At 66.9% G+C, this 56,090-nt stretch carries 54 protein-coding genes and 1 tRNA gene (1 of these 55 running past the window's edge); 33 read left to right on the top strand and 22 right to left on the bottom strand.

The window, feature by feature from the left end; all coding sequences use genetic code 11:
* The 3 genes from MLE18_RS15700 to MLE18_RS15690 form a co-directional block, all read left to right on the top strand.
* On the top strand, window positions 1–687 hold the 3' end of the coding sequence (locus tag MLE18_RS15700; RefSeq protein WP_243439745.1) for an outer membrane homotrimeric porin. It extends 768 nt beyond the left edge of the window; 687 of the gene's 1,455 nt are visible here — the last part of the coding sequence; the start codon falls outside the window, past its left edge; the stop codon is at window positions 685–687.
* A gap of 176 nt (window positions 688–863) precedes the next feature.
* Window positions 864–2,321, top strand: coding sequence for an outer membrane homotrimeric porin (locus tag MLE18_RS15695; RefSeq protein ID WP_243439744.1), 1,458 nt, complete (start codon window positions 864–866; stop codon window positions 2,319–2,321).
* Between the two features lie 54 nt (window positions 2,322–2,375).
* A complete protein-coding gene (locus MLE18_RS15690) occupies window positions 2,376–2,792 on the top strand; it encodes a carboxymuconolactone decarboxylase family protein (protein ID WP_243439743.1) in 417 nt (138 codons plus the stop codon).
* 68 nt (window positions 2,793–2,860) lie between these two features.
* Here MLE18_RS15690 and MLE18_RS15685 read toward each other — a convergent pair.
* Window positions 2,861–2,936, bottom strand: a tRNA-His gene (locus tag MLE18_RS15685).
* 194 nt (window positions 2,937–3,130) lie between these two features.
* On the opposite strand from MLE18_RS15685, the gene murA reads away from it, so the two are divergent.
* The 3 genes from murA (at window position 3,131) to MLE18_RS15670 (ending at window position 8,486) form a co-directional block, all read left to right on the top strand.
* Window positions 3,131–4,387 (top strand): UDP-N-acetylglucosamine 1-carboxyvinyltransferase, encoded by a 1,257-nt coding sequence (gene murA / locus MLE18_RS15680; RefSeq protein ID WP_243439742.1) that lies wholly within the window; start codon window positions 3,131–3,133, stop codon window positions 4,385–4,387.
* 256 nt (window positions 4,388–4,643) lie between these two features.
* Window positions 4,644–5,729, top strand: a complete 1,086-nt coding sequence (locus MLE18_RS15675; RefSeq protein WP_243439741.1) for a hypothetical protein — start codon at window positions 4,644–4,646, stop codon at window positions 5,727–5,729.
* 318 nt (window positions 5,730–6,047) lie between these two features.
* Window positions 6,048–8,486, top strand: coding sequence for a DNA internalization-related competence protein ComEC/Rec2 (locus MLE18_RS15670; protein WP_243439740.1), 2,439 nt, complete (start codon window positions 6,048–6,050; stop codon window positions 8,484–8,486).
* 8 nt (window positions 8,487–8,494) lie between these two features.
* On the opposite strand, the gene MLE18_RS15665 is transcribed toward MLE18_RS15670, so the two are convergent.
* Window positions 8,495–9,349 (bottom strand): pirin family protein, encoded by an 855-nt coding sequence (locus MLE18_RS15665; protein WP_243439739.1) that lies wholly within the window; start codon window positions 9,347–9,349, stop codon window positions 8,495–8,497.
* Window positions 9,350–9,373: 24 nt separating this feature from the next.
* On the bottom strand, window positions 9,374–9,496 hold the full coding sequence (locus MLE18_RS18025) for a hypothetical protein (protein ID WP_272881712.1): 123 nt from the start codon (window positions 9,494–9,496) through the stop codon (window positions 9,374–9,376).
* A 262-nt stretch (window positions 9,497–9,758) separates the two neighbouring features.
* On the opposite strand from MLE18_RS18025, the gene MLE18_RS15660 reads away from it, so the two are divergent.
* The 3 genes from MLE18_RS15660 (at window position 9,759) to pgl (ending at window position 12,643) form a co-directional block, all read left to right on the top strand.
* The gene (locus tag MLE18_RS15660) at window positions 9,759–10,253 is read left to right on the top strand and encodes a hypothetical protein (protein ID WP_243439738.1); all 495 of its coding nucleotides are present in this window, start codon (window positions 9,759–9,761) and stop codon (window positions 10,251–10,253) included.
* A gap of 112 nt (window positions 10,254–10,365) precedes the next feature.
* Entirely contained in the window at window positions 10,366–11,913 is a 1,548-nt protein-coding gene (zwf, locus tag MLE18_RS15655; RefSeq protein ID WP_243439737.1) for a glucose-6-phosphate dehydrogenase, read from the top strand.
* Window positions 11,897–12,643: a 6-phosphogluconolactonase gene (pgl, locus tag MLE18_RS15650; RefSeq protein WP_243439736.1), complete on the top strand. Its 747-nt coding sequence runs from the start codon at window positions 11,897–11,899 to the stop codon at window positions 12,641–12,643. The genes zwf and pgl overlap by 17 nt, the downstream gene beginning before the upstream one ends.
* Here the strand turns inward: pgl and MLE18_RS15645 are convergent.
* The 3 genes from MLE18_RS15645 to MLE18_RS15635 are packed head-to-tail and all read right to left on the bottom strand — an operon-like array spanning window position 12,623 to window position 14,353.
* Window positions 12,623–13,258 (bottom strand): hypothetical protein, encoded by a 636-nt coding sequence (locus MLE18_RS15645; RefSeq protein ID WP_243439735.1) that lies wholly within the window; start codon window positions 13,256–13,258, stop codon window positions 12,623–12,625. The two genes, pgl and MLE18_RS15645, sit on opposite strands and share 21 nt — an antisense overlap.
* Window positions 13,255–14,151 (bottom strand): TIGR00269 family protein, encoded by an 897-nt coding sequence (locus MLE18_RS15640; RefSeq protein WP_243439734.1) that lies wholly within the window; start codon window positions 14,149–14,151, stop codon window positions 13,255–13,257. The genes MLE18_RS15645 and MLE18_RS15640 overlap by 4 nt, the downstream gene beginning before the upstream one ends.
* 4 nt (window positions 14,152–14,155) lie before the next feature.
* Window positions 14,156–14,353 (bottom strand): hypothetical protein, encoded by a 198-nt coding sequence (locus MLE18_RS15635; RefSeq protein WP_243439733.1) that lies wholly within the window; start codon window positions 14,351–14,353, stop codon window positions 14,156–14,158.
* A gap of 131 nt (window positions 14,354–14,484) precedes the next feature.
* On the opposite strand from MLE18_RS15635, the gene MLE18_RS15630 reads away from it, so the two are divergent.
* From MLE18_RS15630 to MLE18_RS15610, 5 genes are all read left to right on the top strand, one after another.
* Window positions 14,485–14,868 carry a response regulator gene (locus tag MLE18_RS15630; RefSeq protein ID WP_243439732.1) on the top strand — a complete coding sequence of 128 codons (384 nt, stop codon included), beginning with the start codon at window positions 14,485–14,487 and terminating at the stop codon, window positions 14,866–14,868.
* Window positions 14,869–14,976: 108 nt separating this feature from the next.
* The gene (locus MLE18_RS15625; protein WP_243439731.1) at window positions 14,977–15,621 is read left to right on the top strand and encodes a site-2 protease family protein; all 645 of its coding nucleotides are present in this window, start codon (window positions 14,977–14,979) and stop codon (window positions 15,619–15,621) included.
* A gap of 14 nt (window positions 15,622–15,635) precedes the next feature.
* Entirely contained in the window at window positions 15,636–16,631 is a 996-nt protein-coding gene (trpS, locus tag MLE18_RS15620; protein WP_243439730.1) for a tryptophan--tRNA ligase, read from the top strand.
* A gap of 269 nt (window positions 16,632–16,900) precedes the next feature.
* Complete coding sequence (locus MLE18_RS15615) at window positions 16,901–18,109, top strand: DUF1287 domain-containing protein (protein WP_243439729.1); 1,209 nt, start codon at window positions 16,901–16,903, stop codon at window positions 18,107–18,109.
* Between the two features lie 129 nt (window positions 18,110–18,238).
* On the top strand, window positions 18,239–18,751 hold the full coding sequence (locus tag MLE18_RS15610) for a hypothetical protein (protein WP_243439728.1): 513 nt from the start codon (window positions 18,239–18,241) through the stop codon (window positions 18,749–18,751).
* 119 nt (window positions 18,752–18,870) lie between these two features.
* Here MLE18_RS15610 and MLE18_RS15605 read toward each other — a convergent pair whose 3' ends face one another.
* A complete protein-coding gene (locus MLE18_RS15605) occupies window positions 18,871–19,758 on the bottom strand; it encodes an AraC family transcriptional regulator (protein WP_243439727.1) in 888 nt (295 codons plus the stop codon).
* A gap of 118 nt (window positions 19,759–19,876) precedes the next feature.
* Between MLE18_RS15605 and MLE18_RS15600 the strand changes: the two genes are divergently transcribed.
* Both MLE18_RS15600 and MLE18_RS15595 read left to right on the top strand, forming a co-directional pair.
* Complete coding sequence (locus MLE18_RS15600; protein WP_243439726.1) at window positions 19,877–21,316, top strand: cation-efflux pump; 1,440 nt, start codon at window positions 19,877–19,879, stop codon at window positions 21,314–21,316.
* 107 nt (window positions 21,317–21,423) lie between these two features.
* A complete protein-coding gene (locus tag MLE18_RS15595; RefSeq protein ID WP_243439725.1) occupies window positions 21,424–21,948 on the top strand; it encodes a hypothetical protein in 525 nt (174 codons plus the stop codon).
* A gap of 86 nt (window positions 21,949–22,034) precedes the next feature.
* Here MLE18_RS15595 and mltG read toward each other — a convergent pair whose 3' ends face one another.
* The 5 genes from mltG to MLE18_RS15570 form a co-directional block, all read right to left on the bottom strand.
* Complete coding sequence (gene mltG, locus MLE18_RS15590) at window positions 22,035–23,048, bottom strand: endolytic transglycosylase MltG (RefSeq protein ID WP_243439724.1); 1,014 nt, start codon at window positions 23,046–23,048, stop codon at window positions 22,035–22,037.
* Between the two features lie 4 nt (window positions 23,049–23,052).
* Entirely contained in the window at window positions 23,053–23,487 is a 435-nt protein-coding gene (gene ruvX, locus MLE18_RS15585; protein ID WP_243439723.1) for a Holliday junction resolvase RuvX, read from the bottom strand.
* Window positions 23,487–27,062 carry an FAD-binding and (Fe-S)-binding domain-containing protein gene (locus MLE18_RS15580; protein ID WP_243439722.1) on the bottom strand — a complete coding sequence of 1,192 codons (3,576 nt, stop codon included), beginning with the start codon at window positions 27,060–27,062 and terminating at the stop codon, window positions 23,487–23,489. The genes ruvX and MLE18_RS15580 overlap by 1 nt, the downstream gene beginning before the upstream one ends.
* A 346-nt stretch (window positions 27,063–27,408) precedes the next feature.
* The gene (locus MLE18_RS15575) at window positions 27,409–27,606 is read right to left on the bottom strand and encodes a hypothetical protein (protein ID WP_243439721.1); all 198 of its coding nucleotides are present in this window, start codon (window positions 27,604–27,606) and stop codon (window positions 27,409–27,411) included.
* Window positions 27,607–27,758: 152 nt separating this feature from the next.
* On the bottom strand, window positions 27,759–28,712 hold the full coding sequence (locus MLE18_RS15570) for a glycosyltransferase (protein ID WP_243439720.1): 954 nt from the start codon (window positions 28,710–28,712) through the stop codon (window positions 27,759–27,761).
* A gap of 312 nt (window positions 28,713–29,024) precedes the next feature.
* Between MLE18_RS15570 and MLE18_RS15565 the strand changes: the two genes are divergently transcribed.
* From MLE18_RS15565 to MLE18_RS15550, 4 genes are all read left to right on the top strand, one after another.
* Window positions 29,025–29,213 carry a ferredoxin gene (locus MLE18_RS15565; protein WP_243313341.1) on the top strand — a complete coding sequence of 63 codons (189 nt, stop codon included), beginning with the start codon at window positions 29,025–29,027 and terminating at the stop codon, window positions 29,211–29,213.
* Between the two features lie 128 nt (window positions 29,214–29,341).
* On the top strand, window positions 29,342–30,010 hold the full coding sequence (locus MLE18_RS15560) for a YkgJ family cysteine cluster protein (RefSeq protein ID WP_243439719.1): 669 nt from the start codon (window positions 29,342–29,344) through the stop codon (window positions 30,008–30,010).
* A gap of 2 nt (window positions 30,011–30,012) precedes the next feature.
* Window positions 30,013–30,366 (top strand): hypothetical protein, encoded by a 354-nt coding sequence (locus tag MLE18_RS15555; protein WP_243439718.1) that lies wholly within the window; start codon window positions 30,013–30,015, stop codon window positions 30,364–30,366.
* 33 nt (window positions 30,367–30,399) lie between these two features.
* A complete protein-coding gene (locus MLE18_RS15550; RefSeq protein ID WP_243439717.1) occupies window positions 30,400–31,029 on the top strand; it encodes a tetratricopeptide repeat protein in 630 nt (209 codons plus the stop codon).
* A gap of 79 nt (window positions 31,030–31,108) precedes the next feature.
* Here MLE18_RS15550 and MLE18_RS15545 read toward each other — a convergent pair whose 3' ends face one another.
* The 4 genes from MLE18_RS15545 to MLE18_RS15530 form a co-directional block, all read right to left on the bottom strand.
* On the bottom strand, window positions 31,109–31,558 hold the full coding sequence (locus MLE18_RS15545; protein WP_243439716.1) for an SRPBCC family protein: 450 nt from the start codon (window positions 31,556–31,558) through the stop codon (window positions 31,109–31,111).
* A 62-nt stretch (window positions 31,559–31,620) separates the two neighbouring features.
* Window positions 31,621–32,475: a zinc metalloprotease HtpX gene (gene htpX, locus MLE18_RS15540; RefSeq protein WP_243439715.1), complete on the bottom strand. Its 855-nt coding sequence runs from the start codon at window positions 32,473–32,475 to the stop codon at window positions 31,621–31,623.
* A gap of 109 nt (window positions 32,476–32,584) precedes the next feature.
* A complete protein-coding gene (locus tag MLE18_RS15535; RefSeq protein WP_243439714.1) occupies window positions 32,585–33,037 on the bottom strand; it encodes an Hsp20/alpha crystallin family protein in 453 nt (150 codons plus the stop codon).
* Window positions 33,038–33,123: 86 nt separating this feature from the next.
* Window positions 33,124–33,327, bottom strand: coding sequence for a Trm112 family protein (locus MLE18_RS15530; protein ID WP_243439753.1), 204 nt, complete (start codon window positions 33,325–33,327; stop codon window positions 33,124–33,126).
* Window positions 33,328–33,430: 103 nt separating this feature from the next.
* Here MLE18_RS15530 and MLE18_RS15525 point away from each other — a divergent pair, with 103 nt between their 5' ends.
* Window positions 33,431–34,291, top strand: a complete 861-nt coding sequence (locus tag MLE18_RS15525; RefSeq protein WP_243439713.1) for a PHP domain-containing protein — start codon at window positions 33,431–33,433, stop codon at window positions 34,289–34,291.
* Between the two features lie 212 nt (window positions 34,292–34,503).
* Here the strand turns inward: MLE18_RS15525 and MLE18_RS15520 are convergent, their stop codons facing one another.
* Genes MLE18_RS15520 through MLE18_RS15495 form a run of 5 tightly spaced genes read right to left on the bottom strand, consistent with a single transcriptional unit; the run spans window position 34,504 to window position 38,821 of the window.
* Window positions 34,504–35,178: a hypothetical protein gene (locus MLE18_RS15520; RefSeq protein WP_243439712.1), complete on the bottom strand. Its 675-nt coding sequence runs from the start codon at window positions 35,176–35,178 to the stop codon at window positions 34,504–34,506.
* The gene (locus tag MLE18_RS15515) at window positions 35,171–35,512 is read right to left on the bottom strand and encodes a hypothetical protein (RefSeq protein WP_419714895.1); all 342 of its coding nucleotides are present in this window, start codon (window positions 35,510–35,512) and stop codon (window positions 35,171–35,173) included. Before MLE18_RS15515 ends, MLE18_RS15520 begins: the two co-directional genes overlap by 8 nt.
* The gene (locus tag MLE18_RS15510) at window positions 35,484–36,443 is read right to left on the bottom strand and encodes a metallophosphoesterase (RefSeq protein WP_243439710.1); all 960 of its coding nucleotides are present in this window, start codon (window positions 36,441–36,443) and stop codon (window positions 35,484–35,486) included. Before MLE18_RS15510 ends, MLE18_RS15515 begins: the two co-directional genes overlap by 29 nt.
* Window positions 36,430–37,665 carry an AAA family ATPase gene (locus MLE18_RS18020; protein ID WP_336605590.1) on the bottom strand — a complete coding sequence of 412 codons (1,236 nt, stop codon included), beginning with the start codon at window positions 37,663–37,665 and terminating at the stop codon, window positions 36,430–36,432. The genes MLE18_RS15510 and MLE18_RS18020 overlap by 14 nt, the downstream gene beginning before the upstream one ends.
* Window positions 37,666–37,669: 4 nt before the next feature.
* Window positions 37,670–38,821 (bottom strand): ATP-binding protein, encoded by a 1,152-nt coding sequence (locus MLE18_RS15495; RefSeq protein ID WP_243439709.1) that lies wholly within the window; start codon window positions 38,819–38,821, stop codon window positions 37,670–37,672.
* A 120-nt stretch (window positions 38,822–38,941) separates the two neighbouring features.
* Between MLE18_RS15495 and MLE18_RS15490 the strand changes: the two genes are divergently transcribed.
* From MLE18_RS15490 to MLE18_RS15440, 10 genes are all read left to right on the top strand, one after another.
* On the top strand, window positions 38,942–39,967 hold the full coding sequence (locus MLE18_RS15490) for a methyl-accepting chemotaxis protein (protein WP_243439708.1): 1,026 nt from the start codon (window positions 38,942–38,944) through the stop codon (window positions 39,965–39,967).
* Window positions 39,964–42,057, top strand: a complete 2,094-nt coding sequence (locus MLE18_RS15485) for a methyl-accepting chemotaxis protein (protein WP_243439707.1) — start codon at window positions 39,964–39,966, stop codon at window positions 42,055–42,057. The genes MLE18_RS15490 and MLE18_RS15485 overlap by 4 nt, the downstream gene beginning before the upstream one ends.
* Entirely contained in the window at window positions 42,057–42,521 is a 465-nt protein-coding gene (locus MLE18_RS15480) for a chemotaxis protein CheW (protein ID WP_243439706.1), read from the top strand. The genes MLE18_RS15485 and MLE18_RS15480 overlap by 1 nt, the downstream gene beginning before the upstream one ends.
* The gene (locus MLE18_RS15475) at window positions 42,518–43,798 is read left to right on the top strand and encodes a CheR family methyltransferase (RefSeq protein ID WP_243439705.1); all 1,281 of its coding nucleotides are present in this window, start codon (window positions 42,518–42,520) and stop codon (window positions 43,796–43,798) included. Before MLE18_RS15480 ends, MLE18_RS15475 begins: the two co-directional genes overlap by 4 nt.
* Entirely contained in the window at window positions 43,795–44,352 is a 558-nt protein-coding gene (locus MLE18_RS15470; RefSeq protein WP_243439704.1) for a chemotaxis protein CheW, read from the top strand. The genes MLE18_RS15475 and MLE18_RS15470 overlap by 4 nt, the downstream gene beginning before the upstream one ends.
* The gene (locus tag MLE18_RS15465) at window positions 44,349–46,610 is read left to right on the top strand and encodes a hybrid sensor histidine kinase/response regulator (protein WP_243439703.1); all 2,262 of its coding nucleotides are present in this window, start codon (window positions 44,349–44,351) and stop codon (window positions 46,608–46,610) included. The genes MLE18_RS15470 and MLE18_RS15465 overlap by 4 nt, the downstream gene beginning before the upstream one ends.
* Entirely contained in the window at window positions 46,607–47,218 is a 612-nt protein-coding gene (locus MLE18_RS15460; protein WP_243439702.1) for a CheB methylesterase domain-containing protein, read from the top strand. The genes MLE18_RS15465 and MLE18_RS15460 overlap by 4 nt, the downstream gene beginning before the upstream one ends.
* A complete protein-coding gene (locus MLE18_RS18015) occupies window positions 47,196–48,350 on the top strand; it encodes a fused response regulator/phosphatase (RefSeq protein ID WP_272881705.1) in 1,155 nt (384 codons plus the stop codon). Before MLE18_RS15460 ends, MLE18_RS18015 begins: the two co-directional genes overlap by 23 nt.
* A 407-nt stretch (window positions 48,351–48,757) precedes the next feature.
* Complete coding sequence (locus tag MLE18_RS15445) at window positions 48,758–49,705, top strand: hydrogenase small subunit (RefSeq protein ID WP_243439701.1); 948 nt, start codon at window positions 48,758–48,760, stop codon at window positions 49,703–49,705.
* A 49-nt stretch (window positions 49,706–49,754) separates the two neighbouring features.
* Window positions 49,755–51,446: a nickel-dependent hydrogenase large subunit gene (locus tag MLE18_RS15440; protein ID WP_243439700.1), complete on the top strand. Its 1,692-nt coding sequence runs from the start codon at window positions 49,755–49,757 to the stop codon at window positions 51,444–51,446.
* A 76-nt stretch (window positions 51,447–51,522) separates the two neighbouring features.
* On the opposite strand, the gene MLE18_RS15435 is transcribed toward MLE18_RS15440, so the two are convergent.
* Window positions 51,523–53,556 carry a right-handed parallel beta-helix repeat-containing protein gene (locus MLE18_RS15435; RefSeq protein WP_243439699.1) on the bottom strand — a complete coding sequence of 678 codons (2,034 nt, stop codon included), beginning with the start codon at window positions 53,554–53,556 and terminating at the stop codon, window positions 51,523–51,525.
* A 154-nt stretch (window positions 53,557–53,710) separates the two neighbouring features.
* Between MLE18_RS15435 and MLE18_RS15430 the strand changes: the two genes are divergently transcribed.
* Both MLE18_RS15430 and MLE18_RS15425 read left to right on the top strand, forming a co-directional pair.
* A complete protein-coding gene (locus MLE18_RS15430; RefSeq protein WP_243439698.1) occupies window positions 53,711–54,214 on the top strand; it encodes a HyaD/HybD family hydrogenase maturation endopeptidase in 504 nt (167 codons plus the stop codon).
* Window positions 54,215–54,229: 15 nt separating this feature from the next.
* Window positions 54,230–55,867: a bifunctional metallophosphatase/5'-nucleotidase gene (locus MLE18_RS15425; RefSeq protein ID WP_243439697.1), complete on the top strand. Its 1,638-nt coding sequence runs from the start codon at window positions 54,230–54,232 to the stop codon at window positions 55,865–55,867.
* Window positions 55,868–56,090 lie beyond the last annotated feature (223 nt).

Raw genomic sequence — 56,090 nt, 5'->3', positions numbered from 1 at the left:
AACCTCTCCTGGTGGGCGGGGGCCTCGGTGGCCGTCACCAGCGCGGACCCGTTCAAGTTCTACGCCGACGTGATCTTCGGCCAGGGCAACGCCGGCGACAGGAAGTCCAACAGGCGCGGCGGCTTTTTCCTGGACGTGGCCGCCGAATACACCAACCTGATGTACTTCACCCCCCAGGCGGCCTTCTGGTATTCCAGCGGCGAGGACAGCTCCACCCGCAACGGCTCCGAACGCATGCCCGCCGTGGTGGGATCCTGGGGGCCCTCCACCTCCTTCCTGTTCGATTCCAACCAGGCCTTCGGCGAGAACTCCATGGGGCTGAACCCCATGGGCTCGGCGGGCTTCGCCCTTTCCCTGAACGCGATCACCTTCCTGCAGGACATGACCCACCGCCTGACCTTCGCCTACGCCTGGGGCACCAACAGCCCCCGCGCCCTGCGCAACGCCAACCTGCTCACGGGCGTGGGCACGTATGTGCAGATGGGCCGAGACCTGACCGTCAACGAGCACGTCATGGGCCTCAACTTCGACACCACGTACGACGTGTACAACAACCTGGCGCTCATCGTGGAGACCGGCTGGGCCCACGGCCAATTCCAGCAGAGCGTCTGGGGGCGGCGTTTCGTGAACCAGGCCAGAAACGGGGACGCCTGGAAGGTGGCCTTCGGCCTGCAGTACAAGTTCTGAGCGGGTGCGGCCGGGCGCCTTCGATCGGGGCATCCCATCACCCCAAACACCGGAATGGCGACTGTATAGCTTGCCGCGAAAGCGAAGGGTACGTTATCCTCTCTGTTGGTTCTTCCGCAGACAAGGGCTGATTTGCGGCCCGCGTTCAACCCTCAACGGTAAAGGAGACGGGCACAATGAAGCGCCTTGCAAGCCTGGCCGTTCTGGCAGCCCTAACCCTGGGCTGCGCCACGGCGGCCATGGCCGCGACCGAGGTCAGGATGACGGGCGAGGCCCGCGTGTGGGGCAACGCCTGGAGCCACGTGAACTACACAGGGTGGAACTACAAGGCCACAACCACCGGCGACCCCCTGACCATATGGGAGCGCCTGCGCCTGCGTACCGATTTCATCGCCAACGAGGGGCTCAAGTTCCGTTTCGGCATCCGCGTCAACAACCGGGCCTGGGGCAACGACACCTTCACCGTGGACAACCCCACCACCGCCATCGACGTCTACCAGGCCTTCCTGCAGTTCAAATGGCCCGGGACCGACCTGGAGTTCACCGTTGGCCTGCAGGACATCGACCTGCCCATTTCCGGCCCCAGCGTGCTCAACACGAGCCCGGTGATCGGCGGTACCCGCGCGGCGGGGGCCACCTTCTCGGCGCCCGTGACCGAGCAGTTCAAGGTCAACGGCGGCTTCATCCGCTTCCTTGACACCAACAAGGATTTCGACACCACCACGACCCAGGTGGCGGACGAGTTCGACGGGTACTTCCTGACCCTGCCCGTGACCTTCGAGGGCTTCAAGGCCACCCCGTGGGCCATGCTCGCCGTGGCCGGGCGCGCGGCGGGCTACGCCAGCACCTTCGCCGGCGCCTCGCCGCGCTATTCCAACCAGACCCTGGCCACCAACCTGCTCTCCGCCGCCTCGCTCGCTCCCGGGGCCACCTTCCGCAACGCCCAGAACGCCTATTGGTGGGTTGGCGCGTCCGTCGCGGTCACCGCCCTGGACCCCTTCAAGTTCTACGGCGACGTAGTCTACGGCGAGGGCAACGCCTCGGACAAGAGCGCCAACCGGCGCGCGGGCATGTTCTTCGACCTGGCCGCCGAATACACCGGGTTCTCCGCGCTCACCCCGCAGGCCAGCTTCTGGTACGGCACCGGCGAAGACGGCTCCACCCGCAACGGCTCAGAGCGCATGCCCTCCGTCGTCGGTTCCTGGGGGCCGTCCACTTCCTTCCTGTTCGACTCGAACCAGGCCTTCGGCGCGGGCAACATGGGGCTCAACGCCATGGGCTCCTGGGGCTTCGCCGCCTCGCTGAACAAGGTCTCCTTCATCGAGAACCTCACCCACCGGCTGACTTTCACCTACGCCCAGGGCAACAACAGCGGCCGGGCGCTGCGCAACGCCACCCTGCTGACCGGCACCGGCAACTACGTGCAGATGGGCCGCGACCTTGCCGTGGGCGAATACGTCCTGGGCATCAACTTCGACAACCAGTACGCCATCTATGAGAACCTCGCGGCCATCGTGGAGGCGGGCTGGGCGCACGGCTCCTTCCTGAAGAGCGTCTGGGGTTCGCGCCTGGTCAACGAGGCCAGGGGCGGCGACGCCGTGAAAGTGGCCTTCGGCCTGAACTACAGGTTCTAAGACGCTTATCCGGCTCGGGATGCGGATAGCGTAGAAAAGGGTAAGGAGGACCCCATGACCAGGGAAGAAATCTACAAGGAGATGGAGGAGATGTTCGGGCTGGTGCCCACCATGTTCAAGTCCATTCCGGATGGATCGCTGGAATTGGAGTGGAACCTCTTCAAGCAGGTGCAGCTCGTGCCGGGGCCTATCCCCAACAAGTACCGCGAGTTGATCGGGGTGGCCCTGTCAGCGGCCACCAAATGCAAGTACTGCGCGTTCTTCCACACCGAGATGGCCAGGCTCAACGGCGCCACCGAGGCCGAAATCGAGGACGCGGTGCACTACGCCAAGTCCAGCGCTGGCTGGAGCGCCTACATCAACGGCATGCAGGTGGATTTCGAGCTCTTCAAGCGGGAGGTCAGGCAGGCTTGCAGGCACGCGGCCCCTGGCCCCACCCCTGGCTGCGAGTCCGAGTGCGGCCCGGGCTGACCCTTCGCGGGAACACGGACGCAAAAAACCCCGGAAGCCAAAAGGCTTCCGGGGTTTCACTTGCTCGATGGGGTGGCTGATGGGGCTTGAACCCACGGCCCCCAGGGCCACAACCTGGTGCTCTGCCAACTGAGCTACAGCCACCGTCGAACCAAGGCACTTATCCCAAGCCAGGGGTGCGGTCAAGCATCTTTCGCCCGTTTCTATCCCTTGAGCACGCGCCCGCTTCACGCTACAGGGGAGCCGGACCGCGGGCCAACCCGCTGGTCCCAAACCACAACACCGTGCGCGGCCGCAGGCGTTCGCCCAAGGCCGCACCCCATAGCGCGAGGATATCCATGGACAAACTGGTCATCGAAGGCGGCACGCCCCTGCACGGGCGCGTGCGCGTCTCCGGCTCGAAGAACGCGGCCCTGCCCATCCTCATGGCCGCCATCCTGCTCGACAGCCCCGTCACCTACACCAACGTGCCCAGGCTGCGCGACATCAACACCACGCTGAAGCTCCTGAACATCCTGGGCATGGAGACCTCCTTCGAGGACGGCGCGGCCACCGTGAAGCCTGGCGCGGGCCTGACCCCCGAGGCCCCCTACGACCTGGTGAAGACCATGCGCGCCTCCGTGCTCTGCCTCGGGCCGCTGCTGGCCCGCCTGGGCGAGGCCCGGGTTGCCCTGCCCGGCGGCTGCGCCATCGGCGCGCGCCCGGTGAACCTGCACCTCACCGCTCTGGAGAAGATGGGCGCGCAGTTCGACCTGGACTCCGGCTATATCGAGGGCAAGGCCGGCCGCCTGCACGGGGCCAAGATCCTCTTCGACCAGGTCACCGTGGGAGGCACCGAAAACCTGCTCATGGCCGCCACCCTGGCCGAGGGCGAGACCATCCTGGAGAACGCCGCGCGCGAGCCCGAGATCACCGACCTGGCCGAGTTCCTCATCGCCTGCGGGGCCAGGATCACCGGGCACGGCACCCCCGTGATCCGCATCGAGGGCGTGGAGTCGCTCTCGGGCTGCGAGTACTCCGTCATGCCCGACCGCATCGAGGCGGGCACCTACCTGGTGGCCGCCGCCATGACCGACGGAGACCTGCTGCTGGAGAACTGCCCCATGGGCGCGCTGGACGCCGTGTGCAGCAAACTGCGCGAGATGGGCGTGAGCATCGAGGAGGCCGACGGCGGCCTGGTGCGCGCCCGCAGGGGCGGCGAGCTGACCTGCATGGACGTGACCACCCGCCCCTACCCCGGCTTCCCCACCGACATGCAGGCCCAGCTCATGGCCCTGATGTGCGTCTCCTCCGGGGCGGGCACCATCCGCGAGACCATCTTCGAGAACCGCTTCATGCACGTACAGGAGCTGATGCGCCTGGGCGCGAAGATCAACGTCAGCTCCCAGAGCGCCTTCGTGCGCGGGGTGCCGCGCCTCGCGGGCGCGCCCGTGATGGCCTCGGACCTGCGGGCCTCCGCCTCCCTGGTGGTGGCGGGCCTCGCGGCCAAGGGCACCACCGAGGTGGCGCGCATCTACCACCTGGACCGGGGCTACGAGGCCATGGAGGTCAAGCTCCAGGCCCTGGGCGCCCGCATCACCCGCGCCAAGGAGTGACCCCCAGCCCGGGCCTGCTGCCCTGGCAGGCCCTCTTCCTTTTTGTATAGCCTAAGCCATAGCGGCAGCTTGTCATCAAACCAAGTAATGCTTATGATGTCCCAAAATAGTCAACGCAACAACACCCCACCTTACCAGCCCGGAAAATCAACGAGGTCATTAAACTAGTACATGGCTTAAAAATTTAAACAAACCGGATATTGAACACACGGAAACAGTGATTTAAAACGCTTGATATTGGAACACCGGGGCGAGAATGAGAAAAACCATTCCTAAGGACGCAAAACGCAAGCAGATTGCCCTACCTTCATTCATCCCTATTCTCTTGACTCTTGTCAGTATCATTATTGCCTCCGGGTCTCTTTACTACAACATGCACAGTAAGATTTCTGAGCAAGCCGAAAAAATTAGCACCCTACAAAAAGATAGCCACGCACAACAAAATATAATTGAGGATTATAAAAAAACCATCAGCGGGATTAGATTCACTTCACCTGGCTCTGGGCAAGTTAATCTCTCGGAAATTGGAACAAACAGTGAAAATCGCTTTAAACTGCAAGACTACACAAGCCATGCTGATGGGAAGTTCTTCCTACGACTCCCTCATTCATTGCACGATTGGCAATACGACCAACAAAATCTGTGGGATATACTATCATTTAGAGATCCAGGACTAGTCGACACAGTTGACCCAGAAAACTACTTGACGCAAGTTAAATGCGACCATTGGCACCTGGGATGCGGAGCAGCAACATTCGGATCCGACATATTCGTTGTTAGCTTCGAGAAGGACAAATCACTTCAGCTATTAGAAGGTTTCCAAAAGCACATCGCCTTCATTCGAGCCATATCAGATTTCAGAAAAGAGGCTTCCAGTAATCCAGGCACTATTTCTCCTGACAATTTAATACCCAAGATCAATTCCCTCGCCAAAAAATACGAATCCGACTACGACAAAGGAATAGCTGACACATCAAAAATTGATGTTCTTCTTTCCGTATTCATTTCATTGCTTCAAGAGGAACTGCTATTCAGCACAACATACAAAGGAAATTTTAAAATTCTCTCAATCGAAAGAACACAGGACGCTTTATACTGCCAGACTATGATGGAAATTGTTTGGAAATATAAACTTGATAACGGTGAACTAGCAGAAACAAGAATGAGCATGATAAATCAAATGGTCATTGTAAATTCAAAAACGAGCTGCACCCTAATAAGAACCACGCATGCAACATACAAAGACAAATCAGACAACTTCATAGACGCTGACAATTGCAACCAAAAACACGTAGCAGACAGCGAGTTCCTCCAAAATATCAAGGTCGCTCTGGACCGTTAAATCATTTAAAATCAGTCAATTAAGCAAGGTAATCCAACACAGACTCCAACGATGAGGAGTTTATTGGACCAATTCAACCAACAAGGCATGGTGCCTTGACACACCGCGAGCAAATAACCACACCACATCATTCGACATATTTCATACAGAATTGAATTTTACCACAACCGCTCTAGCACCATTATTGTCAATTCCGTCCTCAAACTATCATACACGGCCCTGTCCTTTTGCACGCAACCTGGTTGCTGGCCTTTGGCGCCTGGCACCAACAACACTTCAAATCTGAAACATTCCTATAAAATGGAGCTCTTAAACATAATGCCCCCGGGCCTGCTGCCCTGGCAGGCCCTCTTCCTGGCCTGCGCGGCCGGAGCCTGGGCCGCGCACGATCCGGCCCCGGGCATCGGGGCCGCGATCCTGGCCGCCGCGCTCTGGCGGCTGGCGGGCAGGAGATTCCCCCATCCGGCGGCCTTCGCACTGGCCGCACTGCTCGGCTTCGGCTACGCGGGCCTGCGCCTGCCCGACATTCCCCCCGGCCTCGACGAACTCTACGCCCCCCGCCTGAAGAGCCACCTGAACGCCCGCGTGGACTCCGTGCAGGAGCGCCCCGGCAACCGCCTGGAGGTCATCCTCTCGGACGTGCGACGCACCGGCGGGAGCGAACCGGAAGCCGCCCTCCCCGGCCTCGTGGCCTGGACCTGGCAGGATCCCGCCTTCCGCCCCGAACCCGGCTCCCGGGTGGACCTGGACGCCAGGCCCCGCACGGCTCAGGGCTTCGACAACTTCGGCGTGGACGGATGGGGCTGGCGCTGGCGGCTGCGCGGGGTCTTCCTGCGGGCCTACACCCTGGGCCCCAAGGGCGTGGCACTGGCCGGGCCGCCCCCGGACGACCCCTGGGAGCGCTGGCGGCTGGAACTGCGCGAGGCCGTGTTGCGCGGGGCCGGGCCGGGCTCCGCCGGGGGCATGGTGCTGGGCCTGGTCACCGGCGAGCGCTTCGCCATAGCCCAGGCCGACCTGGAGCGCGTGCGCCGGGCCTCCCTGGCGCACCTGCTGGCCGTCTCCGGCATGAACCTGGCGGCGGTGGCCGCCCTGGGCTGGTGCGCGGCCTGGCTGGCCTGCGCCTTGCGGCCCAGCCTCTGCCTCACGCTGCCCCGGGCCAAGCTGGCCGTGCTCATCGGCCTGCCGCTCACGGCCTGCTACCTCTGGCTGGGCCGCTTCGAGCCCTCGCTCGTGCGCGCGGCCATCATGTTCGGGGCCTGGGGCCTGCTGGTGCTCATGGGCAGGAGCCGCGTGCTGCTCGACGGCCTGTTCATCGCCCTGGCCGCCATGTTCCTCTGGAATCCGCTCTGCGTGTTCGACGTGGGCCTGCAACTCTCGGCCGCGGCAGTGGCCGGGCTGGTGCTGCTCATGCCCCTGGCCGCCCCGGCGCTCAAGCGGCTGCGCGGCCTGGGCGGCCGCTCCCGCTGGAGCCTGCTGCTGGCCGTGCCCGTGGGCTGGGCCTGCGTGACCCTGGCTTCGCAACTGGCGGTGTTCCCCATCCAGGCCAGCGTGTTCGGGGAGGCCAGCCCCCATCTGTACCTGAACCTGCTCTGGGTGCCCGTGGTGGAGTGGGCCGCGCAGCCCCTGGCCTACCTGGGAGCCCTGACCGTAATCTGGCTGCCCTTGGTGGGCGAGCCCCTGCTGGCGGCCTCGGCCACGGTCTGTTCCTGGATGCTCGGCAGCCTGGAGGCCATGGACGCGCGCGGCTGGCTGGCCACCTACCCCGTGCAGCGGCCCTGGTGGCCCGAGGCGCTGGGCTGGTTCGCCCTGCTGGGCCTGGCTGCGGCCTTTGCCGCACTCGACGGCAAACGGCGCGCGGGCTGGGCCTGCCTCTGCCTGCTGCTGCTCGCCGCCCCGCCGCTCTGGCGCGCCTGGGACCAGCAGCGTGAGCGCGTGCGCCTGACGCTCCTGGACGTGGGGCAGGGGCAGTCCGCGCTGATCGAGATTCCCGGCGGGAAGCGTTACGTGGTGGATGGCGGCGGGGCGCTCTCGGGCAGCTTCGACATGGGGCGGGCCGTGCTGGCCCCGGCCCTGACCTGGGGCCGCGCGCCCAGGCTTGAGGGGCTGGTCATGTCCCACCCGGACCGCGACCACACCGGCGGGTTCGCCTACCTTTTGGGATCATTCAGGGTGGGTTTCCTTGCGGGCAACGGGGAGCTTCCCCGGCGGGAGGACTTCCTGGCCGGGCTGGCCGCCAGCGGTCTGGCCCCGCAGACCTGGCGCGAGGGCGAGTTCCACGCCCTGGGCCAAAGTCCGGGCCAGAATCCGGGCCAGGCCCTGGGCCAAGATATCGGGCTGGAGGTGCACTACCCGCCCGCCGCCGGCGCGGCCCACGGCAACGAGGGTTCGCTGGTGCTGCGCCTGATCTGGAAGGGCCGGGGCCTGGCTCTGCTGCCCGGGGACGCCGGGCCGCACGCCATGCATTACTTTCTCGGGAGCGGACGCCCGCTCCAAGCGGACGCGCTGGTGGCGCCGCACCACGGAAGCGCCAAGTCCCTCTCGCCGGAGCTCTACGCGGCCGTGTCGCCCTCCGTGGCCCTGGTCAGCGCCGGGGCCGGCAACAGCTACGGCTTCCCGGCCCAGGCGGTGCTGGACGCGCTCGGCAAGGCCGGGGCGCGGGTGTTCGGCACGGACCGCTGCGGGGCCGTGCGCCTCACCTGGGACTCCCCCGAGGCCGCGCCCCGCGTGGAGACCGCGCGCCCCTGCGGACCGGATTAGATTCCCGTCTAGATCCCGGAAGACTCGTGCTTGATGAAGGTGCCGTCGCGCAGCTCCCGGAAGGCCAGCTCCAGTTCAGCTTCGGTGTTCATGACGATGGGGCCGCCCCAGGCCACGGGTTCGCCCAAGGGCGCGCCCGTAAGCAGCAGGAAGCGCACGCCGCCCTCCCCGCCGGTCACGGCCAGCTCGTCGCCATCGCCGAAGAGCGCCAGCATCCGGTTCTCCACCGCAGCGCCCTCCACCGCCCCCTTGCCCCCGATGACGTAGACGAACGCCCTGTGGCCCCGCGGCGTGGGGTGGATGAACTCAACCCCCTCGGGCACGGAGCAGTCCAGGTATTCGGGATCGATGACGATGCCCTGCACTGGGCCGTCCACGCCGTCCACCCGGCCCGCGATGACCTTGACCACCGTGCCGTCGGCGCGGCGCACCTCGGGGATGTCGGCCGCAGTGAGGCCCCGGTAGCGCGGGGGCATCATCTTCTGCGCGGCGGGCAGGTTGGCCCAGAGCTGGAAGCCCAGCATGGAGCCCGTGTCGTCGCCCTTGGGCATCTCCTGGTGGATGATGCCGCTGCCGGCCGTCATCCACTGCACGTCGCCCGCGCCGATCACCCCGGAGTTGCCCATGCTGTCGCCGTGCTCCACGTCGCCTGAGAGCACGTAGGTGATGGTCTCGATGCCCCGGTGCGGATGCCAGGGGAAGCCCTTGATGAAATCCTCGACCTTATGGGCGCGGAAGTCGTCCAGCATCAGGAAGGGATCGAAATTGGGCACCTCGGACGAGCCGAAGACCCGGCGCAGGCGCACTCCGGCCCCCTCGACGACGGGCTGCCCCGTAAACATCTTCTTCACGCCTCTTCTCATGATCGTTTCCTCCTCGCGGGCCGCTCAGGAAAAGGCCCCGCGCAGCAGCGCGTAGGCCAGAACCACCGCCAGGCAGAACAGCACCAGCCAGCCGATGTGCACCTGGCGCGTTTCGCCCTTGCCGGGCTTGTCGTCCTCTCCGCTCATGGAGCGCCTCCTGTATTCGCCGCCGGGCCGGACGCGTCCGGCCCCCATCCTCCTATGGCCGCTTCCAGCCGGGAGATCAATGCCCAATCCGCTACCGCACTAGCACTCCAGCTACGCCAGCAAGCGAAGCCAGGACACTCTTCAAATACTTCACGGGAATAGCAGTAAAACAACCCGCATATCCCTGAATAACTGTTCCCATAATTGACATTGCTTGAACAACACAATTCGCAGTATCCTCAACCCAAACCGGGAGGACGTCATGAAATATGCGCTTATTCTGACATTCTTTTTGTTGATACCGCCCTATGCCTATGCTTTGGACCTAGTCCCGTTAGAAGCCTGCACGCTTATGGACGACGTTTTGGATTCCAAGGGGCACCCTTGGCGTGTTGACTCAAATTCTGGCGGCTGCGGTACTACGTACCAAAACCTGCCAAGCCAGGGCGTTATCAAATCAAATGTTGCATACTATGCCAACGGAGACAGCAGCTCTGCGAAGCAGCTCAAAATAATCTTGAACATAAACGACACTTCAACAGCAGATCACAACATTCAAACATTTAAACACTACTGCGGAAAATTGTATATGAAGCTCATAAAAAAACCATGGAGCATGGAGTTTTCCAAAGAGTTTGACAAAACGACCAGGGATGGAATCCAAAGGTCTTGGAAGGTTAATGAGATAGATTTTATACTGCTGAAGAAAATCTGGCCTACAGGCAAAGGTTACGAACTCCAGTTCATTGTCGAATAACATCGTCGATGCTTTGTATATATCAACAGGATATTTGAAGGGGTATTACTCTCCGCCCTGGCTACGCCTGACGAGATAGGCTAGCATGGGCCATCCCCCAGGAGGCATCCCCGTGGAAGACAACGACAAGCCATTAACCGCCGCCCAGGGCGAGTGCCGCATGGACACCCGCCCGCAGGACTGCGTGATCGTCATATTCGGAGCCTCGGGCGACCTCTCCGCCCGCAAGCTCTTCCCCGCCCTGGCCCGCCTGCTCCAGGTGGGCGACCTGCCCCGCAACTTCGCCATCGTGGGCGCGGCGCGCTCCAAGATGAGCGCGGAGGAGTTCCGCGAGTCCGTGCGCGCCGCCCTGGCCCGTTCGGGCCACCTCATGGAGCTTGACTGGGGCGCGCTGGCCCAGCGCATCCACTACCATGACCTGGAGTACGACACCCTGGGCGGCTACCTGGAGCTCTCCCGCTTCATAACCGGCCTGGAGGAGCGCCTGGGCCTGCCCGGCAACCGCATGTTCTACCTGGCCATCCCGCCCACGCTCTACGAGCCCGTGGCCGGGATGCTCGGGGCCTCGGGGCTCTCCGGGCGCGGCGTGGAGCAGGCCTGGACCCGCCTGGTGGTGGAGAAGCCCTTCGGCAGCGACCTGGCCTCCGCCCGCAGGCTGGACGAGGCCCTGCACGCCCACTTCCGCGAGGAGCAGATCTTCCGCATCGACCACTACCTCGCCAAGGAGACCATCCAGAACATCCTGCTGTTCCGCTTCGCCAACTCCGTGTTCGAGCCGGTGTGGAACCGCAACTTCGTGGAGTACGTCTCCATCGTGGCCGCCGAGGACCTGGGCGTGGAGCACCGCGCGGGCTACTACGAGCAGGCGGGCGTGCTGCGCGACATGTTCCAGAACCACATGATGCAGCTGCTGGCCCTGGCCGCCATGGAGCCGCCCTCCATGTTCCGGGCTGGCGAGGTGCTCGACGAAAAGGTGAAGGTCTACAAATGCCTGCGGCCCTTCGACCCGGCCCTGGGCTTCGGCCAGCTGGCGCTGGGGCAGTACGGCCCCGGCAAGGAGGGCGCGCTGCCCGGCTACCGGGAGGAGAAGAACGTGGCCCCGGGCTCCACCACCCCCACCTTCGCCATGCTCAAGGTCCACGTGGACAACTGGCGCTGGCAGGGCGTGCCCTTCTACATGACCTCGGGCAAGCGCCTGGCGCGCAAGCTCACGCGCATCGTGGTCAAGTTCAAGGAGGTGCCCCACTCCATCTACCGCCGGGTGCTGGGCGAGCACGTCTCGGCCAACCGGCTGGTCATGGAGACCTACCCGCAGGAGGCCATCAACCTGAGCTTCCAGGTCAAGAACCCGGGGCCGCGCTTCTGCCTGCGCACGGCCTCCATGAGCTTCGACTTCCAGCAGGGCTACACCGGGCCGCCGCTGGACTCCTACGAGAAGGTGCTGCTGGACTGCATGCTGGGCGACCACATGCTCTTCTGGAGCCAGGACGCCGTGGAGCTGTGCTGGGGCTTCCTGACCCCGGTGCTGGAGATGTGCGAGCGCTGCGACGACCCCAACGCGCACCTGCGCATCTACCCCGCCGGGGGCTGGGGCCCGCGGGAGGCCCAGGAGCTGCACCACGGGTTCAGAAAGGACATCGGGCTTGACCCCGTCGCCTGAAATCGAGCGCCATGCCGACCCGGAGGCAGAAGGCCTCCCGGCGCTGGAGCGCCATGTTGATCTGGAGGCCGCCAGCCAGCGCGCCGCGCAGCTGACGGCCCGGGCGGCGCGGGAGGCCGTGGCCGCGCGCGGGGCGTTCACCCTGGCCGTGTCCGGCGGGTCCACGCCTGGGCGCTACTTCGAGCTCCTGGCCGGTCAGGACCTGCCCTGGGCCGCCACGCACCTCTTCTGGGTGGACGAGCGCATGGTGCCCCCGGAAGACGCCCGCAGCAACTACGGCGCGGCGCGGGGCACGCTGCTCGCCCGCCTGCCGGAACCTCCGGCCTGGGTGCACAGGATCAAGGGGGAGGAGGCGGACCCGGCACGGGCCGCCGAAATCTACCGCAAGGAGCTGAAGGCGCATTTCGGCGGGAACGGCCCGCCCGCTTTCGACTGCCTGCACCTGGGCCTGGGCGGGGACGGGCACACGGCCTCGCTGTTCCCAGGGCAACCGGCCCTCGGGGAGCGGACGCTCTGGGCCGTGGATGTGGCCTACGCCGGGGCGGACCCGCCCGTTCCGCGCGTCAGCCTGACCCTGCCGGTGCTGAACGCGGCGCGGCTGGTCTTCTTCCTGGCTTCGGGGAGAGAGAAGGCGGCCTTGGCCACGGACATCGCGGCAGGGAGGCGGCAGGACTGCCCCGCGGCCCTGGTGCGCCCGGAGGGGCGGCTGCTATGGATTCTGGCGGGCTGACTCCACGGCGCGCCTGTGGAGCTCGGGGCCCAGGAACGGCGGGACCCTGGCGATCAGGTCGTCGGCGGTGTTGACCACCCCGTCCGGCCCGGCGCTGCGCAGCGTGTCGTTGACGCAATCCACCACGGGCGACTGGCAGACGCTCTCGCCCTCGTTGAGCAGCACGGGCCTGCCCCAGAGGTCACGGCGCAGCCAGTCCGGCGGCGGCCCGGCCTGGGGGCCGAAGGCTTTGGCCCAGACCGCGTCCAGGGCGCGGTTCCAGCGGGCGGCGCAGGGCGAGTCCGGGCCGTGCCCGTCCAGCCTGGGCGCCTGCACGCAGGGGTGCTCGGTGCTGAGCTCCCCGGTGATGTCGGCCAGCAGGGAGTTGTTCAGGACCTTGGCCAGATTGGCGGCCAGGGCCAGGTGCTTCAGGCGCAGCATGACCTGCTCGTCCCGCAGCGCGGCGACCGCCTGATCGGTCCGCCCCGGCTGGCGCTGCAGCCGGGCCTCGCGCAGGGCCAGCCAGCCTCCGGCCAAGAGGATGAGGCAGGTCGCCCCGGCCGCGAACCAACGCGCCGGGCGCATCAGGGCAGCGCGCCTGCGCGCCGCCCACTGGCTGGCCTGGCTCGCGCTCACGCCTCCAACTGATCCTTGATGCGGCACACGCCGCAGACCTCCATGGAGGAGGGGTAGCCGCAGCGGGCGCACTCGTTGAGGGGCGGGGCTTCGGCCCGCACCGCCTGGAAGGCGGGCTTGCCGCGCTGCAGGAAGTGCTCGTAGAACTGCATCTTCATGCCCGGGCTGCGCTCCTCCAGGTCGGCCAGGAGCTTCTTGTGCCCGGTGAAGCTGGCCCCGGCGGAATAGGGGCAGGCGGCCAGCACGTGCTCGATGCCGTTCAGGAAGCACCACACGGCGGTCTCGTATTCGGTCAGGCGGCACAGGGGCTTGACCTTGCGCACGAACTTGCCCTCCGCCGGGCTCACGGGGCCCTGCCCCGCCAGGTAGGCCTGGTCCCAGCGCAGGGTGTTGGCGAACAGGCGGGCCACCTCGTCGTCGAGGTTGTGGCCCGTGGCCAGCACGTCGTAGCCGTTCTCGTAGGCGAAACGGTTGAACCAGTGGCGCTTGATCTTGCCGCACACCGAGCAGATGGGCCGGTTCACGCGCTTCTTGACCTCCGGGATGGGCAGGCCCTTTTCGGCGGTCTCCAGCACGTGAAGTTTGATGGAATGGGCGGCGCAGTAGGCCTCCACCGTGGCGCGGGCGCCCTGGGAGGAGACGGGGATGCCCAGGTCGATGTGCAGGGCCGTGATGTCGTAGCCGAGCCTGGTCAGGGCCAGCAGCAGGCCGAGCGAGTCCTTGCCGCCGGAGACGGCCAGGAGCACCCGGTCCTCCTTGGAGAACTGCTTGTGCTCGTGGATGCCCCGCTCCACCTGGCGCAGGAAATAGGTTTCGAAGCAGGGGGCGCAGAATCCGGTGTGATGGCTGGGCAGGCGGACCTGCGCCAGCTCGCTGCAGCGGCGGCACTTCACGGCGCTACCCCCTGGAGACCACGTGGCGGATGCGGATCTCGCCCTCGTGGCCTATCATGCGGTCGGGCGTGAGCAGCTCCCTGCCGCGGATCACCAACACCTCGGTGGACTTGAGCCCCAGCCGGTTGAGCAGCTGCGTCACGGACTTGAGCGCCCGGAACTCCCGCTGCTCGCCTGTCGATTCTATGAGTACGCGAACCATGTGCGGCCTCTATCCCGGCCCGGGGCCGAGGGCAAGCCCGGGCGGCAGCGAAACGTGTTGACCGCCCCCCTGATTTTGAGCATATTTTTAACGTGACGGTGCGCTCGACGCGCCCAACGCCGGAGGTCTCCATGGAAGCCAAGAAGGTTCTCGTCGTGGACGACGAAAAGCATATACGCATGCTCTACCAGGAGGAACTGGAGAGCGACGGATACGTCGTGGCCACATCCGACGGGGAGGAGCCCATCCTCGCCGTTCTGGAACGGGAAAAGCCGGCCGTGGTCGTGCTGGACATCAAGCTCGGGCCCACGCGCTCCGGGCTGGACCTCCTGCAGGAGATCCGCGGCAAGGACCAGCTCATCCCCGTGATCCTCTCCACGGCGTACGACTCCTTCCAGCACGACCTCAAGTCCATCGCGGCCGACTACTACGTGGTCAAGTCGGTGGACCTCACCGAACTCAAGTCCAAGGTTTCGCAGGCCATGGCCAAGGCCAATGCAACCGTGGTGGCCTGAACCACACCCGAACGTGCGGGCGGGCCTTCGGGCCCGCCTTTTTTTTCGTATTTCCCCCGCCTGCCGGTCCGGCTTGCCCTCGGCCGGGCAACGTGGTAGCGCCCTGCCATGTTTCCAGACGTGGGCCAATTCCTTCTCAAATTGGCCATCTTCGCCCCCCCCATGCTCATGGCCGTCACCTTTCACGAGGTCTCGCACGGGGTTGCGGCCGCCGCCTTGGGCGACCCCACGGCCAGGCTCGCGGGCAGGTTGACGCTCAATCCGCTCAAGCACCTGGACCCTGTGGGCCTGCTCGTCTTCGTCATCACCCAGATGATCGGCTGGGCCAAGCCCGTGCCCGTGGACTCCCGCTATTTCCGCAACCCGCGCACCGGCATGATGATCGTCTCCGTGGCGGGGCCCGCGGCGAATTTCCTGCTGGCCGGGGTCTCGGCGCTGGCCTTGGGCGGGCTGGAGGCGGCCTTCCACGCCTGGCGCGACCCGTTCTGGCAGGCCAACCTGCTCACGCCGCTGCTCTACATGTGCGTGGCCAGCGTGCAGGTGAACCTGTCGCTTGGCGTGTTCAACCTGCTGCCCATCCCGCCCCTGGACGGCGGACACATCCTGCTGGGCCTGCTGCCTAAGCGCATAGCCTACGAGCTGGCCCTGCGCGAGCGCTGGGGCTTCGTCATCGTACTCCTGCTGGCCATGAGCGGGGTGCTCGGGCGCATACTTTCCCCCGTGGTGTCGTACCTCTACAACCTTCTGATCTGACCGAGCGAGCGAACATGACCGTCAACAAACGCATCGTATCCGGCATGCGCCCCACCGGGCCGCTGCACCTTGGGCATTACTTCGGCGTCCTGGACAGCTGGGTCGAGCTGGCCAAGGACCACGAGTGCTTCTTCTTCGTGGCCGACTGGCACGCCCTGACCACCGAGTACGCCGAACCCCAGAAGGTCAAAGGCTTCGTGCCCAGCCTGGTCACGGACTGGGTGGCCGCCGGGCTGGACCCCGCCAAGGTGGTCATGTTCCAGCAGTCCCAGGTGAAGGAGCACGCCGAGCTGCACCTGCTGCTCTCCATGATCACCCCGGTGGGCTGGCTGGAGCGCAACCCCACCTACAAGGACGTGCGCGACCAGCTCGACGGCACCAAGGACCTCTCCACCTACGGCTTCCTGGGCTACCCGGTGCTCATGGCCTCCGACATCCTGATCTACAAGCCCACCCGGGTGCCTGTCGGCCACGACCAGCTGCCCCACCTGGAGCTGACCCGCGAGATCGCCCGGCGCGCCAACCACCTCTGGGGCGAAATCTTCCCCGAGCCCGAGGCCAAGCTGACCAAGGCCTCCAAGCTCCCCGGGCTGGACGGGCGCAAGATGTCCAAGAGCTACGGCAACGCCATCGCCCTGGGCGAGGACCTGGCCGGGGTGCGCAAGCGCATCACCCCCATGCTCACCTGTGTGAAGCGCGCCCGCCTCAAGGACCCCGGCGAGCCGGGCGAATGCAACCTCTACCCCTACCACCTGCTCTTCACCGACCCGCAGAAGTGCGAGGAGATCGCCGTGAGCTGCCGCGAGGCCAGCATCGGCTGCGGCGATTGCAAGAAGATCATGGCGGACAACCTCTGCGCCTTCCTGGAGCCCTTCCAGCAGCGTCGCGCCGAGCTGGACAAGAACCCCGACCTGGCCTGGGACATCCTGCGCGACGGCAACGAGCGCGCCCGCGTGGCCGCCCGCGCCACCATCGAGGAGCTGCGCGAGAAGCTGAACTTCAACTTCTAACGCGTTCGCCCCGCTATCGAACAAAAAGCCCCCCGCCGCGAGGCGGGGGGCTTTTTTGCGGCCTGCCGCTTTGCCCGGGCCAGGCCCGCGCCTCGAATGCGGCCAAGACCAGCAAGCATCACCACACTTCGATACGTGGAAACGAATTGATATCCACGATAAAATATTCTACTTTCTCCCCACATAGCCCTATATGGGGTGATAATTTCCGCCTCCTGCATATGATGTCCGAAAAACATCAGGCGGCAAGGCCGCCGCAGGAGGAAGACATGGCTTTCGAGGCGAGCTTGCTCAATATGCTCAGCAACGTGGAAGAGGAACATCCGGGGCAACCCCCGATCGGGTTTGGAACCCCTATCGGGATGGCCGACGAACGGAACCCCGGGGTCATGGAGCTACTGCCAGTCAGGCCGGGGGAGGCCAGGCCTTGGCCTGGGGATGGCGCAGGGAGCCAAGAGATCGGGGAAATCCTGTTCGATCCTCGCAACATTCTGGGCGGGCGGGCCGGACAACCCGCCGCCGGGCCGCTCAGCGGCCTCTGGACTCAACCCGGGGCGGGCCACTGGAAAGTGGGCGGCCTCATGGACCGGATGGTGCCGAACATCGCCGCGCGGCAACGGATGCTCGGGGGCAACGCCCCGCTGTTCCCGGCCCTGCGCGAAGGGCTCGTCGGGGTGCCCGGGCTGGATATCTTCCAAGGGGATTCCGGGCGGGACGAAGCCGCACCGGAGCCCGAAACCGCCGGTCCACTGGGGTGGGGTGATTCGTCGGCTCGGTACCTGTCGCAGGATGGCGAGGCCGGGGCGGAACCGTCTGCTGGGGGCTCCTCGGGCCAGCCCGACTGGGTTGCGCCCGTTGCTCAGGCTCTGCCCGACCCCGCCGCACCCGCGCCCCAGGGAACGGATGCGCCCGGCGACGCCGGGGCCCAGGCCGGCATTGGGGATAACCGAGCCCTGTGGGACAAGGTGAAGGGGTTCGAGACGTATACGCCCGAGGAGCGGGCCAAAAGCCGGGTGGATTACGCTTGGAAGCAATTAGACCAGAACCCGACTGCGTGGGAAATGACCACAGATGGTCTGGGCAGACCTCATTGGAAATGCAACGAGTTCGTGGGGGACGCGCACGCTCAAGGGGACCCGTTAGGCTGGCAGTACCCCAGAGAAGAAAGCTACGGGGGATTATACACCCAGGCCAAGCGCTGGTGGAACGGAGAGAGCGGCCCGGCGCACTACTACCCCACTGTGAAAAACCTGGCAGACCCGAACTATCGGCCAGACGCACTGGAGTACATTGGGAACGACAAGGATGTCCGGCCGGGCGATATCGTTGTCTGGCGTGGAGGGGAAAACAATAGGCACCACACAGGCATCGCCATCGACGACGAGCATGTGATTGCCGCCGGGCAAAAGGAGCTTGGCATCGTTCGCCGGGAGGACATGTTCCCGGAGGTGACGCCTATCATCCGGCGCGTGAAGTAACGGCCATCAGTAAATCGCTCAAAAGTGATTGTCCGGAAGTACTTCTAAGACGAAATGACCAACCGAGCGTTTAAACCAAACAGGCAGGGTGTCGTTGATTAAGACGCCCTGCCTGTAAAAGGCACACCGATGGGACCTATAATCCATAATATTTTTGCATGGCTTTGCTCTCACAAAGCCAACTTCTTCGTCGGCATAGCCACAATAATTACAATTGTGCTTGTCGGAACGAAATTCTACCAACTCTTCAATATTCATTTCAAGTGGATGAAGTGGGTTGATTTCGGGATGTTATTCCTCCCCACGCTCGTGCTCATAGGCCAAATTGATTTTTCAAAAGTATTAGCTGGCAGACAAAACCTGCCCGGATTCCTTATCATCATGATGCTCTGGGGAATTTTCATAAACCCAGCCGACGAATGCTTCTTATGGTCACATTACATTCTCGACAAAATCGGCATTCACACAATAACTGGCGGCAAACTGCAGTTGGAATCATTTCGCACAAGCATGATATACAGCATCTGGGGCATACCTGGCACGCTTATCTACGCCGCCGTTTTCGGGGTGGCCATCGCCCTCCTGAACAGATCGGTGGTTTGGTACTTGCGCCGAAAGGATCGGGCAGCGGGCCGGGCATAGGCATCACAGGTGGGCACACTGCTCCGTGCGTCCGCAGCGTGGCCCACATCCCCACCAAACACGACAACCCCCAAAACAGACGGGGGCGGCCTGAGCCGCGCCCCCTCCCCCACCTCGCCCTATTTCGGCTCCAGCGGGACGTTGATCTCGGTCAGCAGCTCCTCGGGCGGCGTCCGTTCCGGGGTGTTCAGGTACACCTCGTAGCCGGGCCTGCCCGCGCTCACCCGGCCGGACTGCGGCAGCCACACCCCGTACAACCACATGTAGGTCTTCTCCAGCCCCTCGTATGGCCCCTTGTGCACCACCGTGGCGTACTCCCCGCCGGGCAGCTCCGTGACGAAGGCTTCGTCGTCGCCCTCCACCTCCGGCCCCACGCTGACGCAAGCGTCGTAGCGCAGCAGCTCCGGGGCGGTTGCCCCGGGGTCGTCGTGCCCCACGCCGATGAAGCGCGTCTGCGGCCCGAACAGCCCGCGCGGCCCGGCCCAGGCCACCATGCGCTCCCAGGCCTGCCGCGAGGAATCCATGTACGGCCCCACGGCGCGGATGCAGGCCACACGCTGGGGCTCCTTGCGGATGATGCTCACGTCCATTGTCTCGCCTCCTGTCTGTTGGCGGATGAAATCCTCGGGAAAGGGAAAGAACTGCCCGACGCGCTCCTTGCGGCGCTCGCGGGAGAACTCCCGGAAGCGGCTGGGGGCCTCGCCGTACTGGGCCTTGAAGGCCCGGGTGAAGGCCTCCGGGGCTTCGTATCCGGCCTCCAGGGCGATCTCGGTCACGCTGACGGACCCGAATTCCAGCCTGTGGGCGGCGCGGGTCAGGCGCAGGCGGCGGATGTGCGCGCCCACCGTCTCCCCGGTTAGGCCCAGAAAGATTCTATGGAAATGGAAGGGCGAGAAGCCCGCCACGCCCGCCAGCACGTCCAGGCTCAGCGGGGCGTCCAGGTCGCTCTGGATGTGGGCCAGCACCGCGAGGATGGCCCGGCGGTAGGTGCGCGCCGTATCGTTCATGCGGCGTGTCTAGCACGAAGCATCCCACCCTGCCTGACGATTTTTGCTCACATCCGTATAATTATGAAAATCAGCCTCACGGGTTTCCCAAAATCCGGCCCCGGTGTACCGCAATTCCATGAACGCCCCAATAAGCGAGGCCGACCGCGAGAAGCACGCGGCGGCCACCTCCTCCATCGTGGCGGCGCTGTTCCTCACGGGCATGAAGATCGCCGTGGGGCTGCTCACCAACTCCCTGGGCATCCTCTCCGAAGCGGCGCACTCCGGGTTGGACCTGCTGGCGGCCGGGGTCACCTGGTACGCGGTGCGCCAGTCGAGCCGCCCGGCGGACCGCAAGCACCCCTACGGCCACGGCAAGGTCGAGAACCTCTCCGCCCTGGTGGAGACGCTCCTGCTGTTCTTGACCTGCGTCTACATCGTGCGGGAGGCCCTGCTGCGGCTCTTCGGCGCGCCCGAGGCGGTGGAGGTCACCTGGTGGAGCTTCGGGGTCATGGCCGTGTCCATCGTCATCGACGTCACCCGCTCGCGCATGCTCAAGGCCGTGGCCGAGAAGCACAACAGCCAGGCCCTGGAGGCCGACGCCCTGCACTTCTCCACGGACGTGTGGTCCTCCGCGGTGGTCATCTTCGGGCTGGGCTGCGTCTGGGCCGGCCGGCTGCTGCCCGAGGGCTCGCCCGTGCGCGCCCTGCTGGAGCGCGCCGACGCCGTGGCCGCCCTTGGCGTATGCGCCATTGTGGTCTGGGTCAGCATCCAACTCGGGCGGCAGGCCGTGGACGTGCTGCTGGACGGCGGCTCCGAGAGCCTCACCGACCAGATCCGCGCCGCCGTGCTGGAGATCGCCGGGGTGCGCGGGGCCGGGCAGGTGCGGGCACGGCTCTCCGGCCCGTCGGCCTTTGTGGACCTCACCCTGGACATCTCCCGCCAGACCAGCTTCGAGGAGGCCCACCGCATCGGCGCACGCGTGGAGGACGCCGTGAAGCAGGTGGTGCCCGGCGCGGACGTGCTGGTGCGCCTGACCCCGGTGGCCAGCGAGGAGACGGACCTCTTCGAACTGGTGCGCGGAGTGGCCGCCTCAAAGGGCATGGGCGTGCATGGGCTGCGCGCCCACCAGACGCCCTTGGGCACGCACCTGGAGATGCACGTGGAGGTGCCCGACGACCTCAGCCTGCACCGCGCCCACGAGCTGGTCACCGAACTGGAGGCCGCCGTGCATGCGCGCATCCCCGGGCTGACCATCGCCAGCCACATCGAGCCCGTGGGCGGCAGCGACCTGCGCACCGACGCCGAGGCGGACCAGTCGGAACACATCCGGGAGAAGGTGGAGCGCCTGGTGGCCGATACGCACGGCGTCAGCGACTGCCACGGCGTGGCCGTGCACAAGGTGGGGGGCACCTATTCGGTGAGCTTCCATTGCCGCATGGCCCCGGAAGCTTCCATAAGCCAGGCCCACGAAATGACCGCCCGGCTGGAGAATATGGTGCGCGCGGAGGTGGAGGGGATAGGGCGCGTGATCATCCACGTTGAGCCGGAGGACGAAAAGGACGTGGTGATCGACTAGGGAGAGGAAGACAGGGAAGGGAGCAGGAGGAGAGAGATGCCTCCGGCGGCCAAAGGAACTTCGTTCCGTTGGAACCAACGCTCATAATATATTAGCAGACCGACGACATGCAAAACACAACTTCAGACTTTGAAGAAGTCATCAGATTGATTGGAACGCATTATAACTGGTCCAAAACAATCATCATCGACGGGATGACTGGATGCAGAAAGTCAACGCTAGCAAGAGCAATATGTGACGAACTCTCTTTAGATTGGATAGAGGTCGATTCATACGTTTCTAAGCGGCTTACCAACGAAAGTGATTACTCTGAAATCCTATGCCTGGAAAACATACGCAAATCTGCACTAGAGGCCAAACAACTCAAAGGCGGATTTGTTCTTGATGGGGTATGCACTCAGGAAATCATTAATAAAATCTGCATGACACCAGATTTAACAATTTATATCGATAGGTGTGACATATCCACTAAGCGGAATGTCATCACATTTTGCTCACGTCTTGAAACGGAACCTACTAACAGCACCCACCGTCTTCACGTCTTAATCTCAAAATACCACAAGCGTTACCGCCCAAAATCAACAGCAAACATCGTATACACATGGGAGAATCGTGACTGCGAAATCTATTGAGTAGCGGCACAACACTACACGGAACTCCGACCAAATAACCCATCATGCGGGCAATTCGACGCACTCAATCACAAAAAAATGCCCGCCTACTTCCCCCGCTTGAGCTGGAACTTGGCCACGGCCGAGTTGTGTTCGTCCAGCGTCTTGGAGAACTGGTGCGAGCCGTCGTTCTTGGAGACGAAATACAGGTAGTCGTGCGCCTCGGGGCTGGCCGCCGCCTTGAGCGCCTCCATCCCCGGGTTGCAGATGGGTCCGGGCGGAAGGCCGGGGTGCTGGTAGGTATTGTACAGGTTCTTGGGGTCGTCCAGGTGGGCGCGCTTCAGGTTGCCGTCGAACTTCTCCCCCAGGCCGTAGATGATGGTCGGGTCGGTCTGCAGAAGCATCTTCTTGGCCAGGCGGTTGGCGAACACCCCGGCTATCTTGCCGCGCTCGCCGCTTTGCCCCGTCTCCTTCTCCACTATCGAGGCCAGGGTCACTGCGTCGAACAAGGCTTTCCCGTCAGGAGCGCCCTGGGGCCAGACCTTGGGCAGGGTCTTCTGGAACTGGCCCAGCATGGCCTCCACCACCTGGCGCGGGTCGCTGCCGGGCTTGCGCGTGAAGCGGTACGTCTCCGGGAACAGGAAGCCCTCAGCGCTCTGGGCGGGCACTCCGTATTTGGCCAGAATCTCAGGATCGCGCGCGAGCTTCACGAAGCTCTCTGCCGAGCCCATGCCCGCCTGCTCCACCAGCCGGGCGATCTGGCGCAGGGTCAGCCCTTCGGGCACGGACACCTTGTAGAGGATGGCCTGCCCGCTCACCAGCAGGTCCAGCACCTTCTGGGGCGTGAGCCCGGTGTTCAGCTGGTACTCGCCGGCCTTGAGCCGCACGTCCTGCCCGGAATAGCGCGCCAGCAGCTTGAAGGCGAACGGGTCCGTGACCACGCCCTCCTTGTGCAGCATGCCCGCGATCTGCTCGAAGCCCATGCCCTGCTCGATCTGCACGCGCACGTCGCGGCCCGGCGTCTCGGGCTGGGTGGTCAGGAAGCGGTGGCCCTGCCAGGCCACGAAACCGGCGGCGGCAAGGACGAACAGCGCAAGTACGGCCAGGATGCGCTTGAGCATTGGGTCAGACCTCTTGGGCGGAGCGCGCGCACTCGGGCGCGGCCAGGAAGGATTCCAGGATCAGCACGGCGGCGCGCTGGTCCAGCACGGCCTTGCGCTTGGAGGGCTTCACCCCGGCCTGGCGCAGGTCGTCCATGGCGGACTCGCTGGAGAGCGTCTCGTCCATGAGCAGCACGGGCACGGCCACGCGACGGGCCAGGCTGCGGGCGAAGTTCACTGTCTGGCGGGCGGTCAGGCTGTCGCGGCCCTCCGCGGGCGCGGGCCAGCCCACCACCACCCGCTCGACGCATTCGCGCTCCACGAGGGAGACCAGCCGGGCGAACAGCTCGTCACGGCCCTCCCGCTGGATGGTCTCCAGCGGGAAGGCCATGGAACCGTTCGGATCGGTGACGGCCAGGCCCACGCGTTTGAGCCCGTAATCGACGCCGAGGGTGCGCATCAGCGGTTGTCCGCGATCCCCGCAAAGGCCAGCACGCGCTTGCGCCCTTCCACCTTGGCCTGGGTCAGGGCCTTGCGGAACATGCGCTTCCACTTGGGCCCGTCCACCACGGCGGCCAGGTACTCCAGGGCGTGGTACACGCTCTGCTTGCGGCCCATGCGCAGGAGGCAGCGCTTGATGCCGATCTTGCAGGAGGGGCAGCCCACCACGATGGGCTGGGATTCGCTCGGCGCGTTGCCCAGGTCCTTGCTGAGCTGCTCCTGCTTGCGCTGGCGGATGCGGTTGTAGATGTCCGGGCTGGTCATGGCGCCCAGGCCCGATTCGGCGCAGCAGCCGGGCGAGATGTCCACCTTGGCGCCCGTGAGCGTGGCCAGGGCCTGGCGGTAGATCTCGGGGGCCTTGGCCAGGGGCACGCCCTGCCACTCGGCGTGGCAGGCCGCGTGGTAGATCAGGCGCGAGGGTACGGCGAAGCGGGTGTCGCTGCGCTCGGGGATGCGCTCCATGAGGTACTGCACCACGTCGAAGTGCGGGATCTTGCCCCCGGCGATGACCTCGATGTCGTAGTCCGTCAGGGTCTCTCGGCAGGTGCCGCAGGCGGTGAGCACGGCCTGGGGCGCCACGCCCTCGTTGGCGGCCTTGACGAACAGCTCGCCGATGCCCTCGATGTTGCGGGCGCGGTTCTTCCGGTAGGCGTCCTGGTAGCCGGAGGACAGCAGCGGGTAGCCGCAGCACATGTGCCGCTCGGGGATGATCACGCTCACCCCGGCGCGCAGCAGCAGATGCACGGAGGCCATGCCGATGGTGCGCCAGAACAGCGCCGCGCCGCAGCCGGGGAAGTAGAACACTGCCTCGCCCATGGGCTTCTCGGGGATGAAGATGCCCCCCTTCTCCAGGTGCAGGGCGTCGGCCAGGTTCTTGAAGCCCGTCACCGGGCCGGAGCCGTGCAAGAGCGGCGTGTTGATGCGGCTGCGCCACGGCCCGGGCAGCAGGCCCACCAGGTGGTTGCCCACGGCCTGGCCCCAGGCGGCGGCCTTGGCCATCCTCGGCGCGCGATCCTCGGGATTCTCGGCCACGAAGTGCAGCACCTTGGACTTGATCGGGTGGCCGCCCGCGCCCTTCTCCTCGATGAAGGCGCGCATATCCAGGATGGCCCCGGCGGTCTTGATCTTCACCGGGCAGGCCCCGGTGCACTTGCCGCAGGTGGTGCAGCGCTCGGTCATCTTGCGCAGGCTGTCCAAGAGCTTGCTGCTGGGCCTGCCGTGGTGCACCTGGGAGTAGTAGATGGCCTCGATGATGGCGCCCAGGCTGATGTTCTTGTTGCGCGGATGGTAGATCAGCCCGCTCTCAGGGTGGTACATGGGGCAGACCTGCTTGCACTTGCCGCAGCGGGTGCAGACCTGCACGTTGGTGAGCAGGTTGATGAGCTTGTCCTTGTCCGGCAGGGCGGTCTTCTTGATGTCGCGGATGAGCCGGTTGAAGGAGAAGGTGTAGGGCTCAACGTCCAGCTCGCGGGTGACGAGCTTGCCCGGGTTGAGGATGTTCTTGGGGTCCACCTTCTGCTTGTAGGCCCGCAGGGCCACGATCTTGTCCTCGGGCAGGAAGGCGATCTTGGTGATGCCGATGCCGTGCTCGCCCGAGACCGCGCCGCCGAGCTCCATGACCTTTTCGAACACCTTGTCCGCGGCCTCGTGGGCCTGGGCCAGCATCTCGGGGTCGTTGGAGTTCACGGGCAGGTTCACGTGGCAGTTGCCGTCGCCGGCGTGCATGTGGTTGGCCACGATGATGCGCCGGGCCAGCATGTCCTGGTAGATGGCCTCGATCTCGTTGTAGAGCTTGGGGTAGCGGGTCTTCAGGTCCGTGAAGAAGTAGTAGCTCTGGACCTCGAGCTCCTGGTCGTTGAGCTCGTCCTTGGTGCGGATGCCGCGCAGGATCTCGGCCGCGAACTGCATCTCCATGGAGATGAACTCGTCCGAGTCCGGGAAGCCGGGCAGGCGGGTGGCCTCCTGCAGGGCCTTGCGGTAGCTCTTGGCCAGGTAGAGCAGGTTCAGCTCCTCCAGGAAGTCCGCGAACTCGGGGATCACGTCCAGGGGGATGACCACGTCCTCGTTGATCTTGAAGCCGGAGGTCCGCTTGGCGATGGCGGAGAGCTTGTGGCGGTCCTCCCAGAAGACCTCGGCCTCCTTCTCGTCGCGGGCCACGAAGGCGTCCACGCCCTCGTGCCGGTTGGCGATGGCCACGATCTCCTCCACGGCCTTCTCCAGCGCGGGCAGGTCGTTGCCGTCGAGCTGGAGCGTGAGCACGCTGATGGGGTCGCCCTCGTACTGGGTGGACTTCTTGGAGTATTCGATGGCCTTGACGTACTTGGCGTTGAACTCCTCCAGGGCGGAGATCTTCACCAGGTCGCCTTCCTGGCGGATGCGGTCGCGCAAGGCCACCACGCCCTGGATGGTCAGCATGGCGTTGTGCATGGAGCGGCCGTAGAACTCCAGCACCAGCACCTTGGAGTGCCTGAGCTTCTCGTAGCAGATGAAGCAGGCCTCGGTGATGACGCCGTCCACGCCCTCCTTCTGCATTCCCGGCAGGCCGCCCAGGTACTTGTTGGAGACGTCCTTGCCCAGGCCCGGGCCGCGAATCTCCGCGCCGTCGAGCTCAACGGTGTCCAGCACCTTGCCGCGCTGGTCCACGATCTCGAAGCGCGCCGTCTCGGTGGGCAGGATCTTGTGGCGTGGGTGGTCCACGCGCCTGATCTCCACCACGCGGGCGTCGGGCGTGACCATCTTGTAGGAGAGCAGGTTGTCGAGCGTGGTGCCGTATTCGAAGGCGTAGGGGCCGCCCGCGTTCTCGGAGATGTTGCCGCCGATGGAGGACGAGGCCTTGGAGGCCGGGTCCACCGTGAGCAGCAGGCCCTTCTGCGAGGCGGCCTGGATGGCCTGCAGGGTGATCACGCCCGCCTCCACGCACAGGGTGCGGGCGTCGGGATCGACCGAGAGCACCTGCTTGAGCCGGGTCAGCGAGAGCACCACCGTGCGCAGCCGGGAGGGCACCGCGCCGCCGGTGCAGCCCGAGCCGCCCCCGCGCGGGATCACGGCGAAGCCCATCTCGCCCGCGAGCTCCATGATGCGCTGGACGTGCTCGGTCCTGTCGGGGGCCAGCACCATGAGCGGAAGCTGCATGCGCAGGTCCGTGGCGTCGGTGGAGCACTCCACCAGGTTGTGCGGCCCGTCCAGGATGGCCCGGTCATCCATGAACTCGGAGACGCGGCTCTTGAGGTCGGCCCGGAACTGCTCGTCCGCGTCGAACTCCTTCCAGAAGGTCTTGATGGCCGCGGAGAGCAGGCGGAAATACTCGGGCGTGAGCATGGTCTGCGCCTGTTCGAGACGCTTCTCCACGGATTCGCGCACGTCGGCCGGGTCGATGAAGGGGTTGTAGCGCACCAGGAAGAGTTCGCTGGCCAGCGAGACCGCGACCTCCTGGATGTCCTCGGGCCAAGTGCCGAATTCGCGTTCGCCGACGCCCAGGACTCTGGGAACCAAACGGCTGAGCGGGATCGATATATGTGGCTGCTTTTCTGGCATGGGGAGATTACCTGCGATCAATGGTGGGGAGACATGTAGATGTATTACCGCTCCGCGCGGTTGGCAAGGCGTTTCCTGGCCCCCTGCGCCGGGGTATTTTGATGTTTTTGTGCAAACCGGAAACCAAGGGCCGGGCGGATCATGGCCCCTGCGGGCCGCGCTGTCCGTCGCCCGGCGGACAGAAAGAAAGAAACCGCGCGGCCGGGCACGCGGCGCAGGCGGCGAAAATGTCGAGGGAGATGCGACGGGGGGGCAAGGGCCCAAAATGCGCACGGCAAGGGCCGGGACCGCCTGGCGATCCCGGCCCGGAACGGACACGCCCCTGTAGAGTGGGGAGGTTACTCTCCTACAGGTTCAGGAAGTAGTCGCTGCCGCACACGGGGCAGCAGGTGTGCTCACCGGCCAGGGCGCCGCACTTGGCGCACGTCTTGGCGCCGGGAGGATTGTTGGGGTTGGGCTCGCCGCAGATGCGGCAGCGGGTGAAATCGGGGTCGTTGGACACGTTGCACTTGGGGCAGATCCATTCGGGCTTCGTCTCGGTCATGCTGCGCCTCCGTTGTCGGTGAGGAAGTTGCGCCACACTAGCCACAATCAGCGCCCAGGACAACGGCGGAACACGAAAAAAGCGCCAGAGGACTCATCCCCGGCGCGAAACGGCATGGATCGGGCCTGAACTGCGCCCGGCGCGACGGCGGATCAGCTGGAGGCGGCGGCTCCGTCCTGGACGGGCGCGGGGCGGAAGCGGCGCAAAGCCCCGGCCTTGGCCACGATCTGCTCCTCGCGCCAGACCTCCTGCAGGTAGTGCCAAACGGCGTCCAGGGGCACGTGGGAGCGCAGGTACTCCTCGCAGCGGGAGAAGCTGTAGTGGTGAGCCACCGCGCGGCTGACCACGGCGGTCTTGCACTTGTTGGCGGCCAGCACCATGTTCACGGCCTGCTCGTCGGAGACGGGGAGCCCGGGCAGCGGCTCCGTGGGCAGCGGCAGGATGGCCTCCATGAGGCGCGCGTCGAAAACCACGCAGTTGATGCTGGCGAAGCCGGTGTAGAAATAGGGTTGCGGGTCGCTGGCCAGGAAGCCCTGCACGAAATCCTCCCGCACGACCTTCTCCCACATCCAGCGATGGTAGACCCAGTTCTCTTCCACGATGCCCCCGTCGTACATTGTGCGCGCCGTGGGGTGGGCGGTCTTCAGATAACGGCCCAGGGCGTAGAGCCCATGCGGCGAGACGGGGCACAGCGCGCTGACCAGGGGCACGTCGCGGCTGAAGGAGTGGAGGCGGTATCCCTCCAGCAGATGCTCCAGCCAGCGCGGGGTGACGAAGACGTCCTCGTCGAGCTTGACCACCACGTCGTCGCGGTGGCGCTCCAGGATCTCGTTCTGCACGGTATTCACGGCGGGCATGAGCCCGCGCGGGGAGCAATGGATGACCTCCACCCGCTCGTGGGTGTGCATGAAGCGGTTGAGTATGGCTGCGTGGTCCGGGCTGACGGCGTTGGCCACGATGTAGATTTTCTTGAAGCGGGCCAGGTTCGTGAACCGCTCCAGGCAACGCAGGCTGAGGAGGAAGCAGTCCAGCCTGTGCGACGTGAGCAGCATCAGCACCGGGCGGACGGCGGCTCGATTCGCCCGCAATGGCACTATCTTGTTCATGGTTCAGCCTATCCTTGGCCGAGAGGTTGCAATCCAAGCGACTCCGCTTATCTTATCGGATCAACAGGGTCAGACTTTAGGGCTGGTTCAAAAAAATTTTCAGACCCGCACGCGCGGGGCCAAAAAGTGGCTTCCGGCGTGCTTGACAGGTCTTCCGTTCCGAGGCTAAGGCTTTGGCATCCGATAGGGACGGCCGGGGTGCTTTTTCAACCGGCTGATTTTATTGTGATATTCGGGTGCACTTCCCCTTCGGGGTGGCGTTCCCGCCAATCCGGCCGAAATAAACCAAACGTGAGAGTGGAGGTTAGGACCATGGGCTACAAGGTCACTGTTGACGAAGAAAAGTGCACCGGCGACGGCGAATGCGTGGACGTGTGCCCCGTTGAGGTTTACGAGCTGCAGGACGGCAAGTCCGTCGTCGTGAACGAAGAAGAGTGCCTGGGCTGCGAATCCTGCGTCGAAGTCTGCGACCAGGACGCCATCACCGTCGAGGAAGAATAGTCCCTTCCCCGGTTTTCTTTCAGGCGGGAGCGCGCCCCTGCGGCGCGCTCCCGCCTGCTTGTTTGCTCTTGCCCCTGCCCGGGGCGAACTTATATCACTGGCTGCCGCTGGCGCGGCAGGGAGACGATGTGATAGAAGCCGACTTTTCCGACATTTTCGCCGATTACGAGGCTCTGGTGGCTGAGGTCGACGCCGTGTTCGACAAGGTCAAGGCCGCCTGCCCCGAGCAGGTGCGCTGCGAAGTGGCCTGCGCCGACTGCTGCCACGCGCCCTTCGACGTGAGCCTGGTGGAGGCCCTGTACATCAACGCCCAGTTCAACAAGCGTTACCCCAAGGGCGACTCCCGCTACCTGCTCACCGAGGCGGCCAACCGCTCCGACCGCGAGCACTACCGCCTCAAGCACAAGGCCTGGAAGGCCGTCAAAGCCGGAGTGCCCGAGGAGCGCATCATCGAGGACTTCGCCCGCGAGCGCATCCGCTGCGCCCTGCTCGCCGATGACAACCGCTGCCAGATGTACGACGCCCGCCCCGTGACCTGCCGCCTCTACGGCGCTCCGCTCAACGTGGCCGGCAAGCTGCGCGTGTGCGGCAAGTCCGGTTTCGAACCGGGCGGCAAGTACCCGGCGGTGAACATCGCCAAGCTGCAGGAGCGGCTGCTGGAGCTCTCCAGGCGCGTGGCCGAGCGCGCGGGCAGCAAGGAAGCCTACGTTGGCGAGATGCTGGTGCCCGTCTCCATGGCCATGCTCAGCAGCTATGACGAGGAATTCTTCGCTCTCAAGGAGCCCAAGGAGGACTGATCGTGGCAGTATGCCCCCTCACCCCCGAGGAAGAGGCGCAGAAACGCGCCATCTACGAGAGCATCCCGCCGCGCAGGCGCAAGTTCATCGACAAACTGGGCTACGACAACTGGGATCCCTTCCAGAAACCCTTCGAGCCCATCGACATGCGCATCGACACCACCAAGCGCACGTCACAGCAGCTGATGAACGACTTCATCAAGAGCGTGCCCGAGGGCACGGCCACCGGGACCGACTACTCCGCAGGAGCCTGGGAGATGTGCGTGGGGGTGGTCAACAACGCGGAGCGCTTCAGGGGCATGTACGACTTCGTGCTGTGGTACTCCAAGCTCCTCGACAGCGAAAAGGGCCTCTAGGCCTTCACGGAAATACACAATCGGGGTGATCCAATGGTCCAATACGCCGACAACATCGACGACCACATCGCAGGCCTGGAAGAGAAGCTGCGCAAGAACGACCAGTGCGCCTCCTCCCACTACAACCTGGGCGTGGCCTACATCTCCAAGCGCCGCTACGAGGACGCCAAGACCTGCTTCGTGCGGGCGGCCGAGCGCTCCCCCACCATGGCCGAAGCCTACGTGCAGCTGGGCGGCCTGGCCATGAACGACGGCGACATCGAGGCCTGCCTGCGCTACAACACCGCCGCGGTCAAAGCCCGCGCCCGCTTCGCCGTGCCCCACGGCAACATCGGCTTCTGCCTGCTGCAGATGGGCGACGTGGAAAAGGCCATCAAGGCCCTGCGCCAGGCCGTCAAGCTGGATTCCCAGTTCGTACAGGCCTTCGGCACCCTGGGCAGCGCGCTGTTCATGGCCGGTGAGCTGGACGAATCCATCCAGATGAGCAGCCGCGCCGTGGAGCTCCACCCCAAGTTCGGCCCGGCCTGGAACAACCTGGCCCTGGCCTACCTTGAAAAAGGCGAGCCCGCCAAGGCCAAGGAATTCGTGGCCCGCGCCCAGGAGTGCAACTTCGAGGTGCACCCCGGGCTCATCGCGGACATCGAGGCCGCGCTGAAAGCCTAGCCCACAAGCCTTTACGATCAATAAAGCGGGCCCCGTCTTGCGACGGGGCCCGCTTTTTTTCATCGAACTCCGAGGACTGTCAGCCCAGCAGCGCGTCGAGATTCTTGAAGCAGTTGAGCCAGCCGGAGGTGTACTCGTCGCGCAGGCCGGGGGTGATGAACCTGTCGTGGACGAGGCTCAGTTCCGTGCCGCCGTCCTTTGACGCGAAGGTCACGGCGATGAGAGTCTCGGGCATCACCTCGTTCGCGAGCTTGTTGTGCCAGTTCCAGGTGAAGACGAGCTTCTCCCCGGGGACAACTTCCCGGTATTCGCCGGTGGCGTATCCCGACACGTCGTCGTTTCCGATGCGCCCGGCCATGTCCATGCGGAACTCCCCGCCGGGCTTCGCGTCCACCTTGGCCTCGGCCTTGAAGCTGTCGTGGGGCAGCAGCCAGCGCTTGAGCCGGTCCGCGCTGGTCCATGCCTCGTAGACCCTGCCCGGTTCAGCCTTGAAGACCCTGGTCATTTCGAGCTTGAACGTCTCGGTCATGGTCGCCTCCTTCCTGGAAGGCGGCGGCGGCGAACCACCGCTCATCCTCTCCTCTAGGCTCTTTACCTCCCCGCCATGGCGCGCAGCCTGCGGATGCGCTCCTCGGTGGGCGGATGGGTGGAGAACAGCCCGGCGATGCCCCCGCCGCTGAGCGGATTCACGATGAACATGCTCTCCGTGGCCGGGTTGGCGCCCTGCATGGGCACGGCGTGGGCGTAGTCATCGAGCTTCTTGAGCGCACCGGCCAGGGGCAGGGGGTTGCCCGCCAGCTTCGCGCCGGTCTCGTCCGCCAGGTACTCGCGGGAGCGCGAGATGGCCATCTGGATGAGCATGGCCGCGATGGGGGCCAGGATGGCCATGAAGATGGCGCTGATGCCACCGCCGCCGCCCTCCTCGTCGCTTGAGCGGCCCATGCCGAAGATGGCGCCCCACTTGATCATGCTCGCCAGGCTGGTGATGGCTCCGGCCACGACCGAAGCCACGGTCTGCACCAGGATGTCGCGGTTCTTGATGTGGCCCATCTCGTGGGCCAGCACCCCGGCCAGTTCGTCCGGGCTCACCAGGCGCAGGAGCCCCTCGGTGACGGCCACGGCGGCGTTTTCGGGGTTGCGGCCAGTGGCGAAGGCGTTGGGCTGCTCCTGGGGGATCAGGTAGACCTTGGGCATGGGCAGCCCGGCGTTGCGGGACAGCTGGGCCACCAGGTCGAACAGGCCCGGGGCGTCGGCCTCGGTGAGCTCCTGTGCCTGGTACATGCGCAGCACGATCTTGTCGGAGAACCAGTAGCTGCCCACGTTCATGACGAGGGCGAGCCCGAAGGCGATGATCATGCCGGTGCGTCCGCCCATGGCCGAACCCATGAGCACGAGAACGGCGGTCAGGACGCCCAACAGCAGGGCGGTCTTGATCTGGCTGGTCATTGTTCTCTCCTCCTGGAGGGAAAGTGTCTGTTTGGCTTGCAAAAGGGGACGCGCGGAGCGCGCCTGCGGCGTACCCACCCGGGGCGACGCCGCATGGGAGGCAGGGGTGTCATGCGATGTGGATGCGGCGGCGGCGGGCTTCCTGCCGTTCCTTGGGCAGGGTGATCTCCAGCAGGCCGTTTTTGAAAACGGCTGCCACCCCGGCGCGGTCCACGCCCTTGGGCAGGGCGAAACGCCTGGCGAAGGGGCCGTAGGAGCGCTCAAGGGAGTGGTACACGCCCTCGCCCTCGCAGATCTTCTCGAAGCGGCGTTCGCCGTAGACCCACAGGGTGCGCGTCTTGACCTCCACGGCCACGTCCTCGCGCTCCACGCCGGGCAGCTCCACGGTGATCACGAAGGCCTGGGCCGTTTCCATCACGTCGGCGGCCGGGGCCCAGAAGTAGGCCTTGTCCGCCACGGATTTGGGGGCCCGCCCCTTGCGGGCGGCCTCATTGAGGATGTGGTCCAACTCGGCCTTCATGTCGGCCAGACCCATCCAGGGGTTCCAGTTCAGCTTGGCCATCCGGGTTCACCTCGCTGCGCGGCGGCCTCGGACGAGGCCGCGCAATATTCTGGTGAGGTAAGCACTTGGCTAGGAGTGTCAAGGCGCTAGTGCTTTGACTGACGCTCCCCCGCTTCCCATTTGGAGAGCTCCACGGCTTCCTCCACCAGCATGATGGGGATGTCCTCGCGGATGGGGTAGACGACGCCGCAAGCGGCGCAGGCCAACCCTTCGCCCTGGGCGGCCGGGGCGAGCGCGCCCTTGCATTTGGGACAGGCCAGGATTTCGAGCAGCTGGGGCGAAATGGACATGATGACGATGCCTCCGGTGTGATGTACGCGCTTCATACTCCAGCTTCGCGCCGTGCTCAAGGCTTGCGTTGACGCCCGGGGCCTTTGCCCCTAGCCTCAAGACATGGGCCCCATAGACCTGCACACCCACACCAGCTTCTCCGACGGCGAATTCCCGCCGGGCGAACTGGTGTGCATGGCCGCCGAGGCAGGGCTCGGCGCGCTGGCCATCACCGATCACGACACCATGGACGGCCTGGACGAAGCCCTGGAGGCCGGGGCCGAGACCGGCATGGAGGTGGTGCCCGGGTGCGAGCTTTCCGCCAGTTTCCAGGGCCGCACCATGCACGTGCTCGGGCTGTGGGTGCGCCACCGCGAGGCGGACGCCCTGCGGGCATCCCTGGCGGGCATCCTGGGCGGACGCGAGGCCCGCAACCAGTACATGGTGGACAAGCTGCGCGCCCTGGGGATGGATATCGACTACCAGCAGCTGCTGGACTCGGCCCAGGGGACGGTGGGCAGGCCGCACATGGCCCGCATCCTGGTGGAGCGCGGGGCGGTGAAGAGCTACGAGGCCGCCTTCCGCAAATATCTGGGCCGCCAGGGCCTGGCCTACGCCCCCAAGCCGAGCCTGCCCCTGGAGGAGGCCGTGGCCTGCCTGCACGAGGCCCAGGCCACGGTGGCCCTGGCCCACCCCTACCTGCTGGGCCTCAACGGACGCCCCCTGGAAGAACTCGTCCGCGCCTGCCGCGACCTGGGTGTGGACGCGCTGGAGGCCTACTACACCGACCACTCCCAGACCCGCACCCGCGAGTATATTGAACTAGCCCGCAGGCTGGACATGGGCGTGTGCGGCGGGTCGGACTTCCACGGCCGGGCCAAGCCGGGCGTGCGGCTGGGCGCGGGGCGCGGGACGCTGCGCGTACCCTACGAAGTTCTTGAGGATTTGAAGGCCAGGCGCGAGGCCAAGGGGCTCTGGACCTAGACGGCCGCCCTCCCCCGCACCCCATATGGGATTCCAAAGGGAGGAACTCCCTTTGGCCGCCGGAGGCTCTTGCTTGTCTCGGCTCCAGCCGTGGCCTCCCCGGGGCCGAACTGTCCGCTGTATTTGAAGAACATCAGACAGTTCGGCCCCGGGGAGGCCACAGCTGGACCCACAACGCCTCGCCTCGCCTGAAACGTGGCAAACACTCGGGGCTATTCCAGTGGTTGGCTGGCGGCCTTGTCGGTGAGCACGTCCACCCGAACGCCGTCGCGCCCGGGGGAGAGCTGGAACACCCGGCTGGCGTGGCCGTAGAAGGCGTCCACGGCGTGGTGGCTGATGTAGAGCACCTGCAGGCCCAGGCGCTCGCCTATGGAGGCGATGAGCCGGGCGAAGCTGGAGACCAGCTCCGGGCGCAGCCAGCAGTCCTGCTCGTCGAGCACCAGGAAGCGGCGGTGGGTTTGGGGGTCGAGCTGGGCCAGGCCGATCAGGCGCAGCCCCACGGAGAGGATGTTGCAGACCGAGCCGCCCTGGCCGGTGAGGATGTCCTCGGTGCCGCCCTGCTGCTCCATCTCCAGGTTGATGAAGAACTTGCCGTTCTTGACCTCCCTGCGGCTGACCACCTTGCGGTCCTGCCCGAGGATCTCGCGCACGGCGTGGGTCAGGTTGGCCTCCACCTCCTCCATGAGCTCCCCGAACAACTCGCGGGAGAGGTCCTCCAGGCGGTCCTGCGCCTTGGGGGCCATCTCCAGGAAATCGCGCACGGCCTGAAGCTCGCGGCGCAGGCGCTGATGCTCGCGCACCAGGGCCTCGGCGCGGCCCTCCAGGCGGCCGGCACGGCGCTCCAGCCCTTCGAGCTCGCGGCGCAGGGCGTCCAGCTCCTCAGCCACGCCCGCCCCCCGGTTCCCGCTCCAGGCCCTGCTCCAGGCCCTGCTCAAGATTCGTCAGGCCCTCGCGCACGGACTGGATGTGCTCGCGATACTCCTCCACCAGGCGGGCGTTGTCCGCGCGCATGGCCGCGAGCATACGCTCCAGCTCGGCCGGGTCGGCGGTGCCGTAGTCGGCCCGGGCCTGCTCCTCCAGCGTTGCCAGTTCGGACTGCAAATGGGCCAGGGTCTGCTCGGCGCGCACCTGCTCCTCGCGCAGCTTCTCGTATTCGGCCTTGAGCTGGCCGAGTTCGTGCTCCAGCCGGGCGTCAGGGTCGCTTGGGGCGGTCTTTGCCACCGGCAACCTCCTCGTAGAGTTCCCAGATCAGCGGGGTCTCCGCATGCTCGGGGCTTAAGTTGGCGGAAAGGAAATCCTTGAGGCCCAGGCCCTCCTGGGTGCGCCGCCAGGCCAGGCGCTCCAGGCCCTTGAGAAACAGGGAGTGGCGCTCCTTGGCGTCCGGCTCCGGGGCGAAGGGCTGGTCCGGGAAGACCTTCTCCCAGGGGAGCGCGGGCACGGGCCAGGTCTCCAGTTCCTGCGCGCCGGGCCGCCAGACGGAGGCTGCTGGCACCCGGGCCTTGGTGCGGGCCGAGAAGGTCAGGCGGGTGATGTTGCCCGGGTTGCACCAGCGCGTGGCCCCGGCCGCGACCATGGGCTGCGGGCGGTGGATGTGGCCGTTGACGAGCCAGTCCAGCCCGGGGATCTCCCGTGGTTCGAGCACCAGGCCCTCGTGGTCCGGGAAGGTGATGTTGTGGTGGGTGAACCAGATGGTCTCCACCGCGCCGCCCGGGTCCACCTGGCGAGGCAGATGCGAGCCGTCGGGGGAGCCCCCGGCCAGCACCGTTCCCGCGGGCGTCTCCAGCAGGAAGGCGGGGCCGGGCTCGCTGATCAGGCGCACTGCACCGGCCGCGTCCAGCACCGCAAGGGAGACGTCGCGGGTGAATCGGGCCAGGTACTTGTCGTGGTTGCCCACCAGCACCGAGGGCTGGTGCGGCCGGAACAGCTCGATGAGCTCCACCACCAGGCTGTTGGGGTTCTCGCGCGGCCAGTGGAACAGGTCCCCCGCGATGACCGTGTGCAGGTTCAAGGCCCGGGCGCGCTCCAGGCAGGCCGCCAGCTTGGCCAGGATCTGCTCCCGGTAGCCCTCAAGGCGGTGGCCGGGCGGGGTGGCGGCCACGTGCGGGTCGCAGACGATCATCAGGCCATCGGCCTTGATTCTAGGTAGGCTCATGACCCGGCGTCCTCTTTTTCAGGAATTTGGCGGCGTCCAGGTCCGCGCCGCACAAGGGGCACTCGCCCACCTGCTCCAGGCGGTGGGCGATGCGCTCGCCCAGGGCGGCCAGCTCGGCCTCGCGCCCGGCCAGCCAGGCCTGGCCCTTGGCGATGCGCGCGGCCAGGGTGGCCATGGCCCCGGCGAGCCGGGCCAGGGGGGCGGGGTCGGCCAGGGGGGGCGGGGTGGCCAGGGCCGTAAGGGCCTGCCCGCGGCGTTCGGCCCCGTCGCGCTGGGCGCGCAGCCTCTCCAGTCGGGCCGAGGCCTGGGCCAGCTGGCCTGCGGGGGCCAGGGCCGGGGGGGCCGCCAGGGGCAGCAGGGCCGCGCTCGCGGCCTGGGCCGCGCGGGTGCGCTCTTGCAGGGCGCGCAGGCGTGCTGTTGCCTCGGCCAGGGGCGCGGCCGGGGCCGGGGCCGCGGGGGCCGAGAGGCCCTCAAGAAGAGTCAGGCGGGCCTGCAACTGAGCCGAGCGCGTCGAGAGTCCGCGCATCTTCCCCAGGCGGGCCTCCAGCCGGGGCACAGCGGCGGCCCGCCCGGCCAGGGCCTCCGCGCCGACGCGAAGATCCTCAAGCCGCAGCGAGAGCCCGGGCAGGGCGTCGAGCCGGTCCAGGCCCTGCCCGGTTGCGGCCAGGGACTCCTCCAGGCGGCGCGAGTCCGTCCGGGCGCGGCGCACCTTCTCGCGCAGCAGGTCCTGCATGGCCATCAGGTGCGCGCTCTCGGTGGAGGAGGCCAGGAAGTCCGCCAGCACGGAGCCGGGCCGGTCCAGCAGGAAGATGGGGTGGCGCTGGTCGCCCAGGTGCACGTCCACGTCCTCGCCCTTCTCGAAGCTGACCAGGGGCAGCCGCAGCCGCCGGGCCACTTCCTCGGGCACGCCGCCCTTGCCCAGCTTGGCGAAAATCTGGGGCTCGGCCTCCCCCGGAGGGTGGAGCTCGTAAATGGCGTAGGCCTTACGGCGCACCCAGGCCACGCGCCAACCGTCGTCCAGCAGGGCCTCCACGCGGGCCTCGGTGGCGCCGTGGCGGATGCAGTGGCGGCGGGAGGGGTTGGTGGCCAGGCAACGCAGGGCCTCAACCAGGGCGGACTTGCCCGTGTTGTTGGGGCCGCAGAGCACGTTCAACCCCGGGGCGAGGTCGAGCGTGGTGGCCTTGTGGGCCATGAAGTCGGTGAGGGTCAGGCGAAGGATCACGGGGTCAGGCCGGATCGTCCTGGGGCGCGAGGGGCAGGCTGATGTGGAAGGTGGTGCCCCGCTCCTCGTCGGACTCGAAGCCCACGGCCCCCCGCAGGTAACGCTCGCCCAGCAGCTTCATGCCGTAGGTGCCCAGGCCGCGCCCCCGCCCCTTGGTGGAGAAGCTCCGTTTGAACACCTGCAGCCTGACGTCCTCGCTCATGGCGGACTGGTTATGCACCCAGAAGCGCAGCCGGCCCTCTTCCCACGTGCAGCCGAGGGTGACCTCTCCGCCGCTTCGCGAGGCCTCCAGCGCGTTCTTGACCATGTTGCCCACCACCCTGTTCAGGAGCGCGGCGTCGCTGACTATCTCCACGTCGCAGGAGTCCGGATCCATGAGCAGAACCTTGTCGCCATCCATGGCGTAGGGGGCGCCCAGCCGCAGGGCCGCGCCCAGCACCTCGGCGCTGCGCACGCGCCCGAAGCTCGGGTGGAGCTCGTTGCTCTCGGCGGCGGCCAGGTCGCGCTGGGTGAAGAGCTCCTCCACCAGGCCGGCCAGGGATCCGTGGATGAAGTCCGCGTCCTCGCGCAGGTGCCCGGGCACCTCCGTGCGCAGGATATCCATGAGGCCGGAGAGACCGCCCGCGGTGTTGAGCACGTCGTGGAAGAAGAGGCGCTCCAGCAGGCGGCGGCGCTTCTGGTCGCTCATGTCCTGGATGCTGAAGAGCACATAGGTGGTGCCTTCGATCTCGATGGGCGAGGAGCTGACCTGCAGGTCCAGGGCTTCGACGCCCTGGGCCCCCATCCTGCTCAGGCTGCACTCCTGCACGGATTTGCGCCCTTCCAGCCCGGCCAGCAGAGAGCGCAGGGCTCCGCAGCGGGTGCAGAACTGCGTGGTGCCGCAACCTCTGGGGGCGCTCAGGGCGTGCACGCAATTGAGCGCCTCCCCGGGGCGCTTGCCCAGCACCTCCTCAATGGGCAGGCCCGTGGCGTGCAGGGTCTGGGCGTTGGCCAGAACCACCTGCCTGTTGCGGTCCAGCACGATGACGATGATGGGGATGGCGTCCAGGGTCTGGGCGATGAAATTTCCGCACAGCCCCTCATATATCCTGCAGATGTCGTTATTCGGCCTGCGCGGCGGTTCGGGGGGAAGGTTCGATGGTCCTGACGCACTCATGATGGGCCGAATGGTTATCCCCTTTTTTCGCTCCGGGCAATATCCGCCGACTCCGGCACGTTGCGCCCGGGCTGGAAGCGCGGTAGGTGTTGATCCATGACTTCCCGCCCAGGACCGTACATGGCCCTCGCCTGCGCCTGCGCCGCCTTGCTGGCCTGGCTGGCTCGCGAAGCGCTGCTTTACCTCCACCCCGCGGCTCCGGCGCTGCCGCAGTTGGCCGTGGGCCTCGCGGTGGCCGGCCTCGCGGGCCTGCTGGCGGCGCTGCCGCTGGGCTCCAGGCCTGACGAGGGGCCCGGAACGCGGCCAGCACCCGCCCCCGAACCCCAGCCCCGGGACGGCAGGGCTGCCGAGCGCGCCGGGCGGGTGAGCGAGATGGCCGAAACGCTGGCCGAGCGCGCCGGGCGCGCCGGAGACGACGCCTTCGACCTCTCGGCCCAACTGGGCGTGGCCGGGAGCCGCGGCTCGCAGGCCATCCAGACTCTGGAGGCCGCCGCGCATGGCATGGAGCACGCCAGGGAGCTCTCCCACAGGGCGGCCCAGAGCCTGGTCGAGCTGGACGCCGCCATGGAGCGCGTCATTGCGGGTGCGAACGGGGCGCAGGCCAAGCTCACCGTCATCGCGGACACGGCCGAGCAGGCCCAGTCCCTGGTGGCGGGCATGGCGGACATCGCCGAACAGACGGACATGCTCTCGCTCAACGCCTCCATCGAGGCCGAGAAGGCCGGGGAGCACGGGCGCGGCTTCGGCGTGGTGGCCAAGGCCGTACGCCGCCTGGCCGACACCGCCGCCCAAACCGCCGGAGACATCGAGCGCCTGGTGGCCCGCATGCGCCAGGCCGTGGCCGCCGACGTGATGGAGATGGACACCCTCACCCGCCAGGCCGGGCACGGGGCCGCGCGCCTGCATGCCAGCCGGGAGGCGGTACGGGCCGCCGCCAGCGCTCTGGAGGAACTCGCCCAAGCCATCGAGTCCCTCGGCCCCGAGCTGCGCGGGCTGCCGCCCGTGCTGGCCAAGGCCCGCGAGACATCCGACCGGGTGCAGGGCGCTCTGGCCGCGCTGCCCGGGCTGGCCGAAACGCTGCGCGCCGCGGCCGATGAACTGGCCGCGCCGGACGCTCCAACCCTCAAAGGGGACCAATCGTCATGATCGCCTGGTGGCGCGACCTCACCCTCAGGACCAAGCTCGCCCTCTGCGGCAGCGTATTTCTGGTCCCCATAGGCATGCTGCTCTTTCTGCTCACCGGGCAGATGAACGCAAACATCCGGCTGACCCAGGTGGAGATCAACGCCATCTCCCTCGTGGACCCCATCGAGGACCTCACCGAACTGGTGCCCGAGCACCTGCGGCTGGCGCTGGCCGCCTTCGCAGGCGAGGACACAGGCCCGGCCTCGGCCAAGATGGAGAGCATCCTGCGCGAACGCCTGGGGGTGCTCGATCAGCGCATGGCCCTGCACGGGCATGAGCTCGGGCTCACATCCGACGTGCTCGCCCCCCTGGGGCTCGAGAACATCGACCCCAGGAATTTCAGCAAGCGCCTCCTGGGCCTGCTCGACAGCCGCGCCGACACTCCCCACCAGGCCATCGTCAACCACAACTCGGCGCTGGAGCTGCTCTCCCAGTTGCGCGAGTACGTGGCCGATTCGGGCAAGCTCGTGCTGGACCCGGAGCTGGCCAGCTACTACCTGATGTACCTGCTGCTCTTCGACATCCCCCGCGCCCAGGAGCGCCTGGGCTGGCTCTACACCTCGGGCTACCTCTCGCTCACGCACCTGCCCGGGGCCGAGAAGGAACGCGCCCGCATGGAGCAGGCCAGCGTCGCCTGGGAGCTGTCCGTGGTGGACCGCATCACGGACAAGCTGGCCAAGGCCCGCAGGTCCATCGGGGAGGACAAGCTCGTGGTCCTGCCCAAGGCCGTGCAGGACTACGCCGTGGCCAGCCGCGCCTTCCTTGATCTCAGCAAGACCCTGGGGGGGCCGTCCTCCAAGGTGGACATGCAGACCTTCCAGAAGTCCGCCAAGCAGGCCAGGGACGCCGGCGCCAACCTCTGGGACGTCTGCAACACGGTGTTCAACACCCTCATCGCCGAGCGGGCCGACAAGCTGCGCCTGCAGATGTATTCCGCCCTGGGCGTGTGCGTGGGCTCGGTGCTCATGGCGTTACTGCTGGCCTGGACCATCCTGACTTCCGTGTCGCGGCCCCTGGCGCGCGTGGCCAACATCGCCACGCTCATCGCCCAGGGCCGCGTGGCCGAGGCCTCCGCCCTGCTGGAGCGCTCATGCTCCAAGGGCTGCAAGGTGCTCAGGCGCAACACCGAGAGCGGGCGCAGCCAGTCCGAGATCAACCAGCTCTTCTACGCCGTCTCCGTGATGATCCAGGGGCTTGACGAACTCCTGAGCACGCTGACCTCCACCGGCGGCCAGATCCAGACCTCGGCCCAGCGCATCGCGGCCACGGCCCGGCAGCTGGAGGCCGCCGCAACCCAGCAGGCCGCTTCCACCGTGGAAGTCGGGGCCACCAGCAAGGAGATCTCGGCCACGGCCGCGTCCCTGGCGGACACCATGTCCGAGGTGCTGGGCGTGGCCAACAAAAGCTCCGCCCTGGCCGAAGAGGGCCGCGAGAGCCTGGCCGCCATGGAGCAGGCCATGGACGACCTCTACCAGTCCGGCAAGACCATGAACGCCAAGCTGGCCCTGGTGCGCGAGAAGACCTCGGGCATCGGCCAGATGCTCTCCACCATCTCCAAGGTGGCCACCCAGACCAACCTGCTCTCGCTCAACGCGGCCATCGAGGCCGAAAAGGCCGGTGAATTCGGGCCTGGCTTCGCAGTCGTGGCCCGCGAGATACGCCGCCTGGCCGACCAGACCGCCACCGCCACCCTGGACATCGAGCGCACCATCCGGGACATGCAGGCCTCCGTGCAGGCCGGGTCTGCCGCCATGGAGGGCTTCTCCGCCCTGGCCGAGCAGACCGCGGACACCTCCCGGGGGGTCAACGCCAAGCTGGGGCGCATCATCGCCTCCGGCGAGGAGCTCACTCCGCGCTTCTCCACCGTGACCCAGGGCATGCGCATGCAGGCCGAAGGCGCGGACCAGATCAGCGAGGTCATCAGCCAACTGGCCGACAACGCCGGGCAGACCCGCGACTCCCTGGCCGAGTTCCGCCTGGCCGCGGAGGAGCTCAACCGCACGGCCGAAAGCCTCAGGGAAGTGCTCCAGGGCTTCGGCCAGGGGCGCTGATGCTTTTCGTCGCCTTCAAGGCCGCCGGGACCCGCTTCGCCCTGCCCGCCCGCATGGTGGAGGAGGTGACCCCCCTGGTCACCCTCGCGCCCCTGGCCGGAGCGCCCGGCTATGTGGCCGGGGTCATGAACCACCGGGGCCGTCCCCTGCCCGTGGCGGACATGAACGTGCTCCTGGCGGGCAAGCCCTCGCGCCCCTGGGCCTCCACCCGCATCGTGGTGGTGGAGCCCCGGCCCGGCGCGCGTGCGGACGGCCGCCCAGCGCTGCTTGGCCTCATGGCTGAACGCGTCTTCAAGACCGTGGAGCTGGACGAGGCCGACATAAGCGCTCCCGGAGCCCCGGCCGCGCCTTACATCCGGGGCGTGGCCGAGCAGGAGGGCGAGCTGGTGCAGATCCTTGAGCTAGGCGCCATTCTGCCCGCCGAGCTGCTGGAGCGCCTGCTGGCCGGGCTGGAGGCCGCGTGAGCGCCTCCAGACCTGTGTCCCACGCGGACCTGGCCCGGGTCGCCGGGCATGCCGGCCTGGAGCTCAAGGCCGTGGGCGCCGACGCCCTCAGGCGGGCGCTGCGGGCCGGGCTCGCCCGCACGGGCGGAACCGGCGTGGAGGAATACCTGCTCAGGCTCGAGGCCGACCCGGCCGAGCGACGCCTGCTGGCGGGCGAGGCCGTGGTGCAGGAGAGCTGGCTCTTCCGCGACAGGGAGGCCTTCGCGGCGCTGTCCCGCATGGCCCAGGCCCACGTGAAGGACAAGCACGAACCTTTTCGCGTGCTGAGCGTGCCCTGCGCCCAGGGCGAGGAGCCCGCTTCGGCCGCCGCGGCCCTGCTGCATGCGGGCCTGGAGCCCCGCCGGTTCGTGGTGGACGCGGCCGACGCCAGCCCCGCCGCCCTTGAGGCCGCCCGCTCCGGACTGTTCGGCCCCGCAAGCGTGCGCGGCCCCGCCGCCGACGCGCCCTCCGGCTGCCCGGCCGATCCGGCGGCCCAGGCGCTCGCCGGGGCCTGGACCTTCTTCCAGGCCACGGACCAGGGCCTGCGCCTGGCCCCCCAGGCCCTTGAGCGCATCACCTTCATCGAGGCCGACGCCACGTCCCCGGCATTCCTGGCCGGCCATTCGCCCTATCACGCCATCCTCTGCCGCAATCTGCTCATCTACCTGCTGCCCGAGGCCCGCGAGAGGCTGGCCCGCAACCTGGAGCGCCTGCTGGCCCCCGGCGGGACGCTCTTCGCCAGCCCGGCCGAGGCAGGGGCCTTCGCCGCGCTCGGGCTCAGCCCCTGGAGCGCCTGCGCCCTGCGTTCCGCCCCGAAAGCGGCCCGACCCAAAGCACCCGGAACATCGCGCGCGGCTGCGCGGCCCAAGGCGGCCGCTCCTGGGCGCCGGACCCCGGCCGCCCCCCCTGTTTCGTCATCTGGCCCCGACGCCGGACCGGACTCCGTCCCGGCCCCCACACTGGACGAGGCCCGCGCCCTGGCCGACCAGGGCCGCCTGGAAGAGGCCCTTCAGGCCATCGAGGCCCACCTGGCCCTGTGCGGCCCCAGCGCCGAGCCGCATTACCTCCAAGGGGTGGCCCAACTGGCACGGGGCCGCGCCAGGGAGGCCGAGCAGGCCTTGCGCAAGGCCCTCTACCTCGACCCGGCCCACGCCGGGGCGCTCACCCACCTGGCCTTGCTGCGCCAGGCCCAAGGCCGCGCCGACGAAGCCGCCCTGCTCACCGGCAGGGCCGCCCGCGCAGGGGAGGAGCGCCCGTGAACGACGACGGCAACAAAGCCGCACGCCTGCTCTATGACCGCGACGTTCCGGCGGACATCCTCGAGGAGTGGACCCTCCAGACCGCCGCTCCCAAGCCCGAACGGACCGCCCCCCGGTCCGGGGCCATGCTGGTGCGGGCCGGTAACGAGTGGCTGGGCCTCCCCGCGGCCATGATCGAGACGGCCCTCCCCGCCGGGTCCGTGCACTCCGTGCCCCGGCTCTCCAACGCGGCCTTCCTGGGCCTGACCAACGTGGACGGCGAGCTGCTGCCCTGCGTCCGGCTCTCCGCCCTGCTGGGGGGCCCGGCGGACCCGGCCCCGGCCCGGCCGCGCATGGTCGCGGTGCGGGTGCCCCAGGGGCGCTTCGCCCTGCTGGTGGATGAGGCCTCGGGCACCTGCGGCTACTTGCCCGGCGAACTGGGAGCGCTGCCCGCCACGGTGGCCCTGGCCCCCAGGCCCCTGGTGGTCGGCGTCATCGAACTGGAGGGCCGCAGCGCCGGGCTGGTGGGAATCGAGGAGCTGGGCGCGGCCCTGCTCGGGAGCCTGCACCCGTGAGCCCCGATCTGGCCGATTTCTCCCTGCTGGAGCTGTTCAGCATCGAGCTCTCCACCCACTGCCGCACCATCGAGGACGGGCTGATGGGCCTTGAGGACGATCCGCGCCCCGAACTGCTCGAATCCCTGATGCGCGCGGCCCATTCCATCAAGGGGGCGGCGCGCATCGTGGACCTGCCCCAGGCCGTGGGCCTGGCCCACGCCATGGAGGACGTGTTCCAGGCCGCCCAGCAGGAGGGCCGGGCCCCGGGCAAGGCCCGCGTGGACGCCCTGCTCGCGGCCAACGACTTTTTCGCGCGCCTGGCCGCCAGGGCCCCCAAGGATCTGCCCCAGGCCCTGGCCGACGGCGCTGACGAGGCCTCCGCCCTGGAGGCCGCACTGCGCGCCCTGCCCGCCGAGGCCGCTCCGGTTGACAATGCAGCCCCCGAGGCTTCCCCGGCCTCACAACCGGCCCAAACCGCCCAGCCCCCCGCAACCCACGACCAGGGCGGCGCCCCGGCGTCCCCATCCGGGTCCGAAGGCGGGGTGGTGCGCCTCTCCGCCGAGCTGCTGGGCAGGCTCATGGGCCTGGCCGGCCAGTGCATCGTGGAGTCCGGCCAGCTCGGGCGCGTGTTCGAGCAGGCCCGCATGCAGCGGCGCGGCTTCCTGGACCTGGAGGATCTGCTCTCCCAGACCCGCGCCCTGCTCCCCGAGGGTGACGCCAAGGACCAGCTGGACCGGGCCGCCGGGATGCTGCGCACCGTGCACGCCGGGCACTCCAACTCGGTCTGCGCCCTGGAGGGGCTGGCCCGGCGCATGGAGATCCTCTCCGACAAGCTTTACCACCAGGTGCTCGGCAGCAGGATGCGACCCTTCGGCGAGGGCGCGCGCGCCCTGCCGCGCCTGGTGCGCGACCTAGCCCAGGAGCTGGGCAAGCAGGCCCGGTTCGTGCTGGAAGGGGCGAACGCCTCCGTGGACCGCGACATCCTGGACCGCCTGGAGGCCCCGCTGCTGCATCTGGCGCGCAACGCCCTGGATCACGGCCTCGAGCCGCCGGAGGAGCGCGTGCGCAGGGGCAAGCCCCAGCAGGGGCGCATCGTGCTGGGGGCGAGGCACGTCTCCGGCAGCCTGGAGGTGCGCCTCTCCGACGACGGCTGCGGCATCGACCCCGAGGCCATCCGCGCCTCCGTGCAGGCCAAGGGCCTGGCCCCGGCCCACATCGCCCAGCGCATGACGGACGCCGAGCTGTTCGAGTTCCTTTTCCTGCCGGGCTTCACCACGGCCGCCGCCCTGACCAGCGTCTCCGGGCGCGGCGTGGGCCTGGACGTGGTCAAGACCGTCATGCAGGAGGTCGGCGGGCAGGTGCGCGTGGAGTCCGCCCCCGGGCAGGGTACGGCCTTCGTGATGCGTCTGCCCGTGAGCCGCTCCGTGGTCCGCGCTCTGGTGGTGCGCATCGGCGGCGAGCCTTACGCCATGCCCCTGGCGCGCATCGGCCGGGTGCTGCTGGCCCCCGGCGGAGACGTGCAGACCACCGGCGGCATGCAGTACCTCCGGCTGGACCATGAGAACGTGGGCCTCGCCCAGGCCGCCCAGATTCTCGGGGTGCCGCCCTCCCCCCTGCCGAGCCACGAGGGCGACCCCGCCCTGCCCGTGATGCTCCTGGAGGATCGCGGCGCGCGCTTCGGCCTGGCCGTGGAGGCCTTCCTGGGTGAGCGCGACCTGGTGGTCCACCCCCTGGACCCGCGCCTGGGCAAGGTGCCCGGCGTGGCTGCCGCCTCCACCATGGAGGACGGCTCCCCCGTGCTCATCCTTGACGACGCCGACCTGCTGCGCTCCCTGGAGGGCCTGCTGGCCGAGGGCCGCCTGGCCGGGGTCGGCACGGACGAAGCCCCCGCGCCCGAGCGCGCGCCCAAGAGCGTGCTGGTGGTGGACGACTCCCTCACCGTGCGCGAAGTGCAGCGCCAGCTCCTGGAGGGGCGCGGCTACCGCACAGCCACCGCCGTGGACGGCATGGAGGGCCTGGCCCTGGCCCGCATGGGCTCCTTCGACCTGATCATAACCGACGTGGACATGCCCCGTATGACCGGCATCGAGCTCACCCGGCGCATCCGCGCGGATGCCGCCCTGGCCCGGACCCCTGTGATGATCGTCTCCTACAAGGACCGCCAGGAGGACCGGCTGGCCGGGCTGGAAGCCGGGGCCGACTTCTACCTGCCCAAATCCGGATTCCGCGACGAGGCCCTGCTCCAGGCCGTGGCGGACCTCATAGGCGGCCCATGAACACCGCCTACTCCTGCCGCCAGCCTCCCGTCTTGGCCATCGGGGCCTCCACCGGTGGGCCATCCGCGGTCGCGGAGCTGCTCTCAGGCCTCCCGCAGGATATCCAGGCCGCCGTGCTCGTGGCCCAGCACCTGGACCAGGCCTTCAGCGGCAACCTGGCCGAGCTGCTGGCCCAGCAAAGCGCGCTGCCGGTGGCAGTGGCCAGCGACGGGGACCGGCTCCTGCCCGGGCGCGTGCTGCTGGCCCGGGGGGGCGACCACCTGGTGCTCTCCCCCGTGAACACCCTGCAATACACCCAGGAGCCGCTGGCCACGCCCTACCGTCCGTCGGTGGACGCGCTGTTCCTGAGCCTCGCCGACTCCCGGCTGTGCCCGGGGGTGGCGGTGCTGCTCACCGGCATGGGGTCCGACGGGGCAAAAGGCCTGCTGGCCCTGCGCAAGGCCGGCTGGCTGACCATCGCCCAGGACCGGGAGTCCAGCGCCGTGTACGGGATGCCCAAGGCCGCCCGCGAAATGGGAGCGGCGGAGATGGTGCTGCCGCTCAACTCAATCGCCGCCCTTGCGGCCAAACATATCCGGAACCTCCATGCTCGAAGCCGTACCCGTTGAACCTCGCGTCACAGTGCTCATGGTGGACGACCAGGCCATGGTCTCCGAGGCCGTGCGCCGCATGCTGGCCCCCGAAGCCGACATCGACTTCCACAGCGTGCAGGACCCGGCCAAGGCCCTGCCCGCCGCCCTGGCCGCAAATCCCACCGTGGTCCTGCTGGACCTGGTCATGCCCGACATCGACGGGCTGACCCTGGTGCGCTACTTCCGCGCCCATCCCAAGCTCAAGGACCTGCCCCTCATCATGCTCTCCACGCGGGAGGAGCCGCAGACCAAGGCCCAGGCCTTCGCCCTGGGGGCCAACGACTATCTGGTCAAGCTGCCCGACCGCGTGGAGCTGGTGGCCCGGCTGCGCTACCACTCCCAGGCCTACACCCGCCTGCTGGAGCGCGACCGCGCCTACAGCGAGCTGGCCCGCCAGTTGGACCAGGCCGCGCAGTACGTGCGGAACCTCCTGCCCAAGCCCCTGGAGCAGGGCCCCGTGCTCACGGACTGGCTGTTCGAGCCTTCGGCCCAGTTGGGCGGCGACGCCCTGGGCTACCACTGGATCGACCAGGACCGCTTCGCCTTCTACCTGCTGGACGTCTGCGACCACGGCGTGGGCCCTGCGCTGCTCTCAGTCTCGGCGCTCAACGTGCTGCGCGCGCAGACCCTGCCCGGGGTGGATTTCACGCAGCCCGCCCAGGTGCTTGCGGGGCTCAACGCGGTGTTCCAGATGCCGCGCCAGAACGACCTGTATTTCACCATTTTCTACGGCGTCTACGACATGCAGGCCCGGGTGGTGCGCTTCGCCTCGGCCGGGCATCCGCCCCCGCTCCTCTTCCAGGCCGACGGGTCCGTCAGGGAGCTGCGGTGCCAGAGCATCTTCATCGGCGCCATGCCCGAAGCGCGCTTCAAGCAGGAGGAGGTGGCCCTGGAAGGGCCGGCCAGCCTGCTCGTGTTCTCCGACGGGGCCTACGAGCTGCGCCGGGCCGACGGCGTCATGGAGGGCTACGAGGATTTCCGCGAGCGGTGCGCCAGCTATGGACCCATGGGGCCGGAACTGGCGGACCTGCTGAACCAGGCCAGGGCCGTTCGGGGGCTGCAGGTGCTCGACGACGACCTGACCGCCCTGCGTCTGCGCATCGGCTGATGCCCGGGAGGGCATGCTGCATGTGGAAGGTGGCCGCGCCAGCGGGAGCCATTGCAGGCGCGCATCACTAGTGAAACAAATCACAAAATAATGTGTCACGATAAAAAATAACGTGACGCAGCATTCATACTCGCCCCCGCAGGGGTGCAAAAGCCCCGAAACAGCCTCTCTCTGTGGATTTCAGACCCGCTTCGGGTTCAATTTATCCTGCCTTGTTCTACAAGTAACAATTTCCTCTGGCAAAGGTATCCTAGTTCTGCTAGTATCCCGCGCACCTGGATATGTCAGGCGCTGATGCCTTTGAGGACTTTGGCCCGGACGCCCGTCTGTGGGGGGCGGCGTCTCGTGGTTTCCAGTGAGGCTTATACCTGAGAACCAGCCAACCTGTAACGATTTGGGAGGTCCGTATGCGCGTATCCATTGGTCTTGCCAAGGACGACGCCGAAAAACGCTTGGAAAAAAGGGGCGTCTCCCGCCGCGACTTCATGAAGTTCTGCGCGGCAGTGGGCACCGCCCTTGGCATGGGCCCCGGCGCAGCGGGTGAAGTCGCCGCCGCCCTGACCGCCAAGAAGCGTCCTTCGGTGATCTACCTGCACGGCGCTGAGTGCACCGGCTGCTCCGAAGCCGTCCTGCGCACCTATCAGCCCTTCATCGACGAGCTCATCCTCGACACCATCAGCCTGGACTACCATGAGACCATCATGGCCGCCGCGGGCGAGGCCGCCGAGGACGCTCTGCACAAGGCCATGGAGTCCCCCGAGGGTTTCGTGCTGGTGCAGGAAGGCGCAGTGCCCATGATCGAGAACGGCGCCTGGGGCAAGGTCGGCGGTCACACCATGGCCGACAACCTGAAGGCTTGCGCGGCCAAGGCCAAGGCCATCATCGCCATCGGCGCCTGCGCCACCTTCGGCGGCGTGCAGGCCGCCAAGCCGAACCCCTCCCAGGCCGTTTCCGTGAGCGAGTTCCTGGGCCGCAAGGACGTCATCAACATCGCCGGCTGCCCGCCCAACCCCGTGAACTTCGTGGGTGCGGTCGTGGCCTTCCTGAAGGGCGACAAGATCGAGCTCGACTCCCTGCAGCGTCCCAAGGTCTTCTTCGGCCAGTCCGTGCACGACCAGTGCGAGCGCCTGAAGTACTTCGAAGCCGGCCAGTTCGCCAAGAGCTTCGACTCCGAGGAAGCCAAGAAGGGCTACTGCCTCTATGAGCTGGGCTGCCGCGGTCCCGAGACCTACAACAACTGCCCCAAGGTGCTCTTCAACTCGACCAACTGGCCGGTCCGCGCGGGCCATCCCTGCATCGGCTGCTCCGAGCCGAAGTTCTGGGACACCATGACCCCGTTCTACGTCGGCCGTTAGTCAGGACCGCAAGTAGCCCGAACTGCAGCACACCTCACGGAGGAACGTTATGGCTGACAGCAAGCCTCAAGTTATGAAAACGCCCCAGAGCACCTTCACCGGCCCCGTCGTGGTCGACCCCGTCACCCGCATCGAGGGTCACCTGCGCATGGTGGTCGAGGTGGAGAACGGCAAGATCAAGAACGCCTGGAGCTCTTCCCAGCTCTTCCGCGGCCTGGAGATCATCCTGAAGGGCCGCGACCCCCGCGACGCCCAGCACTTCACCCAGCGCTCCTGCGGCGTCTGCACCTACGTGCACGCCCTGGCCTCCACCCGCGCGGTCGACAACGCCGTGGGCGTGAAGGTTCCCGAGAACGCCACCCTGATGCGCAACCTGGTCATGGCCTCCCAGTACCTGCATGACCACATCGTGCACTTCTATCACCTGCACGCCCTGGACTGGGTCGACGTGCAGAACGCCCTGAAGGCCGACCCCGTCAAGGCCGCCAAGATCGCCAACGACATCTCGCCCCGCAAGACCAACGCGGCCGACCTGAAGGCCGTGCAGGACAAGCTGAAGGCCCTGGTGGACTCCGGCCAGCTGGGCATTTTCACCAACGCCTACTTCCTGGGCGGCCACCCGGCCTACTATCTGCCCGCGGAAGTGAACCTGATCGCCACCGCGCACTACCTTGAGGCCCTGCACCTGCAGGTCAAGGCCGCCCGCGCCATGGCCATCTTCGGCGCCAAGAACCCCCACACCCAGTTCACCGTGGTGGGCGGCTGCACCAACTACGACGCCCTGCGCCCCGAGCGCATCGCCGAGTTCGTGAGCCTGTACAAAGAGACCAAGAAGTTCGTGGACGAAGTCTACATCCCCGACCTTCTGGCCGTCGCCTCCTACTACAAGGACTGGGCCGGCATCGGCGGCACCACCAACTTCATGACCTTCGGCGAGTTCCCCACCAAGAGCGAGTTCGGCTTCGACGACCGCTTCTTCCCCGCCGGCGTGATCATGAAGCGCGACCTGGGCAAGGTCGGCGCCGTGGATCCCAAGCAGATCATGGAGCACGTGAAGCACTCCTGGTACGTTGGCGACGAAGCCAAGCACCCCTACCAGGGCGTCACCGATCCCAAGTACACCTCGCTTGACGACAAGGACCGCTACTCCTGGATGAAGGCCCCCCGCTACATGGGCGAGCCCATGGAGACCGGTCCGCTGGCCAAGGTCCTGGTGGCCTACGCCAAGGGCCACAAGCCCACCGTCAAGGTCGTGGACATGATCTGCAAGAAGCTGGGCGTCGGCAAGGAAGCCCTGTTCTCGACCCTGGGCCGCACCGCTGCCCGCGGCGTCGAGACTGCGGTCATCGCCGCCGAGATGGAAGCCTGGGTGAAGAAGCTTGCCGACAACGTGAAGAAGGGCAACACCAAGCTCTACCAGGACTGGAAGATGCCGGACAGCGCCCAGGGCGTCGGCTTCGTGGACGCCCCCCGCGGCGCCCTCTCCCACTGGATCGACATCAAGGGCGGCAAGATCAACAACTTCCAGTTGGTCGTGCCCTCCACCTGGAGCCTCGGACCCCGCTGCGCGGCCGGCAAGCTCTCCCCGGTGGAAGAGGCCCTGATCGGCACCCCCATCGCCGATCCCAAGCGCCCGGTGGAAATCCTGCGCACCATCCACTCCTTCGATCCCTGCATCGCCTGCGGCGTGCACGTGATCCAGCCGGAGAGCAACGAGGTGCTCAGCTTCAAGGTGCTGTAAGAGCGCATTGAAGAACTAGCCTAGAATGAGAGAGGGCCGCGCAAGCGGCCCTCTTTTTGTTCAAGAGCGGAGGGCCTCACTCCTCCCCGCAATTGCAGAAACAGACCACCTCGGGCGGCTTCACCCTGGGCGTCTCGCCCGTGGCGTAGAAGCCCAGCCCGGCGAACACGCTGGACCAGAGGGTGACGTATTCCCCATTCGCCCCTTTGAGGTCGTCGGGCAGGAGCACTGCATCCAGCTTGAGCCCATACACTCCGGCCCAGGCGTCTTCAGTTTCGCCGGGCTCGCGCTCCACGCCAAGTCCGTTTGGCAGCGCCCCGCGCAGCACGCGCCCGTCCCGCGCGCACTCCACCCAGGCTTCCTGCCCACCCGAAACCACCCGCGCCCGCACCGGCCCTCCCTCGGCCAAAGGCGTGGAGAAGGTGAGCCGCAATTCGGCGGCGATCCCACCAGCATCCAACTGGCCACGACCGAACGCCTCCAGCCGCACCAGCCGGGGCATCTCCACGTAGCCCTCATCCGCGCTTTTGGGTCGCAGGAAAACGAACGGCGGCCCGGCCACCAGCCTCCCGGCCACGTCGTAGGCCCCGATGGGGGTATTCTCCCCCGAATCCCAGTCCGTCTCCCCGGGCCAGTCCTCCACGGCCTTGAGCACCACCCTGCAGCCCGGCCTGGGTCCTCCGACCAGCCGCAGGTCGCCAGACGGGGCATCCACGAAGCTCGCATCGGGGTCCACCACGCCGCTCCGCTCCTGGGCGTTGTCCGTGATCTTGGGCGGCCAGGGCAGGTTGGTCAGGTCGCAGTCGAAGCTCACGCCCTCAACCCAGCCATCGGGCATGAAGCCGTCCCCCACGAATCTGTCGTCGCCTTCTTTGGCCTCGCCCCGGCAGCCGTCCGCGAAGGGCCTGCGCACGGCCTCGGGCAGCGGGCAATCGGCCCTGTCCGACACCGGGCTCCCCTCCGGGGGCTCGTCCCGGAAGAGCACGGCGTTGTTGCGGTGCGTCAGGTGCGTGGTGGCCCCTCCCTTGACCAGGCTGTTGCAGAGCTTATAGCTGTTGTTGCACGCGAGCACGCACCCATCCGGCATGAGTCCGGTGGCGTCGTACTTGTAGACCTTGCCGCCCCGGTTGGGGTCCAGCGGGGTGCCGGGCTTGTCCGTGATCCAGCCCGTGTTGGCGAAGAAGTACCAGAAGCCCCCGGTGACCTCGTCCAGCGAGAACCAGGCGTGCGCGTTGTGGATGCGGTTGTGGTGCACCCACCAGTTGGTTGCCCCGCGCTCCGGCTCCACCGGGTTGTCGCGGATCCGCAGCAGTGTGTTGGAGTAAATCTCCACGTTGCAATTCTGCACGGTTTCCTTTTTCTTCTCGGTCTTCATGCGCATGCCGTTGAAGGCGTCGCAGATCGTGTTGCCGCGCAGCACCACGCTGCCCGCGACGCCAACGCTGCCGAAGAGGCCGCCGTTGCAGTAGAAGTAGCGTTTTCGCTTGGAGTCGAGCCAGAGCTGGTCGCGCCACATGGCCCCGGTGGGGTCCTGGCGCCAGTGGTTCTCCTCCAGGAGGATGTGATGGCAGCCCTGGCCGCGCGCGTAGACCAGATAGCGGCTGTCCGTGGCGCGGACCCGGCGCACGCTCACGTAGGATGAATCCTCCATGTAGAGGAACGTGGGCCAGCAACTCTCCACGGCCAGATTTTCGAATTCGATCCAGGAGCAGTCCGCCAGCTTGAAGAAGGCGAAGTGCTTCATCTCCGGCAGCATGGAGTCGTGCGGGACGCCGCCCAGCCCGCCGTTGAGCGCGGTGGCCGCGCCCAGGCCCCGGATGGTCACGGGCATGTCCGGCGAGCCGTGGATGTCGGCGATCTTCACCGGGCGGCAGGAGGGCGGGGCGCCCGAATCCTCGTCGTAGAGGATTGGCGGCCAGTACTTGCCCGGCAGCAGTTGCAGGATGTCGCCCGGGCGGACGCAGGCGAACACGTCGGCCAGGGTGTGCGTGGTGAAGAGCAGCTCCCGGCCGTCCAGGCGGACGTAGCGGCAATCGCCCTTGTAGGTGACGAACAGCACGCGGCGGCCGCGCTCCGTCCAGTAAGGCAACGGTGCCGAATCATCCCGCATGGCGGCCCCCTTGGCGTCGACGAAGAGATATCTAAAGACAGTTCAATATGCCACAACACATAACAGGGCCGCCCCGCCGAGTCAACGCGTCGCGGCCCTTGCCCGCAGGCCCTATGCAGGGCATGATGGGGCACTTCAACCCGGAGGACTATCAATGGAAGACAATGCCCGCAGAATTCTGGTGATGGGCGTGGGTAACATCCTCTACACCGACGAGGGCGTCGGTGTGCGCTGCATGGAGAAACTGGAGCGCGAATACGAGTTCTCCGACAACGTCACCCTGCTCGACGGCGGCACCCTGGGCATGCGCCTGATGGACCCGCTGCTCAACTGCGACATGGCCATCATCCTGGACGCGGTGCTCGGCGGCGGCGACCCCGGGACCATCTACCGCTGCACCGGCGACGACCTGCGCAAGTCCCTGGCCTTCAAGGACTCCATGCACCAGACCGACCTGGTGGACACCCTGATCTACTGCGGCCTGGTGGGCAACAAGCCCGACTGCGTGGTGCTGGGCATCCAGCCCGTGGACTACGACACCATGAGCGTGGAGATCTCCCCCCTGCTGGCCGAGCGACTGGACGACATGTGCGCCTTCGCCCTCAAGGAGATCGAGGCCGCCGGCGGCACCTACAAGAAACGGGAAAACCAGGAATAACGCGGGGCGGGGGCGATGAGGCGACTGTACGGAGTGCTGGCGGCCCTGGCGGCCGTCCTGATTCTGGGCTGCCAGCTCCTGGCCGCCGAAACGGCCAAGCCCTATCGCCTGACCATCCTGCACACCAACGACATCCACGCCCGCATGGCGGAGTTCAACCACCTGGGGCAGACCTGCACCCAGGAGGAATCCGCCCAGGGCGCGTGCTTCGGCGGGTATCCCCGCATCGCGGCCGCCGTGGAGGCCGAGCGCAAGAAGGGCGGCAACACCCTGCTGCTCGACGCGGGCGACCAGTTCCAGGGCACGCTCTTCTACACGGCGCTCAAGGGCAAGCCAAGCCAGGGGGCCATGAACGCCCTGCGCTACCAGGCTATGACCCTGGGCAACCACGAGTTCGACGACGGCCCCGCCAACCTGGAGCAGACCTTCCTGAACGGTCTGAACCTGCCCGTGCTGGCCGCCAACCTGGACGCCTCGGGCGACCCGGCGCTCAAGGCCCGCCTCAAGCCCTGGACGGTGCTGACCCTCGGCGGTCGCAAGATCGGCGTGGTGGGCCTGGCCAACGAGGACACCTCCCGGCTCTCCAACCCCGGCCCGGAGCTGGCTTTCCACGACGGAGTTCAGTCCCTGCGCCGGGCCGTGCAGGAGCTGGCCTCTCAAAAGGTCGACATCGTCATCGCCCTGACCCACGTGGGCCTGGAGCGCGACAGGCAGCTGGCCGCCGAGGTGGACGGGGTGGACGTGATCGTGGGCGGGCACAGCCACAGCCTGCTCTCCAACACGGACCCCAAGGCCGCCGCGCCCTACCCCCTGGTGGTCCAGTCGCCTTCGGGCAAGCCCGTGCTCATCGTGCAGGCAGAGGCCTGGGGCAAATACCTGGGCGAGCTCACCGTGGACTTCGACGCCAAGGGCGCGCCCGTCTCCTGGAGCGGCGCGCCCCTGCTGCTGGACGCCTCCAAACCGCAGGACGGGGCCATGCTGGCCAGGGTCCGCGCCATGCAGGAGGAGCTCAAGCCCTACATGGGCCAGGTGGCGGGCCGGGTGAACGAGAACCTGCTGCCGGACTGCCGCTTCGGCGAGTGCGGCCTGGGCGACATCCTGGCGGACGCCATCCGCATGTCCGCCCGCAACCAGGGCGTGCAGGCAGCTTTCATCAACGCCGGGGCCATCCGCGCCGGGCTCAAGGCCGGCGACGTGACCGTGGGCGACCTGCTCACCTACTACCCCTTCACCGACAACGTGGCCACTTTCCAGCTCTCCGGGCGCGACCTTCTGGCCGTTCTGGAGCACGGCGTCAGCCTGGCCGACAAGCCCGACGGCTCCGGCACCGGGCGCTTCCTGCAAGTCTCGGGGCTGCGCTACTCCTTCGACCCGCGCCGCCCGCAGGGCCAGCGCATCGTCACGGCCGACATCCTCGGCACGGACGGCGGATACGGCCCGGTGCTGCCCGACAAGACATACTCCCTGGCCACCAGCGGCTACCTGTTCAAGGGCGGCGACGGCTACGCCATGCTCAAGGAGAAGGCCAAACGGGTCTACGCCTTCGGCGCGGCCATCAGCGACGCCCTCGCGGACCACTTCGCCGGGCACTCGCCCCTCTCCCCGCGCCTGGAAGGCCGCATCGTCCGCCTGGGCGACGCGCTGCCCAAGTAGGCGAAGAGGCCTCCGGCGGCCAGAGAGGGCGCCGCCCTCTCTGAACTCTCCCGCGAGAGGGAGTTCCTCCCTCTCGACTCCCTTTCCGCTTCGCATCCCAAGCCGAACGTACACCTTCTCAGCGTTCCCTCTGTTCATACTGCCGCGATGAGACGCGTCGTCTGGGGAGGAGGCCCCCGCCCGGGGCGCGCACCCGATATTCTTCAAATATATCGGGTGCGCG

It is taken from the genome of Fundidesulfovibrio soli (assembly GCF_022808695.1).
Classification (GTDB): Bacteria; Desulfobacterota; Desulfovibrionia; order Desulfovibrionales; family Desulfovibrionaceae; genus Fundidesulfovibrio; species Fundidesulfovibrio soli.
Note: the sequence above shows the minus strand (reverse complement) of the source record. Positions and strands in the feature narration are given on the sequence as shown.

Coding starts and splice junctions, on each gene's coding strand:
- MLE18_RS15695 (WP_243439744.1), top strand. CDS start 864: ATGAAGCGCCTTGCAAGCCTGGCCGTTCTGGCAGCCCTAACCCTGGGC.
- MLE18_RS15690 (WP_243439743.1), top strand. CDS start 2,376: ATGACCAGGGAAGAAATCTACAAGGAGATGGAGGAGATGTTCGGGCTG.
- murA (WP_243439742.1), top strand. CDS start 3,131: ATGGACAAACTGGTCATCGAAGGCGGCACGCCCCTGCACGGGCGCGTG.
- MLE18_RS15675 (WP_243439741.1), top strand. CDS start 4,644: ATGAGAAAAACCATTCCTAAGGACGCAAAACGCAAGCAGATTGCCCTA.
- MLE18_RS15670 (WP_243439740.1), top strand. CDS start 6,048: ATGCCCCCGGGCCTGCTGCCCTGGCAGGCCCTCTTCCTGGCCTGCGCG.
- MLE18_RS15665 (WP_243439739.1), bottom strand. CDS start 9,349: ATGAGAAGAGGCGTGAAGAAGATGTTTACGGGGCAGCCCGTCGTCGAG.
- MLE18_RS18025 (WP_272881712.1), bottom strand. CDS start 9,496: ATGAGCGGAGAGGACGACAAGCCCGGCAAGGGCGAAACGCGCCAGGTG.
- MLE18_RS15660 (WP_243439738.1), top strand. CDS start 9,759: ATGAAATATGCGCTTATTCTGACATTCTTTTTGTTGATACCGCCCTAT.
- MLE18_RS15635 (WP_243439733.1), bottom strand. CDS start 14,353: ATGGTTCGCGTACTCATAGAATCGACAGGCGAGCAGCGGGAGTTCCGG.
- MLE18_RS15630 (WP_243439732.1), top strand. CDS start 14,485: ATGGAAGCCAAGAAGGTTCTCGTCGTGGACGACGAAAAGCATATACGC.
- MLE18_RS15625 (WP_243439731.1), top strand. CDS start 14,977: ATGTTTCCAGACGTGGGCCAATTCCTTCTCAAATTGGCCATCTTCGCC.
- trpS (WP_243439730.1), top strand. CDS start 15,636: ATGACCGTCAACAAACGCATCGTATCCGGCATGCGCCCCACCGGGCCG.
- MLE18_RS15615 (WP_243439729.1), top strand. CDS start 16,901: ATGGCTTTCGAGGCGAGCTTGCTCAATATGCTCAGCAACGTGGAAGAG.
- MLE18_RS15610 (WP_243439728.1), top strand. CDS start 18,239: ATGGGACCTATAATCCATAATATTTTTGCATGGCTTTGCTCTCACAAA.
- MLE18_RS15605 (WP_243439727.1), bottom strand. CDS start 19,758: ATGAACGATACGGCGCGCACCTACCGCCGGGCCATCCTCGCGGTGCTG.
- MLE18_RS15600 (WP_243439726.1), top strand. CDS start 19,877: ATGAACGCCCCAATAAGCGAGGCCGACCGCGAGAAGCACGCGGCGGCC.
- MLE18_RS15595 (WP_243439725.1), top strand. CDS start 21,424: ATGCAAAACACAACTTCAGACTTTGAAGAAGTCATCAGATTGATTGGA.
- mltG (WP_243439724.1), bottom strand. CDS start 23,048: ATGCTCAAGCGCATCCTGGCCGTACTTGCGCTGTTCGTCCTTGCCGCC.
- ruvX (WP_243439723.1), bottom strand. CDS start 23,487: ATGCGCACCCTCGGCGTCGATTACGGGCTCAAACGCGTGGGCCTGGCC.
- MLE18_RS15580 (WP_243439722.1), bottom strand. CDS start 27,062: ATGCCAGAAAAGCAGCCACATATATCGATCCCGCTCAGCCGTTTGGTT.
- MLE18_RS15575 (WP_243439721.1), bottom strand. CDS start 27,606: ATGACCGAGACGAAGCCCGAATGGATCTGCCCCAAGTGCAACGTGTCC.
- MLE18_RS15570 (WP_243439720.1), bottom strand. CDS start 28,712: ATGAACAAGATAGTGCCATTGCGGGCGAATCGAGCCGCCGTCCGCCCG.
- MLE18_RS15565 (WP_243313341.1), top strand. CDS start 29,025: ATGGGCTACAAGGTCACTGTTGACGAAGAAAAGTGCACCGGCGACGGC.
- MLE18_RS15550 (WP_243439717.1), top strand. CDS start 30,400: ATGGTCCAATACGCCGACAACATCGACGACCACATCGCAGGCCTGGAA.
- MLE18_RS15545 (WP_243439716.1), bottom strand. CDS start 31,558: ATGACCGAGACGTTCAAGCTCGAAATGACCAGGGTCTTCAAGGCTGAA.
- htpX (WP_243439715.1), bottom strand. CDS start 32,475: ATGACCAGCCAGATCAAGACCGCCCTGCTGTTGGGCGTCCTGACCGCC.
- MLE18_RS15535 (WP_243439714.1), bottom strand. CDS start 33,037: ATGGCCAAGCTGAACTGGAACCCCTGGATGGGTCTGGCCGACATGAAG.
- MLE18_RS15530 (WP_243439753.1), bottom strand. CDS start 33,327: ATGTCCATTTCGCCCCAGCTGCTCGAAATCCTGGCCTGTCCCAAATGC.
- MLE18_RS15525 (WP_243439713.1), top strand. CDS start 33,431: ATGGGCCCCATAGACCTGCACACCCACACCAGCTTCTCCGACGGCGAA.
- MLE18_RS15510 (WP_243439710.1), bottom strand. CDS start 36,443: ATGAGCCTACCTAGAATCAAGGCCGATGGCCTGATGATCGTCTGCGAC.
- MLE18_RS15495 (WP_243439709.1), bottom strand. CDS start 38,821: ATGAGTGCGTCAGGACCATCGAACCTTCCCCCCGAACCGCCGCGCAGG.
- MLE18_RS15490 (WP_243439708.1), top strand. CDS start 38,942: ATGGCCCTCGCCTGCGCCTGCGCCGCCTTGCTGGCCTGGCTGGCTCGC.
- MLE18_RS15485 (WP_243439707.1), top strand. CDS start 39,964: ATGATCGCCTGGTGGCGCGACCTCACCCTCAGGACCAAGCTCGCCCTC.
- MLE18_RS15480 (WP_243439706.1), top strand. CDS start 42,057: ATGCTTTTCGTCGCCTTCAAGGCCGCCGGGACCCGCTTCGCCCTGCCC.
- MLE18_RS15460 (WP_243439702.1), top strand. CDS start 46,607: ATGAACACCGCCTACTCCTGCCGCCAGCCTCCCGTCTTGGCCATCGGG.
- MLE18_RS18015 (WP_272881705.1), top strand. CDS start 47,196: ATGCTCGAAGCCGTACCCGTTGAACCTCGCGTCACAGTGCTCATGGTG.
- MLE18_RS15445 (WP_243439701.1), top strand. CDS start 48,758: ATGCGCGTATCCATTGGTCTTGCCAAGGACGACGCCGAAAAACGCTTG.
- MLE18_RS15440 (WP_243439700.1), top strand. CDS start 49,755: ATGGCTGACAGCAAGCCTCAAGTTATGAAAACGCCCCAGAGCACCTTC.
- MLE18_RS15435 (WP_243439699.1), bottom strand. CDS start 53,556: ATGCGGGATGATTCGGCACCGTTGCCTTACTGGACGGAGCGCGGCCGC.
- MLE18_RS15430 (WP_243439698.1), top strand. CDS start 53,711: ATGGAAGACAATGCCCGCAGAATTCTGGTGATGGGCGTGGGTAACATC.
- MLE18_RS15425 (WP_243439697.1), top strand. CDS start 54,230: ATGAGGCGACTGTACGGAGTGCTGGCGGCCCTGGCGGCCGTCCTGATT.